The 57,671-nt window shown below is 51.8% G+C and carries 54 protein-coding genes; 30 read left to right on the plus strand and 24 right to left on the minus strand.

Annotation, left to right across the window (positions count from 1 at the left end):
- The first annotated feature begins 455 nt into the window (after window positions 1-455).
- The 3 genes from ACLB09_RS14405 to ACLB09_RS14415 all read left to right on the plus strand — a co-directional run bounded on the left by ACLB09_RS14405 (window position 456) and on the right by ACLB09_RS14415 (window position 3,320).
- A complete protein-coding gene (locus ACLB09_RS14405) occupies window positions 456-1,364 on the plus strand; it encodes a LysR family transcriptional regulator (RefSeq protein ID WP_410770521.1) in 909 nt (302 codons plus the stop codon).
- Between the two features lie 273 nt (window positions 1,365-1,637).
- Window positions 1,638-2,081 carry a DUF1641 domain-containing protein gene (locus ACLB09_RS14410; RefSeq protein ID WP_410770522.1) on the plus strand — a complete coding sequence of 148 codons (444 nt, stop codon included), beginning with the start codon at window positions 1,638-1,640 and terminating at the stop codon, window positions 2,079-2,081.
- 60 nt (window positions 2,082-2,141) lie between these two features.
- Window positions 2,142-3,320 carry an NAD(P)/FAD-dependent oxidoreductase gene (locus tag ACLB09_RS14415; RefSeq protein WP_410770523.1) on the plus strand — a complete coding sequence of 393 codons (1,179 nt, stop codon included), beginning with the start codon at window positions 2,142-2,144 and terminating at the stop codon, window positions 3,318-3,320.
- Window positions 3,321-3,824: 504 nt separating this feature from the next.
- Here the strand turns inward: ACLB09_RS14415 and gdhA are convergent.
- From gdhA to ACLB09_RS14430, 3 genes are all read right to left on the minus strand, one after another.
- A complete protein-coding gene (gdhA, locus tag ACLB09_RS14420; RefSeq protein WP_410770524.1) occupies window positions 3,825-5,204 on the minus strand; it encodes an NADP-specific glutamate dehydrogenase in 1,380 nt (459 codons plus the stop codon).
- 262 nt (window positions 5,205-5,466) lie between these two features.
- A complete protein-coding gene (locus ACLB09_RS14425; protein WP_410770525.1) occupies window positions 5,467-6,381 on the minus strand; it encodes a GNAT family N-acetyltransferase in 915 nt (304 codons plus the stop codon).
- 150 nt (window positions 6,382-6,531) lie between these two features.
- Window positions 6,532-7,176, minus strand: a complete 645-nt coding sequence (locus ACLB09_RS14430; protein WP_410770526.1) for a nitroreductase family protein — start codon at window positions 7,174-7,176, stop codon at window positions 6,532-6,534.
- A 185-nt stretch (window positions 7,177-7,361) separates the two neighbouring features.
- On the opposite strand from ACLB09_RS14430, the gene ACLB09_RS14435 reads away from it, so the two are divergent.
- The gene (locus ACLB09_RS14435) at window positions 7,362-8,339 is read left to right on the plus strand and encodes a Gfo/Idh/MocA family protein (protein ID WP_410770527.1); all 978 of its coding nucleotides are present in this window, start codon (window positions 7,362-7,364) and stop codon (window positions 8,337-8,339) included.
- 144 nt (window positions 8,340-8,483) lie between these two features.
- Here ACLB09_RS14435 and ACLB09_RS14440 read toward each other — a convergent pair whose 3' ends face one another.
- The 5 genes from ACLB09_RS14440 to ACLB09_RS14460 all read right to left on the minus strand — a co-directional run bounded on the left by ACLB09_RS14440 (window position 8,484) and on the right by ACLB09_RS14460 (window position 14,797).
- Entirely contained in the window at window positions 8,484-9,896 is a 1,413-nt protein-coding gene (locus ACLB09_RS14440) for a copper amine oxidase N-terminal domain-containing protein (RefSeq protein ID WP_410770528.1), read from the minus strand.
- A 30-nt stretch (window positions 9,897-9,926) separates the two neighbouring features.
- Window positions 9,927-11,312: an MBOAT family O-acyltransferase gene (locus ACLB09_RS14445; RefSeq protein ID WP_410770529.1), complete on the minus strand. Its 1,386-nt coding sequence runs from the start codon at window positions 11,310-11,312 to the stop codon at window positions 9,927-9,929.
- A 208-nt stretch (window positions 11,313-11,520) separates the two neighbouring features.
- Entirely contained in the window at window positions 11,521-12,930 is a 1,410-nt protein-coding gene (locus ACLB09_RS14450) for an ABC transporter substrate-binding protein (protein ID WP_410770530.1), read from the minus strand.
- 83 nt (window positions 12,931-13,013) lie between these two features.
- The gene (locus tag ACLB09_RS14455) at window positions 13,014-13,841 is read right to left on the minus strand and encodes a carbohydrate ABC transporter permease (RefSeq protein WP_410770531.1); all 828 of its coding nucleotides are present in this window, start codon (window positions 13,839-13,841) and stop codon (window positions 13,014-13,016) included.
- Window positions 13,838-14,797, minus strand: coding sequence for a carbohydrate ABC transporter permease (locus ACLB09_RS14460; RefSeq protein ID WP_410770532.1), 960 nt, complete (start codon window positions 14,795-14,797; stop codon window positions 13,838-13,840). Before ACLB09_RS14460 ends, ACLB09_RS14455 begins: the two co-directional genes overlap by 4 nt.
- 501 nt (window positions 14,798-15,298) lie before the next feature.
- Here ACLB09_RS14460 and ACLB09_RS14465 point away from each other — a divergent pair.
- Window positions 15,299-15,709, plus strand: coding sequence for an exosporium protein C (locus tag ACLB09_RS14465; RefSeq protein WP_410770533.1), 411 nt, complete (start codon window positions 15,299-15,301; stop codon window positions 15,707-15,709).
- Window positions 15,710-16,321: 612 nt separating this feature from the next.
- Here ACLB09_RS14465 and ACLB09_RS14470 read toward each other — a convergent pair.
- Together ACLB09_RS14470 and ACLB09_RS14475 are read right to left on the minus strand one after the other, a co-directional pair.
- On the minus strand, window positions 16,322-17,005 hold the full coding sequence (locus tag ACLB09_RS14470; protein WP_410770534.1) for a CidB/LrgB family autolysis modulator: 684 nt from the start codon (window positions 17,003-17,005) through the stop codon (window positions 16,322-16,324).
- Window positions 17,002-17,382: a CidA/LrgA family protein gene (locus ACLB09_RS14475; RefSeq protein ID WP_410770535.1), complete on the minus strand. Its 381-nt coding sequence runs from the start codon at window positions 17,380-17,382 to the stop codon at window positions 17,002-17,004. The genes ACLB09_RS14470 and ACLB09_RS14475 overlap by 4 nt, the downstream gene beginning before the upstream one ends.
- A gap of 144 nt (window positions 17,383-17,526) precedes the next feature.
- Between ACLB09_RS14475 and cidR the strand changes: the two genes are divergently transcribed.
- From cidR to ACLB09_RS14505, 6 genes are all read left to right on the plus strand, one after another.
- The gene (gene cidR, locus ACLB09_RS14480; RefSeq protein ID WP_410770536.1) at window positions 17,527-18,426 is read left to right on the plus strand and encodes a cidABC operon transcriptional activator CidR; all 900 of its coding nucleotides are present in this window, start codon (window positions 17,527-17,529) and stop codon (window positions 18,424-18,426) included.
- A gap of 141 nt (window positions 18,427-18,567) precedes the next feature.
- A complete protein-coding gene (locus ACLB09_RS14485; RefSeq protein ID WP_410770537.1) occupies window positions 18,568-19,971 on the plus strand; it encodes an amino acid permease in 1,404 nt (467 codons plus the stop codon).
- 94 nt (window positions 19,972-20,065) lie between these two features.
- Window positions 20,066-20,926, plus strand: coding sequence for a delta-lactam-biosynthetic de-N-acetylase (gene pdaA, locus ACLB09_RS14490; RefSeq protein ID WP_410770538.1), 861 nt, complete (start codon window positions 20,066-20,068; stop codon window positions 20,924-20,926).
- Window positions 20,927-21,106: 180 nt separating this feature from the next.
- Window positions 21,107-21,565 (plus strand): MarR family winged helix-turn-helix transcriptional regulator, encoded by a 459-nt coding sequence (locus tag ACLB09_RS14495; RefSeq protein ID WP_410770539.1) that lies wholly within the window; start codon window positions 21,107-21,109, stop codon window positions 21,563-21,565.
- Window positions 21,566-21,585: 20 nt separating this feature from the next.
- A complete protein-coding gene (locus tag ACLB09_RS14500) occupies window positions 21,586-23,313 on the plus strand; it encodes an ABC transporter ATP-binding protein (protein WP_410770540.1) in 1,728 nt (575 codons plus the stop codon).
- Complete coding sequence (locus ACLB09_RS14505; RefSeq protein WP_410770541.1) at window positions 23,310-25,208, plus strand: ABC transporter ATP-binding protein; 1,899 nt, start codon at window positions 23,310-23,312, stop codon at window positions 25,206-25,208. Before ACLB09_RS14500 ends, ACLB09_RS14505 begins: the two co-directional genes overlap by 4 nt.
- Before the next feature lie 121 nt (window positions 25,209-25,329).
- Here the strand turns inward: ACLB09_RS14505 and ACLB09_RS14510 are convergent, their stop codons facing one another.
- A complete protein-coding gene (locus ACLB09_RS14510; protein ID WP_410770542.1) occupies window positions 25,330-26,040 on the minus strand; it encodes a Crp/Fnr family transcriptional regulator in 711 nt (236 codons plus the stop codon).
- 182 nt (window positions 26,041-26,222) lie between these two features.
- Here ACLB09_RS14510 and ACLB09_RS14515 point away from each other — a divergent pair, with 182 nt between their 5' ends.
- A complete protein-coding gene (locus ACLB09_RS14515) occupies window positions 26,223-26,675 on the plus strand; it encodes a V4R domain-containing protein (protein WP_410770543.1) in 453 nt (150 codons plus the stop codon).
- A 118-nt stretch (window positions 26,676-26,793) separates the two neighbouring features.
- Window positions 26,794-28,284 (plus strand): methyl-accepting chemotaxis protein, encoded by a 1,491-nt coding sequence (locus ACLB09_RS14520; RefSeq protein WP_410770544.1) that lies wholly within the window; start codon window positions 26,794-26,796, stop codon window positions 28,282-28,284.
- 908 nt (window positions 28,285-29,192) lie between these two features.
- Here ACLB09_RS14520 and ACLB09_RS14525 read toward each other — a convergent pair.
- From ACLB09_RS14525 to ACLB09_RS14560, 8 genes are all read right to left on the minus strand, one after another.
- The gene (locus ACLB09_RS14525; RefSeq protein ID WP_410770545.1) at window positions 29,193-29,540 is read right to left on the minus strand and encodes an EamA family transporter; all 348 of its coding nucleotides are present in this window, start codon (window positions 29,538-29,540) and stop codon (window positions 29,193-29,195) included.
- Window positions 29,524-29,871: a DUF2304 domain-containing protein gene (locus ACLB09_RS14530; RefSeq protein WP_410770546.1), complete on the minus strand. Its 348-nt coding sequence runs from the start codon at window positions 29,869-29,871 to the stop codon at window positions 29,524-29,526. Before ACLB09_RS14530 ends, ACLB09_RS14525 begins: the two co-directional genes overlap by 17 nt.
- Window positions 29,868-30,575: a glycosyltransferase family 2 protein gene (locus ACLB09_RS14535; protein ID WP_410770547.1), complete on the minus strand. Its 708-nt coding sequence runs from the start codon at window positions 30,573-30,575 to the stop codon at window positions 29,868-29,870. Before ACLB09_RS14535 ends, ACLB09_RS14530 begins: the two co-directional genes overlap by 4 nt.
- Window positions 30,572-31,858, minus strand: coding sequence for an ArnT family glycosyltransferase (locus ACLB09_RS14540; RefSeq protein ID WP_410770548.1), 1,287 nt, complete (start codon window positions 31,856-31,858; stop codon window positions 30,572-30,574). Before ACLB09_RS14540 ends, ACLB09_RS14535 begins: the two co-directional genes overlap by 4 nt.
- A gap of 107 nt (window positions 31,859-31,965) precedes the next feature.
- Entirely contained in the window at window positions 31,966-32,382 is a 417-nt protein-coding gene (locus tag ACLB09_RS14545; RefSeq protein ID WP_410770549.1) for a DNA-3-methyladenine glycosylase family protein, read from the minus strand.
- Window positions 32,273-32,650, minus strand: a complete 378-nt coding sequence (locus ACLB09_RS14550) for a DNA glycosylase family protein (protein ID WP_410770550.1) — start codon at window positions 32,648-32,650, stop codon at window positions 32,273-32,275. Before ACLB09_RS14550 ends, ACLB09_RS14545 begins: the two co-directional genes overlap by 110 nt.
- Window positions 32,651-32,662: 12 nt before the next feature.
- On the minus strand, window positions 32,663-34,729 hold the full coding sequence (gene abc-f, locus ACLB09_RS14555) for a ribosomal protection-like ABC-F family protein (protein WP_410770551.1): 2,067 nt from the start codon (window positions 34,727-34,729) through the stop codon (window positions 32,663-32,665).
- Between the two features lie 111 nt (window positions 34,730-34,840).
- On the minus strand, window positions 34,841-34,990 hold the full coding sequence (locus tag ACLB09_RS14560; RefSeq protein ID WP_410770552.1) for an RAxF-45 family protein: 150 nt from the start codon (window positions 34,988-34,990) through the stop codon (window positions 34,841-34,843).
- Between the two features lie 249 nt (window positions 34,991-35,239).
- Between ACLB09_RS14560 and ACLB09_RS14565 the strand changes: the two genes are divergently transcribed.
- A complete protein-coding gene (locus ACLB09_RS14565) occupies window positions 35,240-35,704 on the plus strand; it encodes a hypothetical protein (RefSeq protein ID WP_410770553.1) in 465 nt (154 codons plus the stop codon).
- 117 nt (window positions 35,705-35,821) lie between these two features.
- Here the strand turns inward: ACLB09_RS14565 and ACLB09_RS14570 are convergent, their stop codons facing one another.
- From ACLB09_RS14570 to ACLB09_RS14585, 4 genes are all read right to left on the minus strand, one after another.
- Window positions 35,822-36,766, minus strand: coding sequence for a DUF4097 family beta strand repeat-containing protein (locus ACLB09_RS14570; RefSeq protein WP_410770554.1), 945 nt, complete (start codon window positions 36,764-36,766; stop codon window positions 35,822-35,824).
- Window positions 36,759-37,367 (minus strand): DUF1700 domain-containing protein, encoded by a 609-nt coding sequence (locus tag ACLB09_RS14575; protein WP_410770555.1) that lies wholly within the window; start codon window positions 37,365-37,367, stop codon window positions 36,759-36,761. Before ACLB09_RS14575 ends, ACLB09_RS14570 begins: the two co-directional genes overlap by 8 nt.
- On the minus strand, window positions 37,364-37,690 hold the full coding sequence (locus ACLB09_RS14580) for a PadR family transcriptional regulator (RefSeq protein ID WP_410770556.1): 327 nt from the start codon (window positions 37,688-37,690) through the stop codon (window positions 37,364-37,366). Before ACLB09_RS14580 ends, ACLB09_RS14575 begins: the two co-directional genes overlap by 4 nt.
- A 208-nt stretch (window positions 37,691-37,898) precedes the next feature.
- Window positions 37,899-39,464 carry an FAD-dependent oxidoreductase gene (locus ACLB09_RS14585; protein WP_410770557.1) on the minus strand — a complete coding sequence of 522 codons (1,566 nt, stop codon included), beginning with the start codon at window positions 39,462-39,464 and terminating at the stop codon, window positions 37,899-37,901.
- Window positions 39,465-39,615: 151 nt separating this feature from the next.
- On the opposite strand from ACLB09_RS14585, the gene ACLB09_RS14590 reads away from it, so the two are divergent.
- The 15 genes from ACLB09_RS14590 to ACLB09_RS14660 all read left to right on the plus strand — a co-directional run bounded on the left by ACLB09_RS14590 (window position 39,616) and on the right by ACLB09_RS14660 (window position 55,131).
- Entirely contained in the window at window positions 39,616-41,247 is a 1,632-nt protein-coding gene (locus tag ACLB09_RS14590) for a spore germination protein (protein WP_410770558.1), read from the plus strand.
- A gap of 23 nt (window positions 41,248-41,270) precedes the next feature.
- Complete coding sequence (locus ACLB09_RS14595; RefSeq protein WP_410770559.1) at window positions 41,271-42,479, plus strand: Ger(x)C family spore germination protein; 1,209 nt, start codon at window positions 41,271-41,273, stop codon at window positions 42,477-42,479.
- Window positions 42,480-42,495: 16 nt separating this feature from the next.
- Window positions 42,496-43,605: a GerAB/ArcD/ProY family transporter gene (locus ACLB09_RS14600; protein ID WP_410770560.1), complete on the plus strand. Its 1,110-nt coding sequence runs from the start codon at window positions 42,496-42,498 to the stop codon at window positions 43,603-43,605.
- A 455-nt stretch (window positions 43,606-44,060) separates the two neighbouring features.
- Window positions 44,061-44,450, plus strand: coding sequence for a Fur family transcriptional regulator (locus tag ACLB09_RS14605; protein ID WP_410770561.1), 390 nt, complete (start codon window positions 44,061-44,063; stop codon window positions 44,448-44,450).
- Window positions 44,432-45,256: a winged helix-turn-helix domain-containing protein gene (locus ACLB09_RS14610; protein ID WP_410770562.1), complete on the plus strand. Its 825-nt coding sequence runs from the start codon at window positions 44,432-44,434 to the stop codon at window positions 45,254-45,256. Before ACLB09_RS14605 ends, ACLB09_RS14610 begins: the two co-directional genes overlap by 19 nt.
- Before the next feature lie 200 nt (window positions 45,257-45,456).
- Window positions 45,457-46,707 (plus strand): methyl-accepting chemotaxis protein, encoded by a 1,251-nt coding sequence (locus ACLB09_RS14615; protein WP_410770563.1) that lies wholly within the window; start codon window positions 45,457-45,459, stop codon window positions 46,705-46,707.
- Window positions 46,708-46,859: 152 nt separating this feature from the next.
- Window positions 46,860-47,723 carry a uroporphyrinogen-III synthase gene (locus ACLB09_RS14620; protein ID WP_410770564.1) on the plus strand — a complete coding sequence of 288 codons (864 nt, stop codon included), beginning with the start codon at window positions 46,860-46,862 and terminating at the stop codon, window positions 47,721-47,723.
- An 87-nt stretch (window positions 47,724-47,810) separates the two neighbouring features.
- Entirely contained in the window at window positions 47,811-48,119 is a 309-nt protein-coding gene (locus ACLB09_RS14625) for a phasin family protein (protein WP_410770565.1), read from the plus strand.
- A 3-nt stretch (window positions 48,120-48,122) separates the two neighbouring features.
- Window positions 48,123-49,793 carry an ABC1 kinase family protein gene (locus tag ACLB09_RS14630; RefSeq protein ID WP_410770566.1) on the plus strand — a complete coding sequence of 557 codons (1,671 nt, stop codon included), beginning with the start codon at window positions 48,123-48,125 and terminating at the stop codon, window positions 49,791-49,793.
- Between the two features lie 184 nt (window positions 49,794-49,977).
- A complete protein-coding gene (locus ACLB09_RS14635; protein WP_410770567.1) occupies window positions 49,978-51,411 on the plus strand; it encodes a DEAD/DEAH box helicase in 1,434 nt (477 codons plus the stop codon).
- Between the two features lie 141 nt (window positions 51,412-51,552).
- A complete protein-coding gene (locus tag ACLB09_RS14640) occupies window positions 51,553-52,512 on the plus strand; it encodes a M15 family metallopeptidase (protein WP_410770568.1) in 960 nt (319 codons plus the stop codon).
- A 111-nt stretch (window positions 52,513-52,623) separates the two neighbouring features.
- Window positions 52,624-52,968, plus strand: a complete 345-nt coding sequence (locus tag ACLB09_RS14645) for a DUF3243 domain-containing protein (protein WP_410770569.1) — start codon at window positions 52,624-52,626, stop codon at window positions 52,966-52,968.
- 174 nt (window positions 52,969-53,142) lie between these two features.
- On the plus strand, window positions 53,143-53,997 hold the full coding sequence (locus ACLB09_RS14650) for an ABC transporter ATP-binding protein (protein WP_410770570.1): 855 nt from the start codon (window positions 53,143-53,145) through the stop codon (window positions 53,995-53,997).
- A gap of 35 nt (window positions 53,998-54,032) precedes the next feature.
- The gene (locus ACLB09_RS14655) at window positions 54,033-54,833 is read left to right on the plus strand and encodes a hypothetical protein (protein WP_410770571.1); all 801 of its coding nucleotides are present in this window, start codon (window positions 54,033-54,035) and stop codon (window positions 54,831-54,833) included.
- Window positions 54,778-55,131 (plus strand): iron chelate uptake ABC transporter family permease subunit, encoded by a 354-nt coding sequence (locus ACLB09_RS14660; protein WP_410770572.1) that lies wholly within the window; start codon window positions 54,778-54,780, stop codon window positions 55,129-55,131. Before ACLB09_RS14655 ends, ACLB09_RS14660 begins: the two co-directional genes overlap by 56 nt.
- Window positions 55,132-55,368: 237 nt before the next feature.
- Here ACLB09_RS14660 and ACLB09_RS14665 read toward each other — a convergent pair whose 3' ends face one another.
- Window positions 55,369-55,605, minus strand: a complete 237-nt coding sequence (locus tag ACLB09_RS14665) for a hypothetical protein (protein WP_410770573.1) — start codon at window positions 55,603-55,605, stop codon at window positions 55,369-55,371.
- Window positions 55,606-56,251: 646 nt separating this feature from the next.
- On the opposite strand from ACLB09_RS14665, the gene ACLB09_RS14670 reads away from it, so the two are divergent.
- Entirely contained in the window at window positions 56,252-57,613 is a 1,362-nt protein-coding gene (locus ACLB09_RS14670; RefSeq protein WP_410770574.1) for an FAD-dependent oxidoreductase, read from the plus strand.
- Window positions 57,614-57,671 lie beyond the last annotated feature (58 nt).

The raw sequence follows: 57,671 nt of genomic DNA on the forward strand, positions 1-57,671 counted from the left end.
ATCACCTCCTTTAAGGATTTGTGAAAGCGCGTTCATAAATTAGCCTATTTATTCTTCTGCCACTATGAAATGAAACAGCATCCGCACCAAATAAAAAGAAGATAAGAAAAGCAATACTAATTTGTAATAATGTTCCAATCTAATTCGCCTTAAGACTAACTTAATTTAGAAATATAGTCAATATAATCTATTAAATGTAAATAGTTTTCTTTTTGTGGAAAAAGGGTATGATAAATCCCGTCAATTCTTCGATTTAAAATCATATTGGAATTCGCAGGGCCGGTCCGGGATAAGATAAAAGCTATGAAAACTGTTTTAGGCTTCCGTTCCGGGGGGTAACCCGATATAATGGGGGATAATTAACCAATATTACATGATGTGGAAGTATTTTTTTGACATATTGAATTTGAATTTTAATTTAACGTGAGATATCGGTAGGAGTCGGGGGTGGCGAAGTGGAACTGAGGCAAATCCAATATTTCATCGAGGTCGCGAAACTGGAGCATGTAACCGAGGCGTCCTATGCGTTGCATGTCTCGCAGTCAGCGGTGAGCCGGCAAATATTCAAGCTGGAGTCGGAGCTTGGGGTGGATTTGTTCATCCATGAAGGCCGTAAAGTGAAGTTGACGCCGATAGGGCGGCTATTTCTGGAGCACATGGAACATCTGATGAAGGTAATAGATAATGCCCAGCAGGAAATCAGCGAGTATCTGGACCCGGAACGCGGGACCGTACGCATCGGTTTTCCCAGCAGTATGGCCGCGCAAATGATTCCGAAAGTGGTTTCCGCTTTTCGCGGGCGCTATCCGTCGGTTCATTTTCAACTGCAACATGGCTCTTATAAGGAGCTGGTAGAGTGGGTGGCCAAGGGCGACATGAATTTGGCGATTATGGGGCCCGTTCCGCAAAATGAACCGCAAATCAAAGGCGTCGTCCTCTTTGAGGAGAAGTTTGCCGCCTTGCTTCCGGCCGGACATCCTCTGGCCGGACAAACCACGGTCACGCTGAATGAGTTAAAAGAGGATTTGTTTGTTTTGTTTCCGGAAGGCTTCGTGCTCAGGGACATTGTGGTCAAGGCCTGCGCAAATATCGGTTTCCAGCCGAAGGTAAAGTTCGAAGGCGACGATTTGGACGCGATTAAGGGACTCGTCTCCGCGGGCCTTGGACTTACCGTATTGCCGGAAATCGCGCTTAGTGAGCATATCGCTTCGTCCATCGTGATCCTGCCGATCACGGAACCGCATGTTACAAGAGATGTGGGAGTAATTATTCCCGCAAACCGGGAACTGCCTCCAACGGAGAAGTTATTTTATGATTTTTTGCAGGAGATGGCACCGGATTTAGCAAATGCTAGTAAAGAATAGGAATCGCCGAAATAGGGCGGAAAACGTCCGTAAACGGTCAAGAAAGTAGAATAGCTTGGGTGAATCAGGGCAAACTATGATAAAATTCACTGATTATGGTCATTAAGTTAATACTTAATGACTATTTTTATTGAAAATATGATACAATCAATATCGGGTTGTTTACTGCTTAATTGTTCAATTTTTCACTAACTTAGTTGAGTTGTGGGGGAATTGGGGCCCTGATCAACCCCAAAATTCAAGCATTATGGCTTATTGCAAAGGAGAATTGGTATGTCAGAACCGATCACAGAAACAAAGTCTGCACCAGAAACGACGGTCTCGTCCAGCGAAAATGCTCAGCGCGATATCGTTGATCAACTGCTCAAGCCCGAGGTTCAGGAATCCTTGACGGTCCTTGTTCAGCAGCTGCCTAAATTAACCGAACTGGTTAATCTGATGACGAAATCTTATGATTTTGCTAAAACCGTAGCTTCGGATGAAACGCTTAAGAGCGATACAGTCGGGGCGATTTCGGAAATTGCCGGACCGGTCAAAGACAAAGTGAAGAATCTAGCGGCCACCGTTATTGAAGCCAAAGACCGCGCCGATGAGAGCCAAGAAGTTATCGGTCTTTTCGGTTTGCTCAAAATGCTTAAAGATCCGGAAGCTCAAAAGTTGTTCCGTTTCGTTAATGCCTACCTTCAAGTTGCCGGTGAGAAGAGCCGACAAAAATAAATTTGCTATATCCTTTGTACCAACATCTTAATTTGTCAGAACGGAGGACGGATAATTACTATGTCTAAACATATTGTCATCCTGGGTGCCGGTTACGGCGGCGTACTGAGCGCCTTGAACGTACGTAAATATATGACCAAGGAAGAAGCGCGGGTTACCGTAATCAACCAGTATCCAACACACCAAATCATTACTGAGCTGCATCGTCTTGCTGCAGGCAGCATTTCCGAACGCGCGGTGGCTTTGCCGCTGGAGAAGCTGTTTAAAGGAAAGGACATCGATCTTCGCGTCGCCAAAGTCGAGAGATTCTCGGTAGACGGCAAGGAAGTGAAACTGTCCGACGGAACCCTCCTTTCTTATGATGCGCTTGTTGTCGGCCTTGGCAGCATTACGGCATACTTCGGAATTCCGGGGCTTGAACAGTACAGCATGGTGCTTAAATCCGCGGAGGACGCGAACCGCATTCATCGCCATATTGAAGAAAAGCTCGCGGAATATGCAAAAACGAAAAATGCAGCGGACGCTACTATCCTCATTGGCGGCGGCGGATTGACCGGGGTTGAACTGGTCGGAGAAATTGCAGATAAATTGCCGGAGCTGAGCAAAAAATACGGCGTAGATCAATCCGAAATCCAGCTTATGCTCGTAGAAGCCGGTCCGAAGATCCTGCCGGTTTTGCCGGATGTTCTGATTGAACGCGCAACGGCTAGTTTGGAAAAACGCGGCGTCAAATTCCTGACCGGACTGCCTGTCACGAATGTCGAAGGCAACACGATCGATCTGAAGGACGGACAAAAGATCGTAGCCAATACGTTCGTATGGACCGGCGGCGTGCAAGGTCATCCGCTTGTCGGCGAATCGGGCCTGGAAGTCAACCGCGGCCGTGCGACCGTCAACGATTTCTTGCAATCCACTTCTCATAAAGATGTATTCGTAGCCGGCGACAGCGCGGTTTATTTCGGCGCGGACGGACGTCCATACCCGCCAACCGCCCAAATCGCTTGGCAGATGGGCGAATTGATCGGTTACAACCTGTATGCTTCCTTAACCGGCAAGCATCTCGAAGGATTTAACCCGGTCAACTCCGGCACCCTGGCGAGCCTTGGCCGCAAAGATGCGGTAGCTACCATTGGCGCAAGCAACACCCAACTGCGCGGCTTGCCGGCCACGATGATGAAGGAAGCAAGTAACATCCGTTACTTGTCCCACATCAAGGCATTGGATGCATTGGCTTATTAATTAAGCGGCAAGTTTTCAAAATGGCATAATCACTGCCTGGAATAAAGAGCCTTCACCCCGGATCGGAAAAGCGGTCTGGGGGAAGGCTCTTTTTGGTTTTCAATTGATCTCGCGGCTTTTGCGGCTTTCGTTTGCCACTCCTCGCGATTTCCTGCAATACTGCAGGAATTTGAACACAAATAACGCTATATAAGCGGAATTGATGCAATAGTGCAGTAATATGCAACTTGTTCGAATGAAATCGCCGAGGATGAGTAAAATTGATGTATTTTTGCAGGAATACACCCCGACAAAGCTTGGCAAAACCAAAATTACTGCACTTTTGCAGGATTCATGAATGATTAGCCCAGCCCTGCTGTGTCCAGCTTATCCCCGCTGTGCCCAGTCCTACCTTTACTGTCCAGTTCTGTTTCAACGTTCGCCGCCGCCCAACAAAAAAAAAGTATCCGCTGAGCCATGGCCCAGCGGATACTCTCATACCAAATCAAGTAGATACTCTTAGTTTTAAACTACGCCGTGAGCAACCATCGTGTCGGCAACTTTCAGGAAGCCGGCGATGTTGGAGCCGACCACAAGATTGCCTGCATGGCCGTACTGTTCGGCAGCATTCACGCTGTTTCTGTAGATGTTTTTCATGATATTTTGCAGCTTGGCGTCAACTTCTTCGAACGTCCAGGCCAGTCTTGCGCTGTTTTGTGCCATTTCCAGAGCGGATACGGCAACACCGCCGGCATTAGCTGCTTTGGCAGGTCCGAAGTACACGTCATTGCTCAGGTATACTTCAATAGCTTCCAAAGTGGAAGGCATGTTGGCACCTTCGGCCACGAATTTCACGCCGTTCGCCACGAGCGTTTTGGCAGCATCTTCGTTGATTTCGTTTTGCGTCGCGCAAGGCAATGCGATGTCGCAAGGAATGTTCCAGATGTTCTCGCAGCCTTCATGATATTCAGCGGACGGATGCGTGCTCACATATTCCTTGATCCGTTTTCTTTCCACTTCTTTCAGACGTTTTACAGTCTCCAGGTCGATGCCGTTCTTATCGTAGACATAACCGTTGGAATCGCTGCAAGCAACTACTTTGGCGCCGAGTTGTTGGGCTTTTTCAATCGCATAGATCGATACGTTACCGGAACCGGAAACGACGACCGTTTTGCCCGCAAAGCTTTCGCCTTTGGTTTTCAGCATTTCGTCCGTGAAGTATACCAGACCGTATCCGGTAGCTTCCGTACGCGTCAAGCTTCCTCCGTAGGTAAGTCCTTTGCCAGTCAGGACGCCGGCTTCATTTCCGCCGCGAAGACGTTTGTATTGGCCGAACATATAACCGATTTCTCTCGCGCCTACGCCAATGTCGCCGGCGGGTACGTCGGTGTCCGGGCCGATGTATTTGGACAATTCAGTCATAAAGCTTTGCGTGAATTTCATGACTTCGTTATCGGATTTGCCCTTCGGATCGAAGTCGGAACCGCCTTTACCGCCGCCAATCGGCTGGCCGGTGAGGGAGTTTTTGAAAATTTGTTCAAAGCCTAAGAATTTGATGATGCTGGCATTAACGGACGGGTGGAAGCGAAGTCCGCCTTTGTAAGGTCCGATCGCGCTGTTGAACTGAACGCGGAAGCCGCGGTTAACTTGAACGTTTCCTTGGTCATCGACCCAAGGCACGCGGAAAGTAATCAGTCTTTCGGGCTCAACGATTCTTTCCAGAATCGCGTTGTTTTTGTATTTCGGATTTTTGGCGAATACGGGTACCAGGGAATCGAGAATTTCTTTTACCGCCTGATGGAATTCGCTTTCTCCGGGGTTGCGTTTTTTGACGGTTTCATAAACCTCGTTTACGTATGCTTGGGCTGCCTGAAGCTCTGGGCTGGTTTGTGTTGTGATAGCCAATCTCTTCTCCACCTTTCTTTTTTTACACAATATGGTTTGTTCCATTTTTCACGATTTTTATAACTCTAATTGTAATATCCATGTAAGATATAAACAAAACTTTATTTAGATGAAGTTGATGACCATTTGAGATGAACTTTACAGTTCGTGTAAGGTTATTCGGGACGTTCACCCACGCTTGATATGCAAAAAAGCCAGGCGGCTCAAGGCTTGATCCGCTTGGCTAATAAGATTTCAGAAAAATGATTCCGGTTATTTCAAGCTATAGTTTTTTCTCGTAAAAAGTCATTTGGAACAATGCCTTCATTCCAATGGATTCGTACAGTCTGTTCGCGCCAGTCAGGCTAGCGTCATCGACGCTGAGCAAGACTTGCCTGATCCCGCGGGCATATGCGGCTTGAAATACGCGTCCCAGCAGTGCGCGGGCGATCCCTTGTTTGCGCCAGTGCCGCCGCACGCCGAGGAGATCGACATAGATATGATCCCCGAAATTTTTGCTGATGACGAATCCGGCTAATTGATCACCGGCATGGGCCGTGAACCAAAAGCTCCGGTCGTAATGAGTACCGCTTTTTTCCTTCAGCCAGTCGGATTTGTCCACTTCGTAATAGGTTCTCGTATCCTTGAACGTTTCGCGGTAAGCGGACCAAAGCTGATCCTCATCGGCCACGGGATTGTAAAGATCAATGGAAATGCCGTTAGGCGGAGAGGATAAGGCAGGTGGAGTCTGCATCTCCATACTCATCCGGCTATATTTCCGTTGGAATATGTAGCCCTGATGTTCCAGCAGTTGCCGAGCCGGCTCGCTGAGCGCAGGGATGACGTTGGAAAGGCTCCAGGCGGTTTCGGGCGAGCCCAGTGCATACTCGCGGGCCCTGCTTTCTATGCCTTCAAGGAGAAGAGAACCAAGCCCCCGGTTTTTCCATTTCGGATGGACATAGCCGTAGGAAGACAATCGACCTTCTCCATTTTCTTCAAGAAAAGCGAAAGCCGCCACCTCGCCGTTCATCCGAATCATCCAAGAATTGGTGGCCAGCGGGATACCGCCGCAAATGTCCAGCAAGTCTTCAAGCACGAAGTCCGGCTGTCCGTATTCGTCGATATCGCAGGCCACCACAAGCTCCGTAATTTCTTCGGCAAAGGCCAAGTCGGCCGGTTCAAGCGTAACGTTTTGCATATGAACACCCTCTATTTTCCCATAAATTTGATTTCATTATTCCACAGGGTTCCATTTTCTGCCACAGCTTTTTGCATTTTCGATTAAAATAGAAAAAGAGACCGGCCTTAGGGCCGATCTCTCCTTGTAATTCAGGTAGCGCAAACTTGGTTATATCGTGTTCCAGTGGGTAATTTGATCAATAGGCAGGCGGGCCGTGCCGTGTGCAGCCCTGGCGGCTTTCCCCACGGCGATGAGCAAAATAGGCTTCAACGTTTCCGGCAGGGCATAGGCTTCCGCGAATTTTTCGGCGTTAAAACCGCCCATCGGCACGGTATCGTAGCCTTTCGCTTTGGCGATCAGCATCAGTTGCATCGACACGAGACCCGCATCCAAGAGATTGACTTGGTGCAACCGCTCCGGTCCTAAACTGCCGTAACCTTTGGTCAGCCGCTCGACGAAAACCGTTTTTGTGGCTTCATCCATCGCGCCTTTCTCAACAGCCTTCGCATAAATGTTATCGGCTTGCTCGAACGATCTCAGATCGCCGAGAACGGCGATGACGGCAGAGGCATCCACGACTTGTTGCTGGTTGTTGGCGATCGGCAGCAATTGCTCCTTCAGGTTTTCATCATCGATAACGAGGAACCGCCAGGGTTGCAAATTGGAAGAGGACGGAGCGGAAGTCGCCAGTTCCAGCATTTCCTTCAATTCTTCCCTGGAAATTTTGACAGACGGATCGTATACGCGAACCGAGTGTCTCTCTTGAAGCACAGTATAGAACTCATTCAAGTTCACGGTTTCATTCACACCCATGTATCCCATATCCTCCTTAAATATTAATCTTTGATTTTAGTAATGTATCCATGTAACCACAGTATATTATCGAACTGTAATTTTTACAACAACAGTTAAGATAAAATTTCTTCTTCCCTTGAGATTCGGTTAAATAACGGCTACGCTAAAGACACAATACAATACGTTTTCAGGAGGCAGACAACATGGATCTGAATATCGGAATTATAGGTACGGGATGGTTCAGTAAAGTGCACGGCGATATTTTGGCCGGCATGGATGGAGTCCGCGTTACCGCGGTCAGCGGGACAAGCTTGCCTAAAGCGGAATCGCTGGCGGCGCGTTATCCCGGAGCCCGCGGCTTCGCGACTCTGACGGAGATGTTGGACAGCGGGAAGCTGGATGCGGTTTATATTTGCGTTCCGCCGATGGCCCACGGGGACATCGAAGCCGAATTGATCGACAGGGGCATTCCCTTTTTGGTGGAAAAACCGCTTGGCGCGGAACTGGACGTTCCGCTCGGGATTTTAAGCCGGCTGGAGAAGAAGCCGTTGATTCATGCCGTCGGGTACCATTTCCGATACAAGGCGACGATTCAAAAGCTGAAAGAGAAGCTGGAAGGAGCAACGCTCGGGATGGCCGTCGGCTCCTGGATGGGCGACATGCCGCAGGTTTCCTGGTGGAGAAGGCAGGAGGGATCCGGCGGCCAGTTCATCGAGCAGACGACCCATATTGTCGATTTGCTGCGGTATACGGCCGGTGAAGTCCAGGAAGTATACGCCACTTACGCTAACCGCGTCGTCCATAACCAGTTCGAGAATGTCAACGTGGCGGATGTGGGCACCGTAACTCTGAAAATGCAGAGCGGGGCGATCGCAAATATCTCCAACACTTGCATATTGCCGGGCGGGGTAGGCAAATCCGGCCTTAGCCTATATACCGACGAGGGGGTTCTGGACTGGAATCCGGACCGTCTTGAGGTAGCGAGAGCCGGAGAGAAGAGCTCTTATGCCATCCATGACAATCCCTACGTAAAAGAAAATGAAGCTTTCATCCATGCGCTCCGGACCGGGGATGCGTCGGGCATTCTTTCCGATTACGCCGATGCCGTGAAGACGCAGCGGGTAACCTGGGCGGCCTTTGAATCGGCTTCTTCCGGCAATCCGGTTAAGATCGAAAATTGAGATTCAAGATATCCGGTTGCCCAATTTTGGACTTCTGCAGAACTAGGTTGGTCTCAGCAGACCGTGATCGTTGAGCAGGCCAAACGACGCTGCGGTATACAAAAAAGGACCTCGCCAAAAGCGAGGTCCTTTTCTATGTTAAACCTAAAATGTCAGATCGTAATTCACGAAATGAGTGTCCTTGGCTTCCGTTATCGCCACGTCCCCGCCCAAAAGTTCGGTGATCTGAATCAGCGGACCGACCAAACGATCCTTAACGATAACCACTGGAGCTTCCAGGTTGACGGCCTCGCCGTTCAGGGTGGCGATCGGATCATTGGCCCCGAGCACGAGTGTCTTGTCGCCGCGGGTCAGGGTTGCTTTCTTGGAAGCCGCATCATAAACGAACTCCGCTCCGGTGCCCAGCGCAAAATCCTTAAGCGGAACGCGCACCTGGTCTTTGGACGTCGTAGGAATTTGACTGAACGATGCGGGTTGCCCTTCAACGGTCAGGGTGAGCGAAAACACCGGTCCGTTCTCGTTGATGACCAGGCTTTGCACCTGCTGTTTAAGCTGGCTGTTGTTCAGATCCACATTATCCCCGGTCACCAGATGCGTACCGGCAGCAATCTCTTGAACGATCAGCTGGTTGATTCCTGCCGAGTGGTGCGACAAGTCTTTGTAGACGCCAAGATCGTAGGTAATGGAACTGTCGTTCTGGAAGTCATGGATGGTCACGTTGTCATAAGCGCTAAATTGCTCGTACATATATTTTTTCATGGCGAGCTGGTTATTGAACCGCTCCGGGTTGAGGCTATACCAGACTTGCTGCCGGATCACGGAATACGGCGGATAGTAGATGACGAATTCGATTTCCGGATGAGCTTTGACCAGACTGAGAATATTGTCCTGGAAGCGTTGCTTGACCACGTCCAGCGAAGGTTCGTTCTCCGATGTGGTCTGTTCCGAGAGCCAGGCTTCCTTCCATTTGGTCAGCACCCGGTCGGCCCCGTACACCGCGTAAGCATCCCAGTTGTTAAGCTTTTCAAGATTGCGGTACTGTGGATATTTGTCCTTGGGCAGGAACAAGGCCCCGAAAGCCTGCTTTACGTTCGAAACGTTAAAAATGTATTTATAGTCGTTGAGCTTGTTCTCGTCGTACAAGTAAAACGGAAAGGACTGCTCATCCCGCACGGAATTTTCGCGAAGGGAGAAATAATCAAGTCCCCAGAGAATTTTCTTGACCTGACCGGTGCCGATAGCGACGTTGGCGATCATCCGCTGCTCCTTCGCGGTCGATCCTTCCGTCGACAGCTTCAATACGTTGCCGCCGAGGCTTTCGCCGACCTCGGAAGGGACGAAGTTCTCTGTCATGGAACTGCCGATGATGACCATGTCATACTTGTAGTTTTTAGCCAGACCGGGGTTCTGGTAGCGCTGCTGCCCCGAGAACAGAGGCTGATAAGACGCCTTCCGGTACTGCTGAAGAGGGTCGACGGCATACACGAACGTTCCAACGATGGCACCGAACAGCACAACAAACACGAGGAACGAGATGACAAAGCGAATATTTTTCAAGAAGTGATCTCCCTTTCACAGATATATGAGTTAGAAGGTGAAGTAAAGGAACTCGCTGACTTGGTTGAAATACAGTACAGAGAACACGAACAAGAACGCGATAAACGCGGCATATTTCAAGTTAGGACGGAATCTCTTTTTCATATCCATCGAGTTGAGCGCAAACACGGCAACAACCAGGGCAACCGCAATCATCAGGACTTGTCCGAGCAGACTCATCGACACGCCGATATCACTGAAGTTGAACATGCCGCGGAACACTTTGATGGCATCATCCCAGGTTTTGGCCCGGAAAAACACCCAGCTGAAATTGATGAACATGAACGTGATGAACCAGGCGACCCAACGAGGGAGCGTAATCCCGGTTTTTTTCCACAATCGCTCAATGACCTGGGCAACCCCGTGCAGCAGGCCCCAGACGATAAAGGTCCAGCCCGCGCCATGCCAAATTCCGCCGATGACGAAGGTCGCGACCAGGTTGAAATAAGTGCGGTAATGGCCTTTGCGGTTTCCGCCCAGCGGGATATAGATATAATCTTTCAAGAACCGGCTCAGCGTCATATGCCAGCGGCGCCAGAAATCCTGGATGCTGACGGCTTTGTAAGGAGAGTTGAAGTTGATCGGCAGCTTGATATTGAAGAGCAGGGCGATCCCGATCGCCATGTCCGAATACCCGCTGAAATCAAAATAAAGCTGTAAGGTATAAGCCAGCGAAGTTGTCCATCCTTCGATCAGGCTTAAGTGCGTGGACACGTCAAATCCCTGTGTAGCGATCGGTGCCAGCGTGTCGGCGATGACGACTTTTTTGAACAGCCCGATACAGAATACGAACAGGCCTCTCGCGACATTGCCGGGAATGATCTTTTTGCTGCGGGCCCGGTCAAATTGCGGCATCATCTCTTTATGATGGAGAATCGGGCCGGCGATCAGGTGGGGATAGAAGGTAACGAAGAGTACGTAGTTTACGATGCTGTACTCTTTCGCTTTACCCCGGTAAGCATCGACCAGATAGGCGATTTGCGTAAAGGTAAAGAAGCTGATCCCTAGCGGAAGTGCCAATTGCAGCAATTGAAGCTGTGCCGAAAATAGCGAATTCACGTTCGAGATCAGGAAATCGGCGTACTTATAGTAGCCTAACAGCAGGACGTCTCCGGTTATCGCCAGGGTAAGCAGCAGCTTGCGGACCGATTGCGATTTAGCGGAGTGGCTTATAGCCCAGCCCATAATATAGTTAAAGGCGATAGAAGCTAGAATTAACGGAAGCGACTTAATGCTCCACCAGGAATAGAAGAACAGGGAGGCAACAGCCAGCCACAGTTTGCCGATGACGGGCGGGCAAAAGCGGTTCAGCAAAAAATAGACGACAAATGTGACGGGCCAGAAAGCAAAAATGAATTCGTAAGAGTTAAACAGCAAGTCCCTTGTACACCTCTTTGCTAAAATATGAAATATTCAAATAATATGATCATAACCTAGTTGGCAATAATCGACAATGCAAAAATACGGATCGGCTCTCTGCGGGAGACTCGAAAAAGAGGCTGTTCTTCCGGACGGAAGTCAGCCTCTTTGTACTTAAATGCATGTCGATAAAATATTAACGTTGTTTGGCGCCGGGAAGTTACTGTTACTTGACGGTTTTATTATAGTTTCCTATCTTGCCGGTGATCGCTTCGGCTGCATCGTCAAGCGCTTGTTTCGTCGTCTTGGACCCGCCGAGCGCTTCTTCGATCGCGCCTTCGACGATTTGCCGGGCTTCCGGGAACACGCCCATCACGGCGCCTTGCGTGGCTTGGCTGGGCTTGCTGGCATGCAGCTGATCGATGGCCGTTTGGAACTGCGGATATTTGGCGAGATTATCTTTCACAATCTGTTCATCATATGCTTTTTTGGTGATCGGAAAATAGCCGGTGGCAATATGCCACTTTGCTTGGGTTTGCGGTTCGGCAAGGAATTTAATGAATTCCCAAGCGGCCTTTTGCTCAGCTTCAGGCTTGTTGTTCAGGATCCAGAGGCTGGCCCCGCCGACGACTACGCCGCCGTTATCCGCGCCTTCGGGTCTCGGCAGGAAGGCGGTGCCTACTTCGAATTTATCCCCTACGCCGTCCACGATTCCGCGCAGGCTCGCCGTGGAATCCAGCGTCATGCTGATTTGCCCTGCAAGAAACGCCTTTTTGGTATCATCGGTTTTCCGTCCCAGGTTGATGGCTGCCTTGCTGTCGATCAAGCCTTTCCACCAGTCCAGCGTTTGGACGCCGGCATCGGCGTTCACGAGCGAAGCTTCCGTCGGGGCGGTCCGGCCGTTGCCGTTGTTTACGTATTCCGCTCCCTGGTTGGCGAAAAACTGCTCCATGAACCAGCCGTAGATGGCGAAGGAAACGGGAGCGCCTTGCTTAGCCAGGCTTCCGGCGGCCTGCGCTACTTCCTCATAAGTAGCCGGAGCCTTGTCCGGATTCAGTCCGGCGGCTTTAAACAGGTCCTTGTTGTAATAAAGGATCGGATTGGAGGTGTTGAACGGCATCGAATATTGCTTGCCGTCAAAGGTATAGTAGCCCGCAATGTTCTCTTCCAGCTGGCTGACGTCATAGCCTTCCTCGTCGATGAAATTCTGGACCGGCGTGATGGCCCCGGAGTCGATCATGAAGCGGGAGCCGATTTCATACACCTGAATCAGGGAAGGGCCGGTTTTCGAATCCATCGAAGCTTTCATTTTATTCAAGCTCTCATCATAGGTGCCCTGGTAGATGGCTTCGACCTCCACGGTATCCTGCGAGGCATTGAAGTCGGTCACCAGTTGATCGGCCGCTTTGCCCAGTTCTCCGCCCATGGAATGCCACCAAACTACCTTGGTTTTCCCGGCGGTATCCTCTTTAGCTTGGCCCGAATCGTTTCCGGCGGACGCTTGCTTATTGTTGCCGGCTGCCTCCGCATTTGCGGCGGTATTTGTATTCGCCCCTCCGCCGCAGGCCGACACCAGCATGGACAGCAGTAGTACGGTAACCAGTAAAAATGAACTTTTCAGCTTGAATGGTCTCATTCCGTTTTATTCTCTCCCTTGAATAGCGTGAATTTTTATTTAAAACCGTCCCGGAGGACGGGGATCTTCCGGCTCGGCCGTGATTATCCCTTGACCGCCCCGGCGGTCAGCCCGCGGACAAGCTGCTTCAGGCCGATGACGATCAGCAGCAGGGAGGGCAGTAACACCAGCGCCACTCCGGACAAGACGATGTTCCAGGCGGTGAATTCTTCGAATTGCAGCATGCTGACGCCGATCTGGACGGTGCGCATCTCGGCGGTGTTGGTGATAAGCAAAGGCCAGAGATACATATTCCAGGCGTTCAGGAAGACATAAACGGCCAAAGTTGCCAGACCGGGCCGGGAAAGCGGCAGGACGATGTGCGCGAAATAGCGCAGATGCCCGCACCCGTCGATCCGTGCCGCTTCGAACAGTTCTTTGGGCAACTGCAGGAAGAACTGCCGTAGCAGGAACACCCCGAAGGCCGAGGCAAGAAAGGGAAAGACCAGACCCGGATAAGTATCCAGCCAGTTCCACGATTTGATCAGCAGGAAGTTCGGGATCATCGTCACTTCCCAGGGGATCATCATGGTCGACAAGAAGAGCGCGAACCACACCGCCTTTCCGCGAAAGGAAATGAACGCGAAAGCGTACGCCGCCAGGCTGGCGGTAGCGAGCTGTCCCAACATCACCAGACCGGAGACAAGGAAGCTGTTCAGGATAAAGCGGCCGACCGGGATGAGGTCGATGACCGATTCAAGGCTTCCGAGATAGAGGCTGGAGGGTAGCAGCCTGGGCGGAAATTGGGTGGTTTCTTCCGGCGTCATGAAGACGGACAGAAACGTATACAGGAGCGGGTACAGCACGAACAAGGACAGAAGGCACAGGATAAGGTACACCGCACCTTTTCGCAGCGGATGGGAGAGCGTCATTGATAATGCACCTTCTTTTCCACAAAAGTGAACTGAATCAGCGTCAGAATCAGGATCAGCACAAAGAGAACGAGGGCCATGGCGCTGCCCGTACCGAACTGGTAGTTGACGAAGGCTTCTTTATATATGGAATAAACGAGCACTTCCGTGGAACCTGCGGGACCGCCCTTTGTTAAAATATGCATCTGTCCAAACGCCTGGAAAGAGCTTATGAGCGACACGACGGTCAGAAAAAACACGACCGGGGACAGGAGCGGCAGAAGGATGCTCACGAACGTGCGGATATGACCGGCGCCGTCGATTCTGGCGCTATCGTATATGTCTTCGGAGATCCCCTGCAGGCCGCTGAGCAGCACGATGAAGTTAAAGCCCGAGTTCATCCAGACCGTCATGATGGAGATGGACAGCAAAGCCCATTTCGGATCGGTAAGCCATTGAACCGCCGGCAGGCCGGCCAGATCAAGGAAATAGTTGAACATGCCGAGCGTAGGGTGAAAGAGCATCATCCAGATGACGGCGGAGGTGCTCACGGAGAGCGCGAGCGGTAATGAGAAAATAAACTGAAAGATTCTCATTCCCTTCAGGCGGGAATGGGCGAGCGCAGCCATGATCAGGCCGAGGATCAGTCCGCCGGGGATCGTCAGGAGCGCGAACTTACCCGTAACGGCCAAGCTGCTCCAAAACTGCGAAGAAGTCAGAAGCTGCCTGAAATTATCAAGCCCGACATAAGCGGCGATTTGTCCCCGCGGATCGGTCAGAAAGAGGCTGAGGTAAATGGAGCGGATCAGCGGATAAAGCAGGAACATGCCGAAAAGAACGATGGAGGGGGCCAGGAAGAGATAGGCTAGCGCGGGTTCTTTGAGACGGGATAGCTTCCATCGCCTGCTGCTAACCGTGCTGTAACCGGGTGCCTGGGTTACGGCAGGAGACGGTGCGTTTCTGACTGTCGTGTTCACGGTAAATCTCCTCCTTTGGATAGGAATGCATAGAGACGGTTCCATGGAAAAAGAGCATTTGCAGTGCAACAACATCTCTACCAGTTTAGAAAAGAGGAATTATCCCGGAGTCAACGCGGGGTAAAGTTATCGTTAAAATTCCGGAATTTGCTGTAAATGTGCAGGATTAGGAAGTGAATCTCCGATTCAATAGGCAAATTCCTGTAAAAATGCAGCTTATCGGGCTAATATCTGACCGGAATGAGACTTAGGAGGATTTCTCCTGCATTTTTACCGTAATTCGCTCCAATATGCGCTTGCTCTACTGAAAATGATGCATTTTTGCAGAAACTCACAAATCGTTCTATGCGTTTAGGCAAGCTGTACCGTAAAATCTGCCGATTTGATCGTCAACACCAAGCAATTAATAGAAAATAAGCAATAATCTCAGTCTACTAGTCCATGCATAATCTATCAGTCCTTCATAGAATGTACTATTCCCAGAAAGGAGTTGATTGAATAATGGCAGTCCTTATAGAACATGTCATTAATGTCCCTACCCCGATTGCGAACGGTGCCGCGATCAATGTACCGCAAACGCCGGCCGGGCAAGGAATCGCACTGGTGCGGGTTACTATTCCCGCACAATATCCGGTCAACCGGGTCCAATTGGATGCAACGGTCGGACTCCAAGGTATCACAGGCATTCCGAGAGTCTTGTTCCGCGTGTTTCGGGACGGCACGGAAATCTATTATGCAGTCCAGGGCGTAGAAGCGGACTTCGAAAATGTTAGCCTTACCTCTTTGATCGCTGCAGACATCAATGTTGCCCCTGGCGTCCATGACTATGTTCTCTCTGTAGAGAATCTTGAAGCAGGAACACAAGCCAGAGTCATCGGACCGATCGTATTCACCGCACTGGCTACAGCTTAATTCTAACCATTGACGCAGCAACCAAATCTCATGGAATATTTAAAAAAGCCACCCTGCAGTGGGTAGCCAGATCAGATTTTAAGAGAAACCCTATCCTTTTTTGGAACAGGGTTTCTCTTGTTTTAGGTATTTTGGAATTAGAACAACGAGACGGTTGCCTTCGACTCTCCAAACGATCTGGGCGGATCGCCATCTACTTCATGTTCTGCACGGTTGCGGTCATCCATGTTTGTTCCCTGACGCTGTGCAACGCGCGTAAAGGCAACAGCGAAGAAACCCATGCTGTTGCTATGCTGGAACACGAATAACGTCCTTTTTGGACCTTAATCCATCAAATGGGCGAGGCAATAGAGAATAGCGTCCTTTTGGGCCGCTATTTTAATACAAAACAGGCAAAGGAGCTTCGAAAGGTCATTTCTATCCGAAATAAGAGCCCAGGAGTACGCTAATTCTTGGCAAAGTGCCTAAAAGCGCGGAATAGCATCCTAAAAGGACGCTATTCTAGTGAATCCCATAAGTTTCATGGCAAAAAATTGACCCCGCCATAGGCAGGGTCCATGAGAGAAATCTTTATACTAAAAATTAGGAGGAAACGTTAGCAAGGTGCCTAGACTAATGAATCAGCAAATTGATGATCATAGGCGCAACGCCCAGAGTAAACAAAGCAGCCAAAATCATCGAGATGCTCGAGATGGTACCGGTCAGGGAGCTTAGTTCGAAAGCTTTGGAGGTGCCGGTTCCATGGGCGCTTGTGCCAAACAGGACGCCGCGGGCAACTTCGCCCTCAATGCGGAACAACTTCATAATCCAAGGCCCGAGCATGGCGCCCAGCAGACCGGTTAATATTACGAACACGGCCGTTATATTCGGCACGCCGCCGATCACTTGCGATACGCTCATCGCGATCGGAGTCGTTACCGACCGGGGAATCAAGCTGCTAACCAGCTTCATATCAAGATGCATCCATTCCGCTAGGATGGCGGAGGAGAACATCGCCACGACGGAGCCGGTCAGCACGCTGACAAGAATTTCAACCGCATGTTTTTTTAACACATTGTAGTATTTGTAAAGGGGAACCGCAAAGGCGATGGTAGCCGGCTGCAGCATGGCGCTGAGCCATTTTCCCCCGGAATGGTAAGTTTCGTAAGGAACCTCGATCCAGATTAATCCGACGATCAGCACAAGCGGTGTAAGCAGCAGCGGCGACAAGTAGACCCGAGGCCGGACGCGGTACAATTGTTTGGATAGTCCGTATACGACAAGAGTGACAATCAGACAAATCAGGCCCTGTATCATGACAGCTTCTGCTCCTTTCTTTTGGCGATATGCGAGGCGATCAGGCCCGAACTGGCCATGACGATCACGGTGCTGGATACGACAACGATCAAAATCTGTACGCCGTCATGCTCCAGAAGCGGGATGTATTTCATCACGCCGACGGCGGCCGGGATGAAGAACAACAGCAGCTCCGCAAGCAGCCAGTTCGCTCCCTGTTCAATCCAGGTCAGTTTTATGATGTTCATTTTCAATAAGGCGAACAGGACGATAATGCCCAGGATGGATCCAGGTATCGGCAGATGAAGCCATTGCGCCAGATAGTTCATTACGAGAGAGAATAAAACCAGAATGGCGACTTGAAGAACAATTTTACCGATCGTTTTGATGTTTCCCATGGTGTGGGCACCTTCGTTTCTGTATAGTGAATGTTAATAATGAAATATTACATCAATTGTTTTCATGGGTAAAATGAATATACTGAATGAGAATCATTCCATTTGTCTATGACAAAAAGCGATGAAAGAAGGGACATGCTAAGGATGGATATCCGGCAAATGCAGTATTTAATTGAGGTAGCCCGCCTGAAAAGCTTTACCAAAGCAGCCGATGCGCTCTTTATTACGCAGCCGACGATCAGTAAAACGATTAAAGGCATGGAAGAGGAGCTGGGCGTTGTACTATTCGACAGGGTTGGCAAAAAGGTGGAACTGACCGATGCGGGCCAACTGATCGTTTCGCAAGCGCAGCAGATCGTAACCTCTTTTCATAATCTGACGGCGGAACTGGACGACTTGCGCAATTTGAAAAAAGGCCACATCCGGATCGGACTTCCGCCTATGGTAGGGTCGAGCTTCTTTCCCCGGGTCATCGGTCAATTTCATCAGCGCTATCCTGAGATTACCATTCAATTGTTCGAAGACGGGGCAAAAAAAGTGGAGTCCGACGTAGCGGACGGATTGCTGGAGGTTGGCGTCGCGGTTTTGCCGACGGTTCAGGAGGGACTGCGCAGTTTTCCGTTTGTCGAGGAAAAGCTGAATCTGGTGGTGCATCCTTCGCACCCCCTGGCGGAGCGGAACCAAGTGGATTTGGCGGAGCTCGCGAGTGACGGGTTTGTCTTGTTCCGGCAAGATTTTACGCTGCATGACCGGATTATTGCCGAATGCGCTATAGCGGGCTTTCAGCCGCATGTCATATACGAGAGCTCGCAGTGGGATCTCATCAGCGAAATGGTGGCTGTCGGCCTGGGGATTACCTTGCTGCCCGAGACGATTTGCCGCGAAATCGATAAGGAGCGGGTCCGAATCCTGTCGCTCGTGAACCCGGTCATCCCATGGAAGCTGGGGATTATTTGGCGGGAGGACCGGTATTTGTCGTTCGCTACCCGGGAATGGATCAGGTTCGCGCAAGAGGTGTTGACCGCTACCCCGGATAACGCTTAATTGCTTAAAAGCACAAAAGCCATAAAAAGTTCACGAATTGGAGAATATAACCATGAAAAGCTACCTAGGCATGTCAGGGTGGATTCATTATAATAACAAAATGTGCATTTAAATACATCAATATTAGGGGACAGAGCCTGAATGAGTCTTTTCAGAAGAAAATCGATTACTTCTATGCTTCAAGAAAAAGCTGCATCCAGCGGCGGCGGATTAAAAAAAGAACTTGGCGTATTTGACCTAACGATGCTCGGTGTCGGATGTGTAGTAGGCACCGGGATTTTTGTGTTAACCGGAGTCGCTGCCGCCAAGCACGCCGGGCCGGGGCTCATTTTATCCTTCCTCCTTGCCGGGATTGTCTGTGCTTTTTGCGCGCTATGCTACGCGGAATTCGCCTCTATGGTCCCCGTTTCGGGAAGCGCCTACACGTACAGCTATGCCACTTTCGGAGAAGTTATCGCCTGGATTCTCGGCTGGGATCTGATCCTGGAATACGGATTCGCCGCTTCTATGGTGGCCAGCGGTTGGTCGGGGTATTTTCAGGGCCTGCTATCCGGATTCGGCCTGGAAATTCCCAAAGCGCTCAGCAGCGCCTTTAATCCCGCCGGCGGGACTTACTTTGACTTGCCTGCCGTACTGATCGTTTTGCTGCTGACTTTCATCGTATCGCGCGGAGCCAAGGAATCGACGCGGCTCAATTCAATTATGGTTATCATCAAAGTCGCAGTGATCATCCTGTTCCTTGCCGTCGGCGTATTTTATGTGAAGCCGTCCAACTGGACACCGTTCATGCCGTTCGGGTTCGGCGGCGTGGTTACCGGGGCGGCAACCGCATTTTTGGCTTATATCGGCTTTGATGTCGTAGCAACGGCTGCCGAGGAAGTGAAAAACCCGCAAAAGGATTTGCCGAAAGGCATCCTTTGGTCGCTGGCCGTTTGCTCTTTGTTGTACATTCTGGTTACCGCCGTATTGACAGGCATCGTTCCTTATACCTTGCTAGATGTTAAAAATCCCGTTGCTTTCGCGCTCCAGTTTATTCATCAAAACTGGGTGGCCGGTTTTATTTCCCTGGGTGCTATCGTCGGTATCACTACGGTGTTGTTCGTACTTCTGTTTGGACAAACCCGGCTCTTTTACGCGATCGGACGCGACGGGCTTCTTCCGGAGAAGCTGTCCAAGCTTAATCCGAAAACAGGGGCACCTGCCACAAGTACTTGGGTAACCGGCATTGTGGTCGCTATCTTTGCCGGCTTGATTCCGCTGAACAAACTGGCCGATCTCGTTAGTATCGGCACCCTGTTCGCCTTCATTTCCGTCTCCCTCGGGGTTGTCATTTTGCGGAAAACCCGCCCGGACTTGCAGCGGTCCTTTAAAGTGCCGCTCGTTCCGTTGATTCCGCTGATTGCGGTGGCAACCTGCGGATACTTGCTGATCAGCCTGCCGCGGATTACGTGGATTGCGTTCCTGCTGTGGATGGCCCTCGGTCTGGGCGTTTATTTCTTGTACGGTTACAAGCATAGCCATTTATCCGGGAAGGCAGAGAAATAGCCGAAATAAAGAAAAGCATGCATATTCCCGGCGAAAAGTGCTGACATTAAGCGGAGTATTTCTACAATTCAAGAAGAAGGAGAGAACTTTCCGCATGAAGGTTGCCTGGATTTCGGGCCTGCTCGCCTGTTTTCTCTTCAGTCCTGTAGCCGTAGGGGATGCTTTGGCTTATGCCCCGGCCACTACAGCGACGGATGCCGCTTATACTTCAGCCGTTTCAGCCGATGTGCCTTATCATTTCGGATTCAAAAGGAGCGTAGGGGGACAACTTCCTTCCATTAATGAGGAAGGCTTCAAAGAGATCGTGGATAAACATGGCGCGATTTTTTTGGGGGATACGTCCCGCAAAGACCTGTTCCTGACCTTCGATAACGGGTACGAGAACGGATATACCGCGCCGATTCTCGATACTTTGAAGGCGAAGAAGGTACCGGCGGTGTTCTTCATCACCGGTCACTACGTTAAGGATCAGCCGGATCTAGTAAAACGGATGGCCGCGGAAGGGCACCTGGTGGGGAACCACTCCTGGAGCCACCCGGACATGACGACGATTACGGATGCCCGCATCAAGGAAGAGCTGGATCGCGTAAAACAAGCGTCGGCGCCATTGACCGGCACGGATCGGATGCGTTACCTTCGTCCGCCGCGCGGCATTTTCAGCGATCGGGTACTGCGGGTGACAAAAGAACTCGGGTATACGAACGTGTTCTGGTCGGTCGCCTACAAAGACTGGGACGTAAACGACCAGAAGGGGACGGCCTATGCTTATCAAAAAGTCGTGCAACAACTGCATCCCGGCGCGGTGATTTTGCTTCATTCCGTCTCCAAGGATAACGCCGCCGCTTTGGGCGCGATTATCGACGAAGCCCGTCGCCAGGGCTATGAGTTCCGCAGCCTGGACGAGCTTGGCAAACGGCCGCAAGAACAGCAGCCTATGCCGGGTTCGCAGCCCTAACCTGCTCCATTTAAACAGACCGCCTGTATCGGGTAAACCCCGTTCAGGCGGTCTGTTTTGTTAACTGAGGCAAGTATCTTGACTTTGGATTTTTAGGCTCATATAATTAGGTTTGCGAATAAATAAGTTAGCTAAATATTAAAGTATCTAAATAAATTAAAAGGGGGCGGTGAGTTGATTATGGGCGAGGATAGTAAGGCCCAGCGACTAATGGAAGTCCTTGGCCGTTTCAGAAAGGCGGAATGGCATAAGCAAGCCTTGGACGGATACAAGCCCAGTGAGCTCAGAGTATTGTTTATGATCCAAAAAGGGAGCCTGAAGGAAGAACGCGGCGTTACCATTTCGAGTATCAGCAGCATGATGCGCGTGAGTCCGCCTACAGTGACCCCGCTGATCCGCAGCTTGGAATCCGGCGGCTTGGTTGTTCGGATTTACGATCAGGAAGATCGCAGGGTCGTCCGGGTAAAGCTGACCGAGGAAGGCGAACGGGTGAGGCAGGAAGCCAAGACGGTCTATGCCCGCCACTTCAAGGAATTGTCCGACTTTTTGGGCGAAGAGCGGAGCACTCAACTGGCTGACTTACTGGAGCTTGTGTTTCAGTTTCTGAAAGAGAAACATACAAGCGATCTTCCTAAATAAAGAAAGTGGAGATGATGGGAATGATAAAACTTTTCCGGCATTTGAAGCCATACCGTTGGTTGGTTGCGGCCGTCTTGGTACTGGTATTTTTCCAGACCCTGTCCGAGTTGTACCTGCCGACGCTCATGTCCGATATCGTGGACACCGGTGTCGTGAAGGGAGACACGCCGTACATTTGGCGGATCGGCCTGTTCATGCTGCTGGTGGCGCTGGGCGGGATGATCTGCTCCATCGGCGCAAGTTACTATTCGTCCAAGGCGGCTTCGGGCTTCGGGAAATCGCTGCGGGCCAAAGTGTTTAACCATGTATCGAATTTTTCGCTAGAGGAATTCGATAAAATCGGCACCGCGTCGCTGATTACCCGGACGACCAATGACATCACCCAGATGCAGCAAGTGCTGATCATGATGCTGCGGATGATGGTCATGGCACCGATGATGTGCATCGGCGGGATTATTATGGCGGTATCCAAGGACGCGACGCTGTCGCTGATTTTGGTCGTCATCATGCCCGTATTGGCGCTGGCGATCTTTCTGATCGCGAGAAAAGGGATTCCGCTGTTTAAGACGATTCAGAAAAGAATTGACCGGCTTAATTTGGTCATGCGCGAAGAATTGACCGGGATGCGAGTCATCCGTTCGTTCAACCGGATCAACCATGAGAAGAAACGGTTTGAAACAGCCAACTTCGAACTGACCGATACGTCAATCAAAGTTAACAAAATCATGGCCTTCATGATGCCGGTGATGATGCTGGTCATGAACGTCTCTTCGGTCGCGATCATTTGGTACGGCGGACTGCGCATCGACGCGGGACACATGCAGGTCGGGGACCTGATGGCCTTTTTGCAATATGCGATGCAAATCATGTTCTCCCTGATCATGGTATCGATGATGTTCGTCATGATTCCCCGCGCCTCGGCTTCTGCGGTTCGGATCAATGAAGTGCTGGATATGGTCCCGGTAATCAAGGATGCGGACAACACCGTGTCTGCCGGGGATCAAAAAGGGTATGTCGAATTCCAGAATGTGTCGTTCAGTTATCCCGGCGCGGAGCAGCCGGCGGTGCAGGATATTTCGTTCAGCGCCAAGCCGGGGGAAGTGACGGCGATCATCGGCGGCACGGGTTCGGGCAAATCGACGCTGATCAGCTTGATTCCGCGGTTTTACGATGTGAATGAAGGACGGGTGCTTGTCGACGGCATGGATGTCCGGGACTTGCCGCAGGAAGAACTGCGTGCCAAGATCGGTTTTGTACCTCAGAAGGCCGTGCTGTTTACCGGAACGATTCAGGACAACATCCGTTACGGCAAAGAGGACGCGACCGACGAGGAAGTGCGGCATGCGGCGAAAATCGCCCAGGCGGCCGACTTTATCGGCGAAATGGAGCAGGGCTACGATTCCGTTATCGCGCAGGGCGGAAGCAACGTCTCCGGCGGTCAGAAGCAGCGCCTCTCCATCGCCCGGGCGTTGGTCCGGGGAGCGGAAGTTTATATTTTTGACGACAGTTTCTCGGCGCTTGACTTCAAGACCGATGCCAAGCTGCGTGCGGCCTTGAAGGACGAAACCCGTGAATCGACCGTAATTATTGTCGCGCAGCGGGTAAGTACCGTGTTGGATGCGGACCGCATTATCGTAATGAACGAAAGCCGGATCGCCGGAATCGGCACTCACCACGAACTTATGGAAACCTGCGACGTGTACCGGGAGATCGTGTATTCGCAGCTTTCGGAGGAGGAGATCGCATGAGCCAGGAGCAAACTAGAAGAGGTCCCGGCGGCCGGGGCAGACACGGCGGACGCGGTCCTGGCGGTCCCGGAGGTCCCGGCATGGGGATGCCCGTGGAGAAGGCCAAAAACTTCAAAGGTACGCTGAAACGCCTGATCCGTTATTTGCGTCCTCATAAATATCAACTTGGTGCCGTTTTGATCATGGCCATATTAAGTACTTTATTCAGTATTTTTAGCCCGAAAGTAATGGGTAAAGCGACCACGAAACTGTTCGAAGGCATCATTGCCAAAATGAAGGGCGTACCTGGGGCGGAGATCGACTTCCAATATGTATGGCATATCATTTTGATCCTGCTCGGTTTGTATGTGTTAAGCTCGATTTTCAGCTACTTCCAACAGTATCTGATGGCCGGCGTCGCGCAGAAAACGGTTTACGATTTGCGGCAGGACGTGAACGACAAGCTGTCCAAGCTGCCGTTGAAGTATTTTGACGCCCGGACGCATGGGGAAATTTTGAGCCGGGTTACGAACGATGTCGATAATATCAGCAACACCCTGCAGCAAAGCTTGACGCAGCTTATCACATCGGTGCTGACGATCATCGGGGTCATCGCAATGATGCTGTCGATCAGCCCGCTGATGACGTTAATCGCGGTATTGACCCTTCCGCTTAGCATCGTCGCGATCACTTCGATTGCCAAGCGTTCGCAGAAGCAATTCGTCCGACAGCAAAAAGAATTGGGCCAATTAAACGGTCACGTGGAAGAGATGTATACCGGACACAAAATCATCAAAGTGTTTGGGCGCGAACAACGTTCTTTGGAGCAGTTCGACGAAATCAACGGCCGGTTGTATGAAGCCGGATGGAAAGCTCAATTCATTTCCGGGGTCATCATGCCGATCATGAGCTTTATCGGAAATATCGGATATGTGCTCGTGTCGGTCGTCGGCGGGATCCTGGTTACGAAAAAGAGTATTGAAATCGGGGATGTGCAAGCCTTTATCCAATATGCCAGACAATTTACGATGCCGATTACCCAAACCGCGAATATCGCCAATATTATTCAATCTACGGTGGCGTCGGCGGAACGGGTGTTTGAAATTCTGGATGAAGAGGAAGAGGTTCCGGAATCAGCGAAGCCAGTGGTACTTGAACAGCCTAAAGGCAACGTGGTTTTCGACCATGTGAAGTTCGGGTACGATCCGGATCATACGCTAATTGAAGACATGAATATCGAGGTATCCCAAGGCCAGACGATCGCCATCGTCGGACCGACGGGCGCGGGCAAGACAACGCTGATTAATCTGTTGATGCGCTTCTACGAAGTGAATGACGGAGCGATCAGAATCGACGGGGTTAATATTACGGATATGAAGCGCGGCGATCTGCGCAGCCTGTTCGGAATGGTACTGCAGGATACCTGGCAGTTCAACGGCACGATCCGCGATAACATTGCCTACGGACGTGAAGGCGCCACGGAGGAAGAGATTATCGAGGCGGCCAAAACAGCGCATGCCGATCATTTCATCCGCACGCTCCCCGGCGGGTATGATACGATCCTAAACGAAGAAGCCTCGAACATTTCGCAGGGGCAAAAACAGCTCTTGACCATCGCGCGCGCCATTCTCGCCGATCCGGCCATCCTCATTCTTGACGAGGCGACCAGCAGCGTGGATACCCGGACCGAGATCCATATCCAAAAGGCGATGAACGAGCTGATGAAGGGCAGAACGAGCTTTGTCATCGCGCACCGGTTGTCTACGATCCGGGATGCCGATTTGATCCTCGTAATGAACCACGGTTCCGTTATCGAGCAAGGAACGCACGAGAAACTGCTGGAACAAGGCGGGTTCTACGCCGATTTGTACAACAGCCAATTTTCGAAGGGCGGCTTTGATCAGGAAGCGGGTTAATCCGCTCTTGATTCCCTCCCATATATATCAGCCTATCTCAAAAACCGCGTGCCATGGGCCGCGGTTTTTTATTTGTTTCAGGGGGGAACGGGCTCTATGATGCGTTACGGCGCCGATTCATTTACACCTCGCCCGCCAATCTGAGCAGCTCCTGTTCCTTCAGGATGATAATCTTCCGGCCGCTTACGGCCGCTATTCCGCTGTTCGTCAGCTGACCGAGCTTTCGGCTTAGCGTTTCTGGCGTGGCGCCGATCACGCCGGCAAGCTCTTTTTTGCTGACCGGCAGGATGAATTCACTGGATGACGGTGCCGATTTATGGCGGAAATAAAGCAGCATTTTGGCCAGTCGCCGGTCGGCCTCAAGCAGAGTAAGGACGGCGGCCCAACTGTCCGCCTCTTCCAGTTGTCCGCTCAGTGCGCTCATGAATCGGGCGGCCGTATCGGGACTTCGGCGCAACACCTCCAAGAAGTCGGCGCGGTGGATGCGGCAAATATCGGCTTCATCCGCCGCACTGGCGCTTGCGTAATGGGGTTTTTCCTGTAGCAGTGAAAATTGGCCGAAAAAATCGCCGGGAAAAAGCAGCCGGATAATATGCTCTTTCCCGTTATCTTCAAGCTTGGTCAACTTAATGACCCCGCGGCTAAGAACAAAGAGAGAATCGGAACGGTCCCCTTCGTGGAAAATCATATCTCCCTTGGCAAAATGCAGAGATCGCATCACGGTGTGCAGCAGTTCGATTTCTTCGGGACGCAATTGACTAAACACCGGTACGCGGGACAGGCAGGAAGGAGCCGCCGTTCCGGCACCGGTGGAATGCAATGTACAAGCCATTTTTGGCACCTCCATGGTCATCTTTACTTCTAAACTACCAGCAAGCTATTCCCGACATTGTGCGCTACATCACAAACTTTGAGGACAAAACTTGACCTGAATCAAGGTTGAAAACAGGAAGATAAGGCAAATTGGAAGTATGGAAGTGAGGAAACCCTCACACAGAACAGGAGGACAACAAGATGAATGGATTTTCTTTTGATGATTTGAAAAAGATACAACGTACCCGGCTTGGAAAAGAAGTGCCGCTGGAGCTGTTCCGGGCAATCCGGCTTATCGGAATGAGGGAGGCGTTGCCTCTGGAAGGCAAAGGGACAACGGCCTCCATCGGCCGGAAAATCGGAGAAAGCCTGCCGGTTTCTACGGAAGAGGAATTACTGGACATGTTTGCGACGTTGCAGATCGGCCTCCCTCGCGTAACTCATCGGGACAAGCATCTGATTAAGATCGTGGTGGATGATTGCTTTTGCAAGGGACTTCCCGTCTTGGAGGAGAAAAAGGTATGCGATCTGGAAGGAGCAATTCTTGAAGGTGCGTTAGGAAGGATTATGAACCGGAAGGTTACGGTTCGTGAAACTAAATGTAATGTATCCGGAGATGATCATTGCGAGTATGAGGTTCGTTGGTATGATTGATTTTTCTAAATTAAGGATATTAATCTCCAAGATTCGATCTTAATCTACATAATTCGACACACTCTGCCGATATTTATTTCATTATGCATACACACAATGCTGGCAGGAGGAAATGAGTATGGTGGAGCAGGAAAATCAAAAACAGTTTATTTACCAGGATTTGCGCAAGAGAAATCAAATGATCTGTTTAATGGTTTCCTTTACCGTCGGATTAACGATATTTATGCTGCTCGGTTTACGTGCAGGGGGCGCCGCGTTTGCGTCGATTATGATTCCCTGCGTGATATTGGTAGCGGTAGTATGGTTCGGGCATCTGACCAAAAAATTTGAACGGTGGATTTCATTAGTCTCGGTTGTGGGGATGCTCGCTATATCCGCGATTCCGATTCTGCAAAACGGGGGCAGTGCAACGGGAGGGTTATCCGCCTTCTTCGTGCTTAGTATCGGCTTGATGTACAATTTGCCCATCGTTGTATGGTCGGCATTCGGTTCCGGTTTGGTCCTAATCTTTTTGAACTATTTCATGGTTCCGTCGGGTGCGCCCGGTTCCGGCATCGAATTTTCGCTATATTTATTCTACTATATTGTTTCGGCCGCGGTGCTGCTAGCCCAGTCCGGTTTAAGCAGAAAGATGATAAAGCATATCGGCGAACTGAGCCATGAGACTTCGGAGATGCTTGCCAAAGAGTTAGAACGGGAAAAAGTAACTTCCGAAGCTACCCGTACGATCTCCCAGAGCATCGGCGAAATTCGGGTCAACAGTCACGATAGCAACCAGGCATTCCGGGAAATGAACACCGCTTTTCAAGAGATGGCTACGGGTTCGGCGGTTCAGACGGAAACGATCGGCGGAATATCCAACCATATATACGCTTCCAACCAGAAAATTAACCAAATGCTTAATTCCATGACTCATTTGGTAGAAACGGTAATGGAGACAAAGCATGCTTCTTCGAATGGCGCTGAGGTCATTACGCATTTGACTACAACGATTGATCAATTCCACAATAATATGAATGAGATGAAAACCGAAATCGGCTCACTGATTGCGAACATTCATCAAATTGCCGAACTGACAACTTCGATTCAGGAGATTGCCAGCCAGACGAGCCTTCTGTCCTTGAACGCCAGTATTGAGGCAGCACGGGCAGGGGAGCAAGGACGGGGTTTCGAGGTCGTTGCCAATGAGATCCGCAAGCTTGCTGATCTGACGAATGAATCAGCGAAGCAGATTACCGAAAACGTAGGGCAAGCGACCCGCCAGGCCGACTTATCCCATGTCCGGCTGGAGGAGAATGCCGAGAGCATGAAGCGGAGCCTGGAGCTCGTAAGTCAAACCAAGCTGGCGTTCGACTCGATCGACAAAAGCGTTGGCGAGCTGACGGTAGGTGCGACCGGCATTTCCGAAGTGGCCGATTCCGTGCAACAGACTTCAGGTGAAATTGAGCATGCCGTGAACGACTTTGTGGCGGTAATCGAGCAATCGTCGGCAACCCTGCAACAATTGCTGGCCACCGTCGATACGCTGACCGCTCAAAATGAGCCGATGGTCCGCAGAATCGAAGAGACGGATCAAGCCGTCAAACAGCTGATCGCCATCGAGCGCTGATCCGCCCATTACGAAGACCGCCTGGACAAGTTTGTCCAGGCGGTTTTTTGTGATGGGGCAAATGTGAGCGGTGCGTACGGTGCGTGCCGTGAGTGCTGTAAGTGCCGTGAGTGCCGTGAGTGTGGTGCGTGCCGTAAGTGCTGTGAGTGCTGTGCGTGCCGTGAGTGCTGTAAGTGCTGTAAGTGCTGTAAATCCTGTAAATGCTGTAAATGCTGTAAATGCTGTAAATGCTGTAAATGCTGTAAATGCTGTGAGTGCCGTGAGTTGGTGCGTGCCGTAAGTGCCGTAAGTGCTGTAAGTGCTGTAAGTGCTGTAAATGCTGTAAATGCTGTAAATGCTGTAAATGCTGTAAATGCTGTAAATGCTGTAAATGCTGTGAGTGCTGTGAGTGCCGTGAGTGTGGTGAGAGTGGTGAGTTGGTGCGTGCTGTGAGTGCCGTGAGTGCCTAGAGTGCCCGTGAGTGCCGTGAGTATGGTGCGTGCCGTAAGTGCTGTGTGGCTGCGGTGGTGTAGTCGGCATAGTTCTGCGTCCGAGCGGCATCGATGATTAAATGGAAAACCTACAGCTAATTTTAAGATAATAGCCCTTTATCGCGAAATAGATGGAAAACCTCCATCTATTTCAACCATTTTGGGCGAATACAGCATGTTCTCTCCAAATTAACTGCAGGTTTTACAGCTAATTATAAATGAATGAACATTTCCCTAAAAATAACTGTAGGTTTTCCAGTTAGTTGTGCTGACTAACAGCTGCTATATGTTGTCGGCTAAAGTAGGGCCTTCTCCAAGAGTAAAGTAATCCGGTTAAAATTTATGCACACCCAGCTAGATTAGTTTTCTGCCGAAGTATGGCCCTCTCTGGGAGAATAGGCATCCATTGAAATCAAGCGCAGCATACTTTTCCGGTTATCATGCTCTAGCCAGCAAATAAACCCCAAAAAGAATTACCGCAACCCCTGCCAGTTTGGTCGGCGTTATCGTTTCATTGAACATGAAGTAGGCGGGAATCATCGCCAATACGTAAGCAAAAGCCTGCATCGGATAGGCAACGCTCAATGGCATCCGCGTCAACACGGCGAACCATAGCAGGGTAGCTATACCGTACAGCGCAATGCCTCCGATTACGGCCGGCGAGGTGACAAGCTTGCCCCAGTGAAGGCCGCCTGAACGGCCCAGGCCGATTTTGAACAGCATTTGGCCGGTGACCAGCAATACTATGTTGCCTAATAAGAGAAGATAACTAATCGTTTTGTCCATGGAGAGCCTCCTGTTCCTTCAAAATCGTCAGCTCTTGGGTCAGACGCAGCACTTGGGCGGTGAGTCTTGTAACGACGATCGTCAGGTGAAGTATGAATGCAAAGCAAAATAACAGCCCAAACAGAAAGAGGATGGCAGGCGCATATTTGACCCCGAGGCGCGCTGCAATCCATTCGATAAAAGAAACGTTAAAAGAAACGATGAACAGGACCGCGCTGAACAGAATCCACAGCAGGGAATATTGTTCTTTTAGCTTTTGTCGCCGGACCAGTTCCAGAACCAGAAGCAAAAACAGAAAGGCTAGCGCCACCGACAATATATAGATCGTCATGGCTTGGACACCGCCGTTCTGTCATACCGGATCGCGCTCATTAATACGGCTAGCGTTACTTTAATCATATAATATACCGATTTCCACGGTGTAATGGAAGATTTACCGGCTTGCCGGTCATGCATTTCCGTCGCCACCTCGGCGATCCGGCAGCCCTTGCGTTTCAGGTAGACGATCGATTCAACCTCCGGATAGTCGATCGGATAATAGTCGGCATACAGTTCGATCACTTTGCGCCCGGCGGCCCGGAAACCGCTGGTCGTATCGGTGAAGCGCTGCCCGGTCACCAGGGAGACGAGGCCGGAAAAGAACAGCATCCCGATCCGCCGCAGGCGGGAAGAACGGTAGGAAGTCGTCTCGACATATCTGGAACCGATGACCAGATCATTGTCCGCCGCCTTTGCAATCAGCTTAGGCAATTCCCGGGCCGGATGTTGACCGTCGGCGTCCATCTGTACCGCGATGTCGTAACCCATCCGCTGGGCGTACAAATATCCCGTCTGCATCCCGCCTCCAATCCCTACATTGTAGGGAAGCGTCAGGACCTTGGCACCGGCCTGCTCGGCCAGCTGTTTCGTCCGGTCGGTCGATCCGTCGTTGATCACGATTACGTCGGCTTCCGGCACATGGAGGCGTATATCCCGGATGACGGTGGCAATACTGCCCTCTTCATTGTATGCAGGAATAATGATCAATGTCTTCATAGGGTAGAGGGCCTCCTCACTTCAGGATGATCGGACCGGGAATATGCCGGCAGCCACCGATCAATCAGAAAAGCACCGAACAGGATCAGCAGCGCTATATTGGGATAACCGTAGCGGTTAAACGCAACGAACGGAAGATAAATGACCGTGAAATAACTCAAGGCCAGCAACAGCGGAAGCAGGCGGGAGAACCGGCATTTCACCAGCGCCCATACGATTCCGGCCATATTGACCAGCATAAGGATGATTTGCAGCACATTCATGACCGGCCGGGTAACGGGCCAGATCGGACGGGAATAGAAGGGATGGAAATACAGCTCGACCCATCTTCCCAGCGTAAACCAGTACAAGTATTTCAGCGGCTCGTGCTTAAATCCGTAGGAAATGACGTCCAAACCTTTTTGAACCGCCGTACTGTCCGATCCTTGAAACAAAGTTTTCGGGTCGTATTGCGGATAGGCCTCGAAGAATCCTTCCGGCGGCAGTTGTCCGTAAATCCGCGTTCCGAGCAGGAACGGGCTGCCTCCCGAGTTGGTAAACAGAATGAACTCATGAAAAGTAACCCAGTTTCGGATCCACCAAGGCGTCAACAAAGCCGCATAGAAGATCACCATCAAAAACATATATTTCAGCGCCAGCTTCCAAGGGAGCTTGTCTCTCCACCAGAGCACAATAAACACCGCGGGATAAAGGGAGGCGTGCGGTTTGAAGTAGGCCGCCGCCGCGGTTAATACGCCGATCAGTATGTACAGGCTTGTCCGGTTGCGCTCCAGCGCCAGAATAGTAACACAAACCATGAGCAAAAGAAGAGTCCGGAAGGTCGTTTCCGACAAAATCACACCCGATGAGAAATAGTCGGGCAGATACAACGCACTAATAATAGCAGCAATAAGCCCGACCCGGGTATTGAATATCCGCCTGCCGATCCAAAAAATGAGGTAGATCGACAAGGCCTGTTCCAGACACTGAAAAATCCGGAATGCGATAACGCCTCCCTGATCCTGACCGAATATCGCCATAAACCCAGCCAACAGAAAAGGCATGCCAGGCATAATAAAGGCGGAAGGCCGCTCCTTCGTGTTATATGCCAGCACTCCTTCATTCAGCAACAGCCTGGAGCTTTGAATATATTTGACATCGTCATTGTTCGGCTTTACCGGATCTCCCAGCAGAAAATAATCGTTGTACGCGAGGACGATGATGCTGGAAAGAATGGCCACAAAGGCAATCAATCCGAAGAGCAGCATCTTTTCCTTCCGGCTGATTCCGGATGGTGAGAACAAATGATTCAACCCCTTTTCTATTTATTCATTTTCAATTTCCTTTCAGACCCATTATATCAGTTTATATCCATAAAAAAGCTCATGCAATCCTTCAACGTTCGAAAGGCTCATAAAGTTTCATGCGATTTGGTGCATCGTTGCTCCAGCGTCTCTCCGGAATCGACATGGCCCGCATTGATGGCTTCCCATAAATAGAGGGAAGCAATCGATCCATAGGGCGCCCAGAGATGCTCAACCTGCTGCAAATATTTCCGGTCGCTCCGTTCCTCCATATCGTATACCCACTTCGCGGCGCGTTGAAGCCCGATGTCTCCAAGGGATACGACGTGCTTGAGGCCCAGCGCGAAGATCAGGAACATTTCCGCCGTCCAGCGTCCGATGCCTTTAATCGAGAGCAGGGATTGTACGGCTTCCTCATCGCTTACGGTTCCAAGTGTTTCGAGATCGACTTCCCCGGTCAGCACCTTCGCGCACAAATCGCGAAGGTAGGCGACCTTGGCAGCCGAAAGTCCGGCAGCCCGCAAATTCGCATCGCTTTCCGCCGCGAGTGCGGCCGGGGAAAGTTCCCCGGCCAGTTCCAGCACCCCGGCCGCAAATCGTCGAGGCCGCCTTGGCGGAGATCTGCTGGCTCATGATCGAGCGAGCCAGTGCCGCAAAATGCGGGCCCCGCGGCTTCGTGCGAAGCTCGCCGATCAGTCCGGTAAGCAGCCCCATCCGGAGATCGCCAGCGACCAGCACCCGGACGCTGGCTTCCTCCGGGTGAAGATGAAAACCGGCAGGAATTTTATCCATGACCAGGCTCCTTTACCGGGTGGAATCGTCAATCATGTCAAAGTACTGTTCCATCATCGCGTCGACCCGGAGCTGCAACTCATCGCGCTCCGATTGCAGCGCGGCCAGGCGCCCGGCGTCGCAGGCCGCCTCCGGCTCCAGCATGGCCGCGTCGATCGCCGCCAGCTCCGCCTCGGCTGCGGCAATATCGCGTTCCAGCTTGCTCACCGCAGCTGGATTCGCCGCCTTCGGCCGCCGGCCAGCCGCGTTCCGGCCGGCCTCGGGGCCATCGCCTGCGGGCTCCGCAGCCGCAGCCGCCACCCCGGGCGCCCCGGCCTGCGGTGCCGGCGCATTCCCGCTGCGCGGCTGCGCCCTTATGCCGGCGTCCGCTCCTGCGCCGCCGCTCGGGCCCGGCGTCCCCCGGCGCTGGCCGCCCGTGCCGGCCCCGTCCGCTGCGGCTTCCCGCTTCAGCCGCTCCGCGCGGAAGTCGTCAAAATTGCCCAGCGTCACGGACAGCTGTCCGTCCTCCAGCAGCCACACCTGACCGGCAATTTTGTTGATGAAGTAGCGGTCATGCGATACGGCCAGGAGAGTACCCGGGTATTCTTCCAGCGCCTCCTCCAGCGCTTCCCGCGAGTCGATGTCCAGATGGTTGGTCGGCTCGTCGAGCAGCAGCAGATTCGGCTTTCTATACATCAGAATCGCCAGCCGGAGCCGCGTCCATTCTCCGCCGGACAAGCTGTGCACCTTTTTGAACACGTCGCTGCCGTAAAATAGAAACCGGGCCAGCTGGTTCCGGGCTTCGCCCGTTTCCATGCCAAGCTCGTCGCGGAAGTATTGAAGCACCGTTCCCTCCTCATCGGACGGCGCGGACTCTTGGGCAAGGTACCCGGTTTCCACCCGGGCGCCAAGGCGGATTTCGCCTTCATCGGGAGGGCCGCCGATTCCGAGGATGCTCTTGAGCAGCGTGCTCTTGCCTGCTCCGTTGCCGCCGATCAGCGCGGCGGACTCCCCGTAGCGCAAATTCCGGCTGATCCGGCGGTACAACTGCCGTCCTCCCGCGGATTGGCTTACCTCCGTGAGAATAAGCGCCTCTTTGCCGGAGCGGTCGGACTGCTCCAGCTGCAAATCGATCCGCTTGCGTTCCAGCACCGGCCTTTTCAGCTTGACCATGCGGTCCAGCGCCTTTTGCATCGAAGCGGCGCGCCGGTGGAAGCCCGGGTTTGGCGGGTTGGAACGGTTGCCCCATTCAATAAGCTGCTTGATCGTTTCCTGCATCTTTTTGATTTTTTTCTGCTGTTCCTGATAATCGGCGAACTGCTGAAGCAGCCGCGCTTCCTTTTCTTCTTTGTATCTACTGTAGTTGCAATGATAGGTAAACGCTTCTCCATCCTCGATTTCGATGATTTTTTCAGCTACGGCATCGAGAAAGTAGCGATCATGCGAGATGACTACGACGGTTCCGCTGAAAGTGCGCAGGAAGCCCTCCAGCCATTCGATCGCGGCCATATCGAGATGATTGGTCGGCTCGTCGAGCAGCAGGATATCCGGATTTTGCAGCAAAATGACCGCCAGGCCGACTTTGGTTTTCTCGCCGCCGGACAGGGAGGAGAAGGGGCGGTTATATTGCTGTGCCGGGATGCCTATTCCGGCGGTGATCCGGTCAATGTCGGCCTCAATTTCATAGCCGCCGCCCCGCTCGAACATTTCCTGCAGCCGGCCGTATTGCCGGAGCAGACTCTGCAGCGCCGATTCCGATCCCTCTGTGGCGGCCAGGGACATCTCGTTTTCCAACCGCTCCATTCCGCCTTTGGCGTCAAGTAAAGGTTGGAAGGCGGAACGCAGCACATCGTAGACCGTTTCTTCCCGTCCGTAATCGGGAATCTGGGCAAGCGAGCCGGTTACCGCATCTTTGCGGATCATCAGCTCGCCTTGATCCGGGGCCTCGCTGCCCGTAAGCAAGCGTATTAACGTCGTTTTACCGGTACCGTTTCTGCCGATGAGGCCGACGGTTTCGCCTTCTTTGATTTCGAACGATACATCGCTAAGCACCAACTCGGCGCCATAATATTTTTGAATGTGAGCACATTGAATCATCATTTTAATGATCTCCTTCGGTCGGATGCCGCTCCGAAGTATCCTCATTCAGACGCAAAAAGGCTGCAGGAAAACCTGCAGCCTTCTTCGCACACGTTACTTTAGCCCGTGAGGTCAGGGTAGGAGCGGCATTTCGCAATTGGTTTTGGATATCGAATTATTAAAAATGGACAGACTTATCCCGTTACGGACAAAAGCATGAACATTGCCAAACATTGCCATCGGCAGTTGGCTAACTCGACTCCACGCAAACTTGCGATCCACTTCTACCCACCTCCATTCATGAAACAAGATATTGAAAGTATATGCGCTGGCTATGGAAAAATCAAGTAAACAAGCAAAAGAAACTTTTCACAAAAATTTAATGTTTAGACTCGGAATTTATCGGGTAATGATTGGTTTGTTGTTTATTTCCTCCTCCCTTTCCTTTATAATCATCCCTAGACAAAAAACGCGGTTCCCCAAAGGGTGCGCCGCGAAAGCGTCAATTTACAATAAGTAAGGGGAGCCTAATTGGAAAGAACAGCAGCTAAGCAGATTTTTGACGAATTGCTGGAAGTGTCAGGCAGCGGGGTCTCCGTGAAGATGAAGTCCCGGTTTCCGGGCGGCCGCAATGTCGGCGGCAAATACAGTATGTCGGATCATTCGGTGACAATATATCTGGGTGAGATCAAGAAGCAGTGCATGACGCTGTTCGGTTCGCTCGATGGATATGGGCAACTGCTACGTATCGTATTTGCGCATGAACTTGGCCATGCTGAAGATGCTGCATTGGCCGATCTATCAGATCGCCTCGATACCTGCGAAAGCGAACTGGAGCGAAAGGAGATCGCGCTCCGAATCGAAGAGAATGCTTGGGAATATGCCCTGAAGCTTGTGCCGGATGCCGATAAACAGATGATGGATACCGTTATCTATTATTCGCTGCATGCCTACCGTGAAGCGATCGCACAGGAAACGGCACAGGAAATCGCCTAATTTCAGAAGTTAGCCATCCGTCTTGAAGACCGCTGATTCCGAGCGGGAGAGAGATGAACATAAACAAGGGTTGAACGCCGGCCGTCTCGCCGAAGTTCAACCCTTTTCTTTTGGTGATTAATGGATTTTTATGTTTCCCGAGGTCGTTCTGACCTTAATAAGGTCTTTGGTTTCCATAGGGGAATCGGGCGCTTTCACGTTGCCCGTACCAGCCTTCAAATCATATATTCCTTTAAATTCGGGGTCAACGGACAAGGTGACATTGCCGGACCGGACCGAAATGTCGAGCGAGTCCGAACGTTGGTCGGAAACCGTGACGTTCCCGGAGGTGTTCTCAATAACCCCGGCACCTTGAAAGTCATTAATAACGACATTTCCCGTGGTTAATTTGGCATCCAGCGGCCCCTCCGCCCCGATGACTGTAAGCTTGCCTGACGTACCGTGGGTGGTAAGCCCTCCGTGGAGATTCACTACTTTTGTATTTCCGGAGGCGACGGCAATCTCGGTTTCACCCTGGATATCCGTAGCCGTCACATTGCCGGATGTAGCCTTGATTGTCAGATGCTCAGAGGTAATGGAGGACAAGGTCAAATTTCCCGAAGACGTGGTAAGTTCGATGTCTTTGGCTTGCAAGCCCGTAAAATGGCCGTTATTGGAATGCAGCTTGAAGTCGATTCGGTCGATCATGGACGGATCGGCCATGGCTACGGTCATATGCTGTTTGCTGGACTGAAAATTGATGACCATAAAACTCCACTTGGTTTTCTCCGTTAGGTCAATGCTAACATCCGGTCCGGAAACGGTTGCTGCTTTCAGCTTGTCGATCGTATCCTGGGCCATATTTCCGCTAACCTCGATATAATTGGACCCATCCGAGCTTTTAATAAATTCGACGTCCACATCATAGCTGCTGTCCACCACCAGGGAATTCAATGAATCCAGGGTCCATTTTTGTTTGTGGTAAGGATTTTCATCGCCGAAGTCAAAGCCCTGATACGCCATTCCGGCAAAACCGATAATGATGAGAATAATGGCCAGCAAGGACCATCTTTTGTTATTCATGTCCCGCTCCTCCTTTTGCTACCCGTACATTCCATCCCCAGTATAATACGCTGATTCGAACCAGCGCTTTATAAACATAACGCGAGGCTATCGCGAGAAGGATGCCCACGCCTACTAAGGCAACCGTGGCGTAGCCTTTTGCCGCAAAAAATCCATGACCGACGGCATAATCAAGCGCCACCGCCACCGGGCTGACTATTCCTGCCAGGGCTGAGGCGGCCAAGCTGATCCCGACGGCCCAGAAGGAGATGAGTAAGGGGACGAGGACCAAATTGAGAAAAATTAGTCCGATATATACCATGGTCGTTGCAAAACCGCCGCGCCGATAGGCCGGTTTCGGATTCTCCGGGGCGGGTGCGACCGGGGGATTTTCGGGATTAAACCAGTATACGGGCTCCTTTGGGGCAAACCTTCCGTCAATGGCTTCCTTGGCCAGTTCGGCCGGATTCCCGAGTTCCGTCGCGATCTCCTCCTCCGATTTGCCGTTTTGCAAGGCAAAGGTGAAATGCGCCTCGAAGTCTTCCATCAGTTCATTGCGCTCTTCAGGCGGCAGCACCGACAGATGATCATGAAGCTGCGCCAAAAATTCGCTCTTATTCATAAGCGGCTTCCTCTCTCGATTAAATTAGATACGCTTCTCACAAACTGTTTCCATTCGATAACCAGCTTCTTCATGTAAAGTTCTCCCTCTGGCGTCAGCTTGTAATATTTACGCGGGGGCCCTTCCGTGGATTCCTGCAGATAAGTCGTGCAGTAGCCCTCGCCTACCAGTCTGCGGAGCAGGGGATATAGCGCTCCTTCCGCGACTTCAATATGCTGGGACACGGATTGGGCCAGCTCATATCCGTAGCGGTCATGCTCATGGATAAGCACCAGCACGCATAATTCCAAGGCGCCTTTCTTGAATTGGATGCTAATATCCAATGACATCGCCTCATTTTCGCTGTTTATTATTTTCTAGTACTGAACATTAATTAGTATTGATTGGGAACATATTATCACACAGTACTGAATAATGCAACATAGTGAATTCATCGATTCCGATCTTGACTGGCACAAAAATAAAAGCGGCTGTCCGGGGAAGCCCGGCTCAACCGCTCGGATTCTGTTTCTTCAAGCCATGCTGAAAATCTTATTCCCGGGTTCCGTATTGCGGACTGAGCCGGGGCAGATTTTCCGTAGCCGGGCCCTCGATCACGGCGCCCGTATAATCAAATCTGGAGCCATGACAAGGGCAATCCCAGGAGCGCTCGGCCGGGTTCCACTTGACTTCGCATCCCATATGCGTACAGGTGGTGTCCACCAGGTGGATATTGCCCTCGGGGTCTCTGTAGGCACCGGCTTTTTTGCCCAGATGTTTGACGGCGGCTCCTTGATCCGGCATGAGATCCTCGACTTTCCTGTGGACGATGTCCACTTTGCCGGTGATCAATTCCTTGGCGACGTCCGCATTTTGCACGACCAGGTTCTTGATCCCGGGATTCGCTTTGAAGCGGGACGGGGTGAACAAGTCGGCATACCGGTTGTCTTTTTCCTGAATCAGATCGGAAATCAGCAGGGCGGCCAATGTACTGCTGGTCATGCCCCATTTTCCGAAGCCCGTCGCCACGAAAATATGCGGGTGATTGGAGGTGACGGGGCCGATGTAAGGGACCTGATCGATGGTTGCAAGGTCCTGGGCGGACCAGCGGTAGGGGATATTTTTCGCGCCGAACGTCATACCGCCGAACTTCTCAAGCTCTTCATAGTGCTTGATCGTACAGTCGCTTTGTCCGGTCTTATGCGATTCCCCGCCGACCAGAATCACTTCTTTGCCGTCCAGCTCGGCTGCCCGCAGCGAACGCTTTGGATTCCCGCAATTGATATACATGCCTCCGGCATAGGGGGTTTCCGGTTCGATCGCTACGACATAGGAACGGTCGGCATGAAGCCGGGTAAAGTATAGCCCGCCTCCGTCGTAGAAAGGAAAGTGCGAGGCCGAAATGGCGTTTCTGCACGTAATCTTGACGCCCGATTCCGTCTTCAGCAAGAGCTTGCCGTCTCCGGTTTCTTCGGCGGAGTCGGCCATGGTCGAATTTTCATAGAACTGGCCGCCGTGCTTAACTACGTAATCGACCAGCGCATGCAAATACTGAAGCGGGTGAAACCGGGCCTGGTCGCGCATTTTCACCGCGCCTTTGATCACGAGCGGCAGCGGAATCGTATCGCACCATTCTCCGGGGAGATTCAGTTTTTCGTAGGCCGCCCACTCTTTCTCAAGCTTTTTCAGTTGCTCGTCGGAATCCGCATACAAATAGGCGTCTTCGGACTTGAAGCCGCAGTTGACGTCATGCTTACGCACCGTTTCCTCTATAAAGCGAAGGGCTTCCTGGTTAGCTTCAAAATACAACCGGGCATTTTCTTCTCCGAAGTGAGAGATCAGATTGTCATAGATCAATCCGTGTTGGGCGGTGATTTTCGCAGTGGTATGGCCGGTCGTTCCGTCCAGGATTTTACCGGCATCGACGACGGCCACCTTAAGTCCGGCTTGAACAAGCGCATAGGCTGCGGTGATCCCGGTAATTCCGGCCCCGGCGATAAGAACATCGGTTTGAATATCTTCCTGAACCGTAGGAAACGAGGGGAACGACGTCGTCTCTCTCCACATCGATTGCGGATATTTGGGAAGTCCGGTTGAGGTGAATGAACTGCTGTTCATGGGGGATTCCTCCTTATGGTTTATTTTTTCATTATTACCACCGTAAGTGGATAAGAAACGAGTGGAGGTGCATGCTTCCTTCATTCGCATGAAAAAGGAATGAAAAGCAGATACTGGGTTCAGGATGCGATATGGATAGGAGCTGTTGAGTATGAAACGCAATCGGTCCCGAGCCGGGAGCGGCCGCCAATACAATAGAGACAGGCAGACCGAGCAATCGGGTACCCGTTCCCGTTCCGAAACCCTTGCGCTTTCGGGCCATCTGCGGGAAATGCTGGAACAGATCCGGGAGGAGTCGGGTAATAGCCCCGACATCGTGATCCGGGAGTTTAAAATCGGAGAGCCTTACCTTTGGCAAGTAGAAGCCGCCATCGTATATCTGAACGGGCTTAGCGACGAGAAAACGATTAACAATGTGGTCATGAGGTCCTTGGTTGAATTCAAGCCGGATCGCAAGCCGGACATGAACCCCGAGCGGATTATGGAAATGATCTTGAAGGATGCCCTTACGTCCGGCGACTCTTCGATGGAGAGTGACTGGAAGGATATGCTTCTGGGCATTTTGTCGGGAGATACGGTTATTTTGCTGGAAGGATGCGATAAAGCGCTTGTGATCAGCACGCCGGGGGGCGAATGGCGCACCGTAAGCGAACCCTCTTCCCAACTGGTCGTACGCGGGCCGAAGGACAGCTTTGTCGAATCGATCGGAACCAATATTTCGCTGATACGCCGTCGGATCAAAAATTCCGATCTTTGGCTGGAAACGATGAAAATCGGATCCGTGAGTCACACCCATGTAGGCATTATGTATCTTAAAAGCGTAGCGGATAAAGATCTCGTCGAAGAGGTGAAGGAGCGGCTCAAGTCGATACAGATCGACGCCGTATTGGAGTCCGCCTACATTGAAGAGTTCATTCAGGACGAAACCTTTACCCCGTTTCCAACGGTGTACAACACGGAACGGCCCGACGTGGCAGCCGGAAACCTGTTGGAAGGAAGAATCATTCTCCTGGTGGACGGCACGCCGTTCGTCCTGATTCTTCCGACGGTTTTCGCCCAATTTTTTCAATCGCCGGAAGACTATGCCCAACGTTATGATATCAGCATATTTATGCGTTTAATTCGGTATATCAGTTTCATCATCCTGTTGCTCGGACCATCGGTGTACATTGCGCTGACGACTTTTCATTATGAGATGATTCCGTCCCTGTTGCTTATCAACTTTGTTGCCCAGAGGGAAGGCGTGCCCTTTCCCGCATTCTTCGAAGCCATGTTGATGGAGGTCACCTTTGAAATTCTTCGGGAGGCCGGGGTACGCATGCCGAGAGCCATCGGTCAAACGGTGTCTATCGTGGGGGCGTTGATTTTGGGACAAGCCGTGGTGGAAGCCGGGATTATTACGCCGGTCATGGTCATTGTCGTGGCGTTGACGGGCATCGCCAGTTTTGCGCTGCCGGCTTATAATTTGGCGATTGCCGGGCGTTTGATCCGCTTCTGCTTTATGGTCTTGGGCGGCATGTTCGGTTTTTACGGTATTACGCTCGGACTGATCGTGCTGGTGGCGCATATGAACAGCTTGCGCTCCTTTGGCGTACCTTATCTGGCTCCGCTCAGCCCGTTTGCCTTGCAAAGCCAAAAGGACACGGTCATAAGATTGCCGTTCTGGACATTCAAGAATCGTTCCCAAAACAACTATAATCTGAAGCATGCCAAGAAGGCCGAGGAAATAAAACCGCTTGGGAAGTCCGGAAAAGTCGGTGGTCACAGCGGGAAAAAACAATGAAAGACTAAGGAGATTACATTCGTATGGTTCGGAAGCGCATATGCGGGCTCTTGGCGTTTTGCCTCTTGTCGTTCACGTTGCCGGGATGCTGGGATGCAAGAGAATTGAATAGAAGAGCCATCGTGTCGGGAATTGGAATCGATCATTCGGATGGTGGTTACGAGGTAAGTTTGCAGGTAATCATCGCCGATGAGATCTCCGGAAAAACCGGTCGCGGCGGAACTCCGACATCGGTGTATCATGCCTCCGGAGGAAGTATAGTCGAAGCCATGCGAAATGTATCGCGTGAAGTGCCACGGCTCATTTCAACGGGGCAAACCAGACTCATCGTAATCTCGGAAGAGATTGCCCGCGAAGGAATCTCCGGCCTTGTGGATTTTCTCGACCGGGATTCGGATCTCCGGCTTTCCACGAAATTATATATAGCCCGGGAAGGGATAAAAGCAAGCGATATTGTTTCCGCTCTTACTCCGCTTGGTAAAATTACGGCTTATGCGCTCGTCCAGAAGACGGATTTGGCCGCCGATGAACTTGGGGCGAATTTTGCCGTTGAAATCGATGATGTGCTTCGAGGGCTGCTAAGTCCGGGAGGGGGGCCGGTCATTAACGGCTTGAACATTCTGGGTAGCCCCGAAAAAGCAGGCGATAAGAGCAACCTTGAAAGAACGGAATCGGCAGGGGTGGTCGTCATAGACGATATGGCCTTTTTTAAAGGCGATAAATTGGTGGGTTGGATGAACAGGGAAGAGTGCAAAGGCCTGGTATGGATGTTAAACAAGATGAGAAAAACAGTATTGCTTGTTAAACCCGAGGGAGACGAGGAAGAAATTACGTTAGAAGTATTCGAAACGAGCACAAGCACAAAAGTGGATGTTTCCAACCCCCGGCATCCGATGGCCGTGATTAAAGTGAAACCTCAGATGTCCGTCCGCGAAGCCGGGACCGAGGCCGATTTACGGGATTCGCAGGTCTTGGACAAAATTGAGAAGGCTGCGAACGCGGTTATCGCCCGGAAACTCGAATCCGCGGTGAAGAAAGCGCAGCAGATGAAAAGCGACATTTTCGGCATTGCACAGCAGGCGGAACGGACAAATCCGAAAGCCTGGAAAAAGATCAGCGGGCAATGGGAAGAAATTTTTCCGGCAATCGACGTACAGTACGAGGTCGATTCCATCATCCGCAACACGCAAATGAGGGATCGTTCCTATAAGTATCATTTCAAAAAGAAGTAAGAGGGGAGGGTAAGCCATGGAGAAGACCAAAATCAGTTCCTTGCAGTTTTTCTCGATGATGCTGCTGTTTCAGTTGGGAACCGCGCTCGTCGTCAATGTGGGGATATTGGCGGGCAGGGATGCCTGGCTGGCCATTCTGATCGGGATGGGAATCGGCAGCCTGCTGTTCGCCGTTTACGCCTATCTGAACGGACTGTTTCCCGACATGCAGCCGACGGCTTATCTCAGAGTGCTTCTGGGTAAATATCTCGGAACCGTGATTGGCATTGCCTATGTGGTGTTTTTTTTGAACAAGGCTTCCCGGGATTTAATGGATGGAGGCTTGCTGGTCATCGCCTCCACGTTGAAGGAAACTCCTCTACTGATCGTCAATTTAATGATGATATTGACGGTTGCCTATGTTCTTCACAAGGGGGTCGAGGTCCTTGCCCGTACGGCATTTATTTTCCTCGTAGTCGTTACATTGATCGGAATATTCATCGTGCTGCTGGTCCTCTTTTCGGACATTTTGAACCTCAATCGGCTGCGTCCCGTATTAGGCGACGGGATGGAGACGTTGTTCCTGTCAGTGTATCGGCAAAATTATCAATTTCCGTTTGCGGAGGTCATCTGTTTTGTGACGGTCATGCCTTCCTTGGGCCATCGGAAAGGGGGGATGAAGGCGGGGCATTTGGCGATTTTGATATCCGGACTGATCCTTTCCGGGGCGATTGCGGCTACGATATCGGTACTTGGCGTAGATATTACGGAACGCTCGGTTTTTCCTTTACTTACGATGATCGGGAAAGCATCGATTGCGGATTTTATTCAACGCACCGATATTTTGGTCGTCATGATTTTGATTATCGGTGTATTTTTTAAAATAAGCGTTTTTTATTACGCTTCGGTAATGGGCATGTCGGACATTTTTAAAATCCCTTACCGAAAGCTGCTTTATCCGATGGCTATTGTGATTTTACTGTTATCCCTCACGATCGCCGGATCTTTCACCGAGCATCTGGCGAAAGGAGGTAAAGTGCTGTATATGATCGACCCGGTATTCTTTGTGGTTATTCCCGTGTTCCTGCTGTTGGTCGGCTTTGTCCATAGCTACCGCTCGAAGACCCGGGGGCAGGGTCGGAACTAGCGTTGGGATTTCCGGCAGTTCTGGAGCCGACGTCGGAGCCAGAGCCAGAGCGGGAATCAGAGCCGGAGTCAGAGTCAGCGTTATGTGCAGACTTCTTCTCTTTCTTAGTTTTAAATGCGTGGTAGAGGTCCGGAACGACAAGACTCAGAACCAAGGCTAAAACCGCTATTTTTTGGGTCAGTGTAACCATCGCGTAGTCAAAGTTTTTCAAAACGGTATCCCATGGCTGTCCGAGGAGAACATCGGTAAATATGCTGTAGCCCAGGCCTAACGAAAAAAAAAGAAACACTACGAGGTATTTTTTTAGTAGCAAAATTTTTGAAACCCCCTTTTTTCTTAGTATGAAAATAACTTCCCTCTAACATACGGACAGGTAATTAAAGTTGGAATTTGACTAATTCTGAATCAAGACTTATACTAAGTCTAAAACAGATATCTAAAGGAATGATTAATATATGAAATCCTTAAATTTGACTACTCAACGCCAAGCGGTATATGACGTCGTCCGCAATGCCCACGATCATCCTACGGCAGCGGAAGTGATGAACCGGCTGGTGGAGCAAGGTTACAATTTTGCTTACGGCACGGTATACAACTCGCTCCGATACTTGGCGGACAAGGAAATGATCCGCGAATTGAAGCTTGGGGAAGCAGCCAGCCGCTATGATGCCAAGCTGGATGACCATCAGCATATCCTGTGCGAGGTGTGCGGCCGCGTTGACGAGGTTATGACCCAGGTGCCGGAGGATTGGAGCGGGGCTGTGGCCAAAGAAACCGGGTATGATGTACACCATGCCCACGTCGTATTCGGGGGGGTGTGCCCATCGTGTCGGCAGAAGAAGTGAAGACCCTTGGGCGTATGCAAACTGGAACCGTGACCCCGTTTCGGCGGCCGGAGGAAATGGACGGAAGCAGTTCGGAAATGCTTGACTCGTTTGACGGCCGGGAGGTTTGTCCGGTAACGCAGCGGGTGATCCTTGTCAGCCCGTTTCCCGGGGGAATCCACGAACTGGTCCGTGATCTATCCGAAGGATGCTTTGACGTTCTGGTGTTCCACCACTGGGAGCAAGGCATTCGCAATGCCCAGACGGCGGACCTGCTTATTTTTGACTTGACCCCGTTTCAGGAAGCGGAGGAAGTGGCTCCCGTGAAGTCGCTGGTACAGGAAGCCGGCAATGTTCCTTCCCTGCTGCTGGTGAATGAACGACTTCTTCCCAAATTGGACCAAGGATTGATGAATCAGGAACTTCTGGTGTGGCCAGCCCGTCCGGGTGAAATCAATTATCATGCCCAACGCATTATCCGCAGCGGCGCAAAACGCTCGCCGGCATCCCGGCTGCTTACGGGAACTTCGCCAGCCATCTTCAAAGATTTGTGGATCGATCGCAAGAAAATGGCCGTGTATCGCAACGGTGCAAAAATCGGCTTGACGAAGACGGAATACGAGCTGCTTGTTAAATTGCTTGAACGGGAAGGAACCGTTCTTTCCCGGGAGGACCTGCTGACCGAAATATGGGGGACCTCGTTCCTCGGCGGCAGCAACATCGTGGACGTTCATATCAAAAGTTTGCGCAAGAAGCTGGGCGACCGCGCAGTGAACTCCATGTACATTGCAACCGTAAGAGGAGTAGGGTACCGCCTGGCCGATTAATAAGGCATATCGCACGTGCGGATCCAGGTAATTCTTCGTAATATAAACAGAGGGTTGTTCCATGGGCGTTTTGCCTTGGTGGAACAACCCTTTATTTGTCTTTTTCGGCTTTCTGGGGAGAAAGGAAATGAAGTCCGGGACGTCGAATTAGTCGAAATAGATCTATATGTAAAGATTTTTGTAGAAGGGGACCTGTATCCATGAAAAAGCGCGTCAGAATTACCTTGCTGGTATTTACCGTTGTTGTCGCTCTGGTTCCGATTTTGTTAGATTTCCTGATCGGTCAGGAGGTAGAAGGAAGGTTGCTTTTCATTGCAGGGATATCGCTGATCGTTGCGGTTGCGGCAGCGTGGCTGGCGATCCGCAGCATCGCGGTTCCGCTGGACAGACTGAGCGAAACGGCACGATTGATAGCCCAGGGGGATTTGACGAAGCGCGTGGACGGGTTGAACAGGTCGGATGAAATCGGAGTCCTCAGCAATCATGTGCAACGGATGGTCGATAACTTGAACGATATGATCGTAAGCGTGCGGGACACCACGAATCAGGTATCCGTTTCGGCGCAGCAGCTGTCTGCCGGCGCCGGGCAAACTACGAAGGCGATCGAACATGTTACCGGAGCCATTCAGGAAATGGCCGCCGGCAGCGAGCGGCAAATGAATAATATCGAAGCCGGCATCAAGGGCGTCGAGGAGATGTCCGGCCAGGCCGTAGTCATTTCCGGCCATATCCGGACGTTTACGGAGACGATGGAACGGACCACGGCGGTGGCGGAGGAGGGGAATTCCTCCGTACTCTCCGTCGTTGAGAAAATTGAACATATCCAGCATACCGTCGATGAGCTGGGTACAGTAATTGAGACGTTAGGCGGGCTTACGGAAAATATCGGCGGAATCGTAGAGGTAATTACGGGCATCGCTAAGCAGACGAATATGCTGGCCCTGAATGCATCCATCGAAGCGGCCAGAGCCGGAGAACAGGGAAAAGGCTTTGCCGTGGTAGCTTCCGAAGTTCGCAAGTTGGCCGAAGGGTCGGAGAAATCCGCTCACCAAATTGAAGAACTGATCGGAGCCATTCAGTCGGAGGTGCGCCGCGCCCAGAATTCGATGGAGAATGCCAAAAAAGGCGTTGAAGAAGGTATTGTGGCTGTGGACATTTCCGGGCGTTCCTTCTCGCGAATCCGTAAAGCGGTGCGGGGAACCGGCGAAAAAATTGAAGGCGTGCTGACATCGGCACAGGATTTGGCTGCCGGTGCGGGGCGGGTAACCGAGTCGATGAGCGATATTCGTTCCGTGGCCGAGGAGGTTACGGGAAATACGCAAACCATTTCTGCGGCAGCCGAACAGCAGCTCGCCTCAATGGAAGAAATAGCATCATCCTCGGCGGAACTGTCACGGATGGCTGCGCAACTTCAGGAGCTGGCCGGGAAATTTAAAGTACAGAAAATTTAGCGTTTTCTCTTTGCATCTCCAGGGGCTGTTCTTAAGCATAGTTTGCTTAGGGACAGCCTCATTTTATAAGCATTTACTTCCTTCCCCTTGTCGTTTAATCTGGAACTAACACAAATGCGGCCGCCGTCGGCCATGAAACGGGAGGGAACTACATGGCACGTAGATTGGAAGGGAAAAGAATTGCGCTCACCGGGCCGCGCCGTGCAGAGGAGCTCGGCAAACTGGTCGAAAATTTGGGTGGCATTCCATTGTACAGACCGGCACAAGGGACCGTGCTGCTGAATGATCATGATCTGCGGAACGGCCTCGTCTCCTGGGTGAGTCATCCGCCGGATTGGTCGATATTTACGACAGGGATGGGGATAGACGCCTTGTTCGAGATGGCCGAGGATATGGGGATCGCACAAGACCTGTGGGATATCCTTCGGGACAGCGAAATCGCGGCAAGGGGTTATAAAACGGCGAACGTTTTGAAAAAGCGCCAGCTCGCGCCGCTTGTACGGGATGACGATGGCAGTACGGAAGGGTTGATCCGTGGTCTGGCCGAACATGACTTTCAAGGCAAAGACGTCATTTTGCAGCTTCACGGGGATCCGGCTCCCCGGCTGGCGGCCTGGCTTGAAGAGCGGGGGGCGAGCTGCAGGCAACTGCTTCCGTATCGGCACATCGCCCCGCCGCGTGAGGAGCTCGATCTGCTTCTCTCCGACTTGACCGAGGGCAGGGTTGACGCTGTCACTTTCACGAGCGGACCACAGGTCCGGTTTCTGCTGGAGTATGCGGCCGAACAGGGAAAACGGGAAGCGCTGATGGAGGCTCTGCAGGGACCCGTCATCGCAGTAGCGGTCGGCAAAGTTACGGCGCAAGGGCTGTTTGAGGCAGGCGTCCCGCGCGTGGTAGCTCCGCGCGAGGAGCGCATGGGCAGCATGATGATCGAACTGGCCCGGTATTACGCCGGAGAAGTGGAGCCGCTGTCGGTTAGCCGAAAGAGTACCGCGGACGGCGATGTAAGGGACTAGGTAGAAATTGGCGGAACCATGGGTATTACTAAGGTAAAGGATGCATGCTTTTCGATTCCCTAAAATAGCTTAGAGAGGATGTTAAACATGAGCGATTTATTAAAGAAGGCCATCTCCTTGGGATGGGGGCTTACGATTGTCAGCAAAGAAAAGGTAGAAAGCCTTGTGGACGATTTGGTAAAACGCGGCGAGCTCGCCCCTTCGGAATCCAAGCAGCTTGTGGAGCGTCTGATCGATAAGGGAGCGGAAGAACAAAACCGCTTCAAGGAAATGGTGAATGAACAAGTGAAATCCGTACTGCAATCCATGGGGCTTGTCTCGGCAAAAGAAGTGGAGGAATTGACGCGGCGGGTGGCGGAGCTCGAAATCAAGCTCGCCGAGCTGCAGCAGCCGTAGGCTATGGGCATCCGTGTCCGGCATTCCGGCCGTTATCGTGAGATCGCCATGGCGCTGGGGCGCCATGGCTTCGGCTATATGGCCGAAGAAATCGGGTTGACCAAGCTTTTTGCCGTTCCGCTCCGCTGGATCCATAAGGAGGAGCACGGTAGCTTGTCGCTGGGGGAAAGAATTCGTCTTGTGCTGGAGGAACTTGGCCCGACGTTTATTAAGCTTGGCCAGCTCGCCAGTACAAGGTCCGATTTGCTTCCCGAGCCTATTATCGCGGAACTTGTTAAGCTCCAGGACCAGGTGCCGCCGTTTTCGGCGGCGGAGTCGCTGGCTATTATCGAGCAGGAATTCGGAATGCCTGCTGCCGAATTGCTGCAACAGTTTGATGAAGAACCGATTGCCGCCGCTTCGATCGGACAAGTCCACAAGGGCCGGCTTGTCACCGGGGAGGTCGTGGCCATAAAGATTCAGCGGCCCGGCGTCGTACCTCAAGTCGAGCGGGATCTCGACATTCTCAAAAATCTGACGGCGCTGGCGCAAAGACACTGGCCGTGGGTAAGCCGGTATCAAATTCCGCAAATGGTGGACGAATTCTCCAGATCGATCAGGGCCGAATTGGACTACAGCATCGAAGGACGGAATATGGAGAAAATCCGTAGGCAATTTTTGGACAGCGAGGAGATTTTCATTCCGGCAGTCCATTGGCACTGCTCAACGTCCAAAGTATTGACGATGGATTATGTGGAGGGAGTTCACCTGAATCGCCTCGAGGAACTGCGACAGGGCAGTTTCGAACCTCGCGAAATTGCCGAGCGGCTGGTGAATTCGATGTTGCAGCAGATTTTTGCGGGCGGTTATTTTCATGCCGATCCTCATCCCGGCAATTTGCTGGCAACCCGGGACGGCAAGCTGGCCTTTATCGATTTCGGGATGATCGGACGTTTAAGCGCCGAAATGAGGGATCACCTGTCTTCGCTTGTCATTGCCCTCATGCGGCGCAGTAACGAGGGGATGCTCCGGGCCATATTACGAATGGGTCTGCTGGAGGAAACCCGCGATTTGGACAGCTTGCGTACCGATTTGGATCGGCTTCGTGACCGCTACTATGATATTCCGTTCTCGGAAATCAGTATCGGGGAAGCGTTGAACGATCTGTTCGGCACCGCTCAGCGCCACCGGATCATTTTGCCTCCGGATTTGCTGTTGCTCGGCAAGGCGCTGCTTACGGTGGAAGGGGTCGCGATCAGCCTGGACCCGGAACTGCGGATTCTCGATTTGGCCGAACCGTTCGGCAAAAAGCTGTTGCGCGAAAAATGGTCGAGCCGGCGCTTGGGGAAACAGGCGTTTGACGGGGCCGTCGATTTGGCGGAGGCGCTAACGGGATTCCCGAAGCAGGTAAACCGCCTCTTAACCTTGATCGGCAAAGGGAAATTAAAGATGGATATGAGCATTCCCGAAATGGAGATGTTTATGAAAAAGCTCGATCAAATCGGGAACCGGCTTTCTTTTAGCATCGTGCTGCTTGCTTTCAGCATTATTATGGTCGGACTCATTATCGGCTCGTCATTGACCCGAATGCCCACCCTGCTCTGGAACTTTCCCGCCATCGAAATCGGCTTTGTCGTCGCCTTTTTGATGGTGGTTTGGTTGCTCTATTCTATTTTCCGCTCGGGCAGGTTTTGAGTCGCACATGAATTATGACCCCGCATCCGCGGGGTTTTTGCATGGAATATGGATTAAACTTGTCAGCAGGACGGTATTTCGGACAAATCTCTGTTACAATAAGAAGGCCCGCTTTTAGAACCCGGGCGACCGGGGCAAAATGTGACCATAAAGTGCGGGTTAATAACTAATGAGGTGAACTTTTTTGACAACTTTTCAGAAAATGGGTCTATCGAAGGCCGTTTTACGAATATTGCAGGGTCAGGGGATCGTGAATCCCACGCCCGTCCAGGAAAAGGCGATTCCGGAATTGCTCGCGGGCGAAGATGTAATCGTTCAGGCGCAAACGGGTACCGGCAAGACGCTGGCATTCCTGCTGCCGATTATGGAGAAGATCCGCGCCGACCGCCCGGAAGCGCAGGCGTTGATCATTACGCCGACGCGCGAACTCGCGATTCAGATTACCGCCGAGGCGCGCAAACTGGCTGCGGCTGTCGAGGGCATGTCCGTGCTCGCCGCCTACGGCGGGCAGGATGTGGAGCGCCAGCTCCGCAAGCTCCAGAACGGGACTCAGCTTGTCATCGGTACGCCGGGCCGGTTGCTGGATCATTTGCGCCGCGGCTCGCTGACGTTGGGATCCGTCCGGATGCTTGTGCTGGATGAAGCGGATCAGATGCTGCACATGGGTTTCTTGGCCGAGGTGGAGGAAATTATCCGCCTAGTTCCGCGCAGCCGTCAAACGATGCTGTTCTCGGCGACGATGCCCGATAATGTAAAGCGTCTGGCCAGAACGTATATGCAGCAGCCCCGCGACATCCGGATCGCCGAAACTTCGCGCGTGACGCTGGACAGCATCCGGCAAGTCGTCGTCGAATGCACGGACCGGAACAAGCAGGACGCGCTGATTACGATGATTCGTCAGCACCGTCCGTACCTGGCGGTGATTTTCTGCCGCACGAAACGCCGGGCAAGTACGCTGAACCAGGCGCTGCAGGAGGCGGGCTTCGCTTCGGACGAATTGCATGGCGACCTGTCGCAGTCCAAACGCGAGCAGGTGATGCGCGCGTTCCGCGACGCCAAGCTGGAACTGCTGGTGGCGACGGACGTGGCCGCCCGCGGGATCGACGTCGAGGGCGTGACTCATGTGTTTAACTACGACATTCCGCAGGACGTCGACAGTTACATCCATCGGATCGGCCGGACGGGCCGGGCCGGGGAGAAAGGCATCGCCGTCACATTCGCTGCACCGAAGGACGTGGAGGCGCTCCGGAACATCGAGCGCGGTATCTCCCTTCGCTTGAAGCGGCAGCGGTACGAGAAGAGCGGCGTGACGGATGTAGGCGGCAACGCCAGGGACGGCGGCGGTCAGCAAAGCCGCTCGGGCAGTGATGCCCAGGAGCGCGGCCGGGGTAAAGGCAGCCGCAGTGGCGGGCGCCGCGGCGAGAATGCGGCGGAGGGCCGGCGGAAGCCTGGCACGGCAGGCGGCAGACCGGGCGGCTCGGGACAAGGCGGACGCGGCCAAGGCGGCGGCGCGAAGCGGGGCTCCGGACCTGCATCCGGTCGCGGCGGGCGCGAACAGGGAAGCGGAGGACGACGGGGATCGGGACGGAATGACGGCGGCCGCCGCGGACGTTCGTAGGTCATATTGGAAGATAGGGCCAGTAATTTAGCGATTGTAAAATTATTGGGCCTTTTGGATACGATTGTCAGCAACTAAATTGAACGCCGATGCGTTTTGTATTTGGAAGATTGAAAGAGACTACAACGGGAGGAATTCATCATGAGACATCGGAGTGGTTGGGGAGCGGTATGGACTGCCCTTGTGCTTATGCTTACCGCCGTTTTGTTTACCGGTTGCGCCAGTGATACGGCCGGACCCCAAACCGCAAACCAGACACCGGACACGGAAGCCAACGATACAGGGAACGCAGGATCCGATAATGGGGCAAATGCGGGGAACACCCCGGTGACTAATGACGATGCCGATAGCGGCACCGCCAACGATCCAGGCAACGGTACAAGCAACGTGAAGGATGGAGACGGCGACAAGACCGGAAACGGTACGGATGCCGGTCCGAAAGGCAATGGTTCTTCGCCTGACGATCAAAGCAATGAAGGCAATTCCGGCGACGGAAGCCAAGCGGCTGCCGCCGACGCGGACAGCGTAGCCGTACTGGTCAACAAGGAATTCGCTCTGCCTGAGGACCATAAGCCTGATGATCTTGTTTATCCGGATGTGCGGTTTACATTTAAGGAAAAGATCGAGAAACGGATGATGCGCAGCGAGGCCGCTTCCGCGTTGGAAAAAATGTTTGCCGGCGCCGAGAAGGATGGAATCTACCTGGCGGGCGTATCCGCATATCGTTCCCACAGCACGCAGACGTCATTATTTAACCGGTATGTAAAAAAGGACGGTCTGGAAAAAGCTAAAACCTACAGCGCCGTACCTGGTCACAGTGAGCACGAGACCGGTCTGGCCATCGACGTATCGGGCAGTGACGGCAAATGCGCCGCCGAAGATTGCTTCGGAGATACCGAGGAAGCTAAATGGCTGGCGAAACATGCGCCGGAATATGGCTTCATTATCCGTTATCCTGACGGCAAAGAGGACATTACCGGCTATAAATACGAGCCATGGCATCTGCGTTACGTAGGCACGGATATTGCTGCGGATATCGCGGACCGGGATATTACGCTGGAAGAGTACTATGACGCAGTGCCTGTTTCAGCCAATCCTTAACGAGGGTGCGATGAGGAACTGGTGATTCACGAGCCTTCGGGGCGGGTTATGTAGTAACGAACTTGATAGATTCAGATTCATAACTTCATAACTCCGAAGGAGGCGTTCTGCATGTCCGAGCACAATCACGTGGTTAACAAGGAAGGCGAAACGGCGCTGGGCAGGGTGGATGATGCCCTGAACCGGATGGGCGACGAGCGGAAGGATGAAATTCTGGAAAGCTTTGACACATTTATAAAGTATTTAAGCGAACGGATCGAACTTGCGCAGAATATAGGTTTAAGCGAGGAAACGATGGCGCAGGCGGCCGAGAAAATCGGCGATTACCTGGCAGTCAAGGAGGAGCCGCGAAACCGGGAAGAGAAGCTGTTGCAGGAATTGTGGAAAGCCGGAGACCAAGGTCATCGTCATGCGCTTGCTCATATGCTGGTACGGTTGGCACAGTCCGTTCATTGAACCTAATTTCATGAGATACAGACAATAGGACGCCTGAAAAGGCGTCTTTTTGCATCATGCGTACATAAATTCCTGTTGACAAGTGATAATGATTATCAGTATCTTTAAAAAGTAGCATAATTACGAAAGCTTCGGACCTCTTAGATCAAGGTCATTATAGAAAGGAAGATGGTCATGGCATCATTGAAGACCTCTCATTTGGATATTGCGTACGAGGACCGGCTGATTGTCCAAGATTTGAATATATCGATTCCCCAGGGGAAGATTACGGCTCTGGTAGGGGCCAACGGATCGGGGAAATCGACGATATTGAAGACGATGGCCCGGATTCTGCAGCCTAAAGGAGGCAGCGTTCTGCTCGACGGGAAGTCGATTCATAAGCAGTCGACCCGGGAAGTCGCCAAGCAGCTCGCGATTTTGCCGCAAAATCCAACGGCTCCGGAAGGTCTGTCGGTGTATGAATTGGTGTCTTACGGCCGGTTTCCGCATCAAAAAGGGTTTGGCGGATTAAAAGCGGAAGATCGTCAGATTATCGACTGGGCGATCGAGGCGACCCGAATGAATGAATTTAGCGATCGCGCTCTGGAACAGTTGTCCGGCGGACAGCGGCAACGGGCTTGGATTGCCATGGCGCTGGCGCAGGAAACGGATATTTTGTTCCTCGATGAGCCGACGACATTTTTGGATATGGCGCATCAGTTGGAAGTATTGCAGCTCCTCGAAGAATTGAACGCCGAATCGAGTCGGACGATCGTCATGGTTGTCCACGATTTGAACCACGCCGCGCGTTACGCACATCATATGATTGCGATCAAGAAGGGCGAAGCGGTTGCCGTCGGTGTTCCTGAAGAAGTCGTTACTTCCGATGTATTGCGTGAGGTGTTCGGTATTGAAGCGGATATTGTAACGGATCCGCGCAGCGGAGTTCCGCTCTGTCTTCCTTACGAGCTGTACCGTGCAGCGACGGAAGGAAAGGTGCGGTCCGGCAAAAAAGGAGATTTGGCCAACAAAGTTGCCTCGATCCTGTAAGGGAAGTTGCCGGTTATATTACAGGAGGCGAAATTATGAATATTGATTTCGGGTTGCTCGATCGGGCTCTTTCCGTTGTAACGGAAAAAAGAGAGAATGCCCTGTTTACGATTCCGGCGGAAATGCTGCTTGATCGTGAGCAGGCAGAGCGTCTGCTTACATTCTATCAAGAGCAAATCAAAGGGCGGGATATCCAGGTCGCTGCCACCTATTATGCGGCATGCTGGCGGGTCATTCCTGCGGCTATTCTGTACATGATCTCGAGTTGCGAGGGGTGCGTGGATTGGTCGCTCAAAAACCTCGTTATTCAGATCGACATTGTGAATGGATATCCGCGGTTTTTCTTCGTGCTGAAGGATTCCGCCGAGAACCCCTGGCCTTCGAAAGAACGGGATGGATGGCGCAATGAGGTCCTGGGGGCTTTTGTAAGGGACACGCTCCGGCCTGTGTTGGAAACGGCTGCAGTGATATCGGGACTACCGGTGGCGCAGCTGTGGGGGCAAATGCCGCTTGGCGTTGAATTTTATCTGGATTATATGGGGAACCAGATCGAGAATCCCTCCTGTAAGGAAACATTTAAGGCACAGTACGCTTATTTGGCCAGAACCCTGGATGCAGCGTGGTTCGGTTTGAAGCGGAATCCTTTTGACTTGAAGGAGATCTGGATCGATGACCCGTATCGTCCCGGCGAGCAAACCCGGATGAAGCCGACTTGCTGTCTGGCTTATCGTACAGACACGGGGCATGGCTATTGCTACGGTTGTCCAAAGTTGTCGAAGAGTGACCGCGAAGCTAAGCGAAAAGAAATCATGGCTGCCGCTAAAGCGTCATCGTAGCCACAATGATTTACATAAAAAAGGGGCGCGTGCGGCCCGGCTGCTCGCGCCGAACGCGAACCGCAAGCTGACGGTGCTCTCGGCCCTGCTCGGGGCCGTGTTCCTGGTGCTTGCGGACATCGTCGACCGCGTGCAGCCTGCCGCGCCGAAGGGAATCTCGTCCGGCTTGGTCGTAGCCCTGCTCGGCGCGCCGTACTTCCTGTGGCTGATGCGGACGGCCGGTGCGCGATCCGCCTCCAAATTAAATCAACAACCCGACCGTAGTGAACCGCTCGGGTTTTTCTGCTCATTCAAGTGAACTCACCGTATGAGTCCTCTTAAGTTTCATGTTAAGTCACATGACCTCCCGCCTCATTGGAGTTTTTCCAATGCGGCAGTACTTGGTGGTTGCTCCGATTATCTTTGATTGGAGATATTCCAACGAAAATGAACGTTTAGCCGCTCATTTGTACGTGAAAGTCCTTTTTGATTGGATTTTGTCCAACCAAGCATAGAAGAGAATATGTTTGCCGCTAATTGGTTGGAAAATATCCAATCACCAACCAGCAGGCGCACTCGCATTTATCAAACTAATCACACGCACCACACGCACCACACGCATCACATGCATTACATGCATCACACGCACCACACGCACCACACGCACCACACGCATCACATGCATCACATGCACCACACGCATTACATGTATCACACGCACCACACGAATTACACGCACCACACGCACCACACGCACCACACGCATCACACGCATCACATGCATTACATGCATTCATGTATCACACGCACCACGCGAATTACACGCACCACACGCATCACATGCATCACACGCACCACACGCATTACATGCATTACATGCATCACACGCACCACACGCATCACATGCACCACACCCATCAACAAGCATCACACATATCACACATATCACAAGCATCACCAGCATCACATGCATCCCCAAGCATCACAAGCATCCCTGCAATGTCTTAGCGGACATGCTACGGACGCCTACGCCAATCATACCCTCCACTTTTGCTCTCCTTCCCTTATATGTAGCTCTCAAGCATTAAAGCCATCTCACTAGTTACATCAGTTAGTTCCCCAGGGAGTGATTATTTTTGCGCATAAACGACAACAATAAGCTGAATTTGATTTAACGAATGTCTGAGCATGATCTTCTTGGCATTGTGGTCGGGATCGGAGACAGTGTTAAGAGAAGGTCGCATTCTTATATAAATACTTAAAATTGTGAATATTTTTCGAACCACAGATTTACCTCTTGCAATGTGAAAAATGTCACACTATAATAAGAGTATCAGGTGAACGATATCACAAACTTTTAAAATTGTAAGTTACAAAAATCACAAATAAACCCCGAATTATGAAAAATTAGACTGAGGGGACCCTAGGAGGAAGAAACCATGAAAGTAGCAGTTATCGGATGTACTCACGCAGGAACAGCAGCCATTGTCAATACAGCCAAGCTTTACCCGGAAGCGGAAATCACGGTGTATGAGCGTAATGATAACATTTCGTTTCTGTCGTGCGGGATCGCCCTTTACGTAGGCGGCATGGTTAAAGATCCTCAAGGACTGTTTTATTCGTCGCCGGAACAACTCGCCGAGCTGGGTGTTAAAACAAACATGCGCCATGAAGTGACTTCGGTCGATGCAGCCGGAAAAACGCTGCGCGCGCGCAACTTGACTACCGGGGAAGAGTTTATCGACTCGTTCGACAAGCTGATCGTGACTACAGGCTCGTGGCCGATCGTGCCGAAGTTTGAAGGAATTGAGCTGGAAAATATTTTGCTCTCGAAAAACTTCAACCATTCGAATACGATCATTGAGAAGGCGCAGCAAGCCAAGAATATCGTGGTTGTGGGCGCAGGTTATATCGGCGTCGAGCTGGTCGAGGCGTTCCAGTTGAACGGTAAACAGGTGACGCTGATCGATGCGGAAGATCGCATTTTGAGCAAGTATTTGGATGCCGAATATACGGATAAAATCGAGGAGTCGCTCCGCGAACACGGAATTACCCTTGCCTTAGGCGAGAAAGTTACAAGATTCACAGGCGAAAACGGCAAAGTGGCTCAAGTAGTCACCGACCGCGGCCAATACGACGCCGACCTCGTTATTATGTGCATCGGTTTCCGACCGAACACCGAACTGCTCAAAGGGCAAGTCGATATGCTCGGCAACGGCGCGATCATCGTGGATGAATATATGCGGACCAGCGCGCCGGATGTATATGCGGCAGGCGACAGCTGCGCGGTTTTCTATAACCCGACGAAAAAGCATGCCTACATTCCGCTCGCAACCAACGCGGTTCGGATGGGAACGCTGGTAGCCCGCAACCTGGTGGCACCAACCGTGAAGTATATGGGAACCCAAGGGACATCGGGCATCAAAATTTACGAGGACAACATCGCGGGAACCGGGATGACGGAGGCTTCGGCCAAGGAAGCCGGAATCGATGCGGAAGCGGTAATGATCACTGACAACTACCGTCCGGAGTTTATGCCGACCCATGAACCAGTGATGCTGAAAGTGGTATATGAAAAAGCAACAAGACGCATTCTGGGTGCGCAGATCATGTCGAAGGTAGACTTGACGCAATCGATCAACACCATCTCGGTTTGCATCCAGAACGGCATGAAGATGGAAGAGCTTGCGTTCGTCGATTTCTTCTTCCAGCCGCATTACAACAAACCATGGAACTTCCTGAACAGCGCGGGTCTTGGAGCATTGCCGGAAGTACCGGCACGTGAAACGGTTCAAGCTTAACCGCCTTATAACGATTTAGTCTCGAACAGCCTCCGCAGGACTCGATTCTGCAGGGGCT

It is taken from the genome of Fontibacillus forbon (genome assembly GCF_046559655.1).
Lineage (GTDB): Bacteria > Bacillota > Bacilli > Paenibacillales > Paenibacillaceae > Fontibacillus.

Coding starts and splice junctions, on each gene's coding strand:
- ACLB09_RS14410 (WP_410770522.1), top strand. CDS start 1,638: ATGTCAGAACCGATCACAGAAACAAAGTCTGCACCAGAAACGACGGTC.
- ACLB09_RS14415 (WP_410770523.1), top strand. CDS start 2,142: ATGTCTAAACATATTGTCATCCTGGGTGCCGGTTACGGCGGCGTACTG.
- ACLB09_RS14425 (WP_410770525.1), bottom strand. CDS start 6,381: ATGCAAAACGTTACGCTTGAACCGGCCGACTTGGCCTTTGCCGAAGAA.
- ACLB09_RS14430 (WP_410770526.1), bottom strand. CDS start 7,176: ATGGGTGTGAATGAAACCGTGAACTTGAATGAGTTCTATACTGTGCTT.
- ACLB09_RS14435 (WP_410770527.1), top strand. CDS start 7,362: ATGGATCTGAATATCGGAATTATAGGTACGGGATGGTTCAGTAAAGTG.
- ACLB09_RS14450 (WP_410770530.1), bottom strand. CDS start 12,930: ATGAGACCATTCAAGCTGAAAAGTTCATTTTTACTGGTTACCGTACTA.
- ACLB09_RS14455 (WP_410770531.1), bottom strand. CDS start 13,841: ATGACGCTCTCCCATCCGCTGCGAAAAGGTGCGGTGTACCTTATCCTG.
- ACLB09_RS14465 (WP_410770533.1), top strand. CDS start 15,299: ATGGCAGTCCTTATAGAACATGTCATTAATGTCCCTACCCCGATTGCG.
- ACLB09_RS14470 (WP_410770534.1), bottom strand. CDS start 17,005: ATGATACAGGGCCTGATTTGTCTGATTGTCACTCTTGTCGTATACGGA.
- ACLB09_RS14475 (WP_410770535.1), bottom strand. CDS start 17,382: ATGGGAAACATCAAAACGATCGGTAAAATTGTTCTTCAAGTCGCCATT.
- cidR (WP_410770536.1), top strand. CDS start 17,527: ATGGATATCCGGCAAATGCAGTATTTAATTGAGGTAGCCCGCCTGAAA.
- ACLB09_RS14485 (WP_410770537.1), top strand. CDS start 18,568: ATGAGTCTTTTCAGAAGAAAATCGATTACTTCTATGCTTCAAGAAAAA.
- pdaA (WP_410770538.1), top strand. CDS start 20,066: ATGAAGGTTGCCTGGATTTCGGGCCTGCTCGCCTGTTTTCTCTTCAGT.
- ACLB09_RS14495 (WP_410770539.1), top strand. CDS start 21,107: ATGGGCGAGGATAGTAAGGCCCAGCGACTAATGGAAGTCCTTGGCCGT.
- ACLB09_RS14500 (WP_410770540.1), top strand. CDS start 21,586: ATGATAAAACTTTTCCGGCATTTGAAGCCATACCGTTGGTTGGTTGCG.
- ACLB09_RS14505 (WP_410770541.1), top strand. CDS start 23,310: ATGAGCCAGGAGCAAACTAGAAGAGGTCCCGGCGGCCGGGGCAGACAC.
- ACLB09_RS14510 (WP_410770542.1), bottom strand. CDS start 26,040: ATGGCTTGTACATTGCATTCCACCGGTGCCGGAACGGCGGCTCCTTCC.
- ACLB09_RS14515 (WP_410770543.1), top strand. CDS start 26,223: ATGAATGGATTTTCTTTTGATGATTTGAAAAAGATACAACGTACCCGG.
- ACLB09_RS14520 (WP_410770544.1), top strand. CDS start 26,794: ATGGTGGAGCAGGAAAATCAAAAACAGTTTATTTACCAGGATTTGCGC.
- ACLB09_RS14525 (WP_410770545.1), bottom strand. CDS start 29,540: ATGGACAAAACGATTAGTTATCTTCTCTTATTAGGCAACATAGTATTG.
- ACLB09_RS14530 (WP_410770546.1), bottom strand. CDS start 29,871: ATGACGATCTATATATTGTCGGTGGCGCTAGCCTTTCTGTTTTTGCTT.
- ACLB09_RS14535 (WP_410770547.1), bottom strand. CDS start 30,575: ATGAAGACATTGATCATTATTCCTGCATACAATGAAGAGGGCAGTATT.
- ACLB09_RS14550 (WP_410770550.1), bottom strand. CDS start 32,650: ATGGATAAAATTCCTGCCGGTTTTCATCTTCACCCGGAGGAAGCCAGC.
- abc-f (WP_410770551.1), bottom strand. CDS start 34,729: ATGATGATTCAATGTGCTCACATTCAAAAATATTATGGCGCCGAGTTG.
- ACLB09_RS14570 (WP_410770554.1), bottom strand. CDS start 36,766: ATGAATAACAAAAGATGGTCCTTGCTGGCCATTATTCTCATCATTATC.
- ACLB09_RS14575 (WP_410770555.1), bottom strand. CDS start 37,367: ATGAATAAGAGCGAATTTTTGGCGCAGCTTCATGATCATCTGTCGGTG.
- ACLB09_RS14585 (WP_410770557.1), bottom strand. CDS start 39,464: ATGAACAGCAGTTCATTCACCTCAACCGGACTTCCCAAATATCCGCAA.
- ACLB09_RS14590 (WP_410770558.1), top strand. CDS start 39,616: ATGAAACGCAATCGGTCCCGAGCCGGGAGCGGCCGCCAATACAATAGA.
- ACLB09_RS14595 (WP_410770559.1), top strand. CDS start 41,271: ATGGTTCGGAAGCGCATATGCGGGCTCTTGGCGTTTTGCCTCTTGTCG.
- ACLB09_RS14600 (WP_410770560.1), top strand. CDS start 42,496: ATGGAGAAGACCAAAATCAGTTCCTTGCAGTTTTTCTCGATGATGCTG.
- ACLB09_RS14605 (WP_410770561.1), top strand. CDS start 44,061: ATGAAATCCTTAAATTTGACTACTCAACGCCAAGCGGTATATGACGTC.
- ACLB09_RS14615 (WP_410770563.1), top strand. CDS start 45,457: ATGAAAAAGCGCGTCAGAATTACCTTGCTGGTATTTACCGTTGTTGTC.
- ACLB09_RS14620 (WP_410770564.1), top strand. CDS start 46,860: ATGGCACGTAGATTGGAAGGGAAAAGAATTGCGCTCACCGGGCCGCGC.
- ACLB09_RS14625 (WP_410770565.1), top strand. CDS start 47,811: ATGAGCGATTTATTAAAGAAGGCCATCTCCTTGGGATGGGGGCTTACG.
- ACLB09_RS14630 (WP_410770566.1), top strand. CDS start 48,123: ATGGGCATCCGTGTCCGGCATTCCGGCCGTTATCGTGAGATCGCCATG.
- ACLB09_RS14640 (WP_410770568.1), top strand. CDS start 51,553: ATGAGACATCGGAGTGGTTGGGGAGCGGTATGGACTGCCCTTGTGCTT.
- ACLB09_RS14645 (WP_410770569.1), top strand. CDS start 52,624: ATGTCCGAGCACAATCACGTGGTTAACAAGGAAGGCGAAACGGCGCTG.
- ACLB09_RS14650 (WP_410770570.1), top strand. CDS start 53,143: ATGGCATCATTGAAGACCTCTCATTTGGATATTGCGTACGAGGACCGG.
- ACLB09_RS14655 (WP_410770571.1), top strand. CDS start 54,033: ATGAATATTGATTTCGGGTTGCTCGATCGGGCTCTTTCCGTTGTAACG.
- ACLB09_RS14665 (WP_410770573.1), bottom strand. CDS start 55,605: ATGCATGTAATGCATGTGATGCGTGTGATGCGTGTGGTGCGTGTGGTG.
- ACLB09_RS14670 (WP_410770574.1), top strand. CDS start 56,252: ATGAAAGTAGCAGTTATCGGATGTACTCACGCAGGAACAGCAGCCATT.